Source organism: Nitratireductor sp. ZSWI3, assembly GCF_024655565.1.
GTDB lineage: Bacteria > Pseudomonadota > Alphaproteobacteria > Rhizobiales > Rhizobiaceae > Nitratireductor.
Window position 1 is genome coordinate 1 of record NZ_JANKOF010000029.1, and the last position, 47,598, is coordinate 47,598.

The window sequence follows — 47,598 nt, forward strand, 5'->3', positions numbered from 1 at the left end:
AAGATAAAGGTACCGCCTCCGGGAGGTGGCCAGGTCCTTGTCTGCACATCGGTTTTCCAGGAGGCTCCTCCCAGCGCCCGGAGGGTTGGGCGTGCAAGTCACTGATTTTTCTGGAACGGCCCGGAGGTCGGCATGAAGGATGACGAGTTCAGGCCGGAACTCGGCCGAATACGGTCGCGTGGTTCGAAAGCAGGCAAGCGCTATGCCGGTCAGGTCCGCGCTGCGATTAACCGGGCCGGCGGCAGGCCCGCGCGTGGCGCGCGTTTTATGGGCAGCCGGACGGGACGCGGCGGGGCGGCTGCAGCACTGCTCAGATCGCGTGATCGCCATGCCGCCTTTCGCCAGCGCCGGGTCATCGTCAAGGCACGCATTGTCAGGCTGGCCGGCAAGGGCCTGGACGGCGCCCGCGCGCACCTGCGCTACATCCAGCGCGACGGCGTCACCCGGGAAGGCGAGCCGGGCAAACTCTACGGCGCCGAGCAGGATCGTATGGACGGCAGGGAGTTCCTGGATCGTGCGGACGGCGACCGGCATCAGTTCCGGTTCATCGTCGCGCCCGAGGACGGCATCCAGTATGACGACCTCAGGCCGCTCACGCGCCGCCTGATGGCGCAGATGGAAGAGGACCTGGGAACGAAACTCGACTGGGTTGCCGTCGATCATTTCAACACCGGTCATCCCCACACCCACATCATCGTCCGCGGCAAGAACGACCGGAGCGAAAATCTCGTCATCGCGCGGGAGTATGTTTCGAGCGGCATTCGGGAGCGAGCGGCCGAACTGGTAAGCCTCGATCTCGGTCCCCGAACCGACCGCGAGATCGAGCAGCATCTACGCCAGGAAATGGAGCAGGAACGCTTCACCAGCATCGACCGCCAGCTGCTACGCACGCGCGACGACGATGGCGTCGTCTCGCCGTCCGGCCGCGACACATTCCGTCAAACGCTTCATCAAGGTCGCCTGCGCAAGCTGGAACGCATGGGTCTGGCCGAGGAGACCGGGTCGGGTCGCTGGCGTCTGAACGATGATCTGGAAATCACCCTGCGCCGCATGGGGGAGCGCGGGGACATCATCAAGACCATGCACCGCGAGCTGACCGGAAAGGGACTCACCCGCAGCGCCGCCGACTGTGTGATCCACGATCGATCCAGCGAGCCAGCCCAGTCCGTCGTCGGCCGCGTTGTCGCGCGAGGACTCGCGAACGAACTTGATGACCGGCATTACCTCATCGTCGATGGCGTGGACGGCAGGAGCCACTACATCGACATCGGCAACGGCGATGCGACGGAACCGACACCTGACGGCTGCATCGTGCGCGTTACGCCGAGGAGCACCGAGCCCCGGCACGTTGATCGCATCGTCGCCGAAATCGCCGGTACCAATGACGGGCGCTACAGCATCGATATTCATCTGAAGCACGATCCGTCCGCCACCGAACGCTTCGCCGAAACACACGTGCGCCGGCTGGAGGCGATCCGGCGCGCGACCACTGGCGTGGAGCGCGAGCCCGACGGCACGTGGATAATCGCACCGGATCATCTCGAGCGCGTCGCGGATTACGAGCGCCAGCGGACCAGGGTCGAGCCTGTCACCGTCGACAGGCTCTCCTCATTGCCACTGGAGCAGCAGGTGGATTTCGACGGCGCCACCTGGATCGACCGTGAGCTGGCTTCCGGTAGCCCCGAACCCTTGCGTGATGCCGGGTTCGGGCGCGAGGTACGCCAGGCCCAGGGCCGTCGGCAGCAGTGGCTCGTCGCTCAGGGATTTGCCCGGAGGGAGCAGGACCGTCTTGTCTATCGCAACGACATGCTGCGCGCGCTGCACTGGCGCGAGCTGAATCGCGTCGCCAGCCAGCTCTCGAAAGAGCTCGGTCTTGCCTATGCCGAGCCGCGCCCCGGCGAGATTGTCGAGGGAACTCTCCGCCGCTCGGTCGAACTGGCCAGCGGCAAACACGCCATAATCGAGAAGTCTCGCGAGTTCACGCTGGTGCCGTGGCGATCGGTTCTAGATCGTCACATCGGCAAGGAGGTCTCCGGCGTGGTGCGGCGGGAGGGCATCTCCTGGACGATCGGACGGCAGAGGAGCGGGCCCAGCGTTTCGTGAATGTCAGACTGGTGATTTGCCTGTAACCAAAGGCGAATTCGCCAGCCCAGCTTCGGATATCCGCTACACGCCCTCAAATCGATCGCAGCTATCCCACAAACCGTTCCCGAAACCCGGCCTCAGAACAGAGTAGCGGCGACTGGCATATCGGAGGACCTCCAACGGTCGGGATTGGGACGTTGGTACTATCCCGCTGAGCGCAGTTAACGGCAGCTTGTAACATCCATGGCCGCTGGGGCGACATTCCCGTCAAGCCGAGTGAACCGCCTTCCTGGCTCCGTTCGGCCTTCCTGAACGCGGAGAATGCGGCAGCTAGGTAAACTAACTAGAGAAGCTCTCCTGAGATAATGGTACGTGCATATTGATCGAGTTCCTCGGTGGAGGCGAACGGCACCTGCGCGACGAAATATTCTTCGCCGGAGGGTTTGTCAGTCAGCCTGGCCGCAATGTGCCCCTTGCCAAGAAGGCGTTCGGCACCGCGCATACCGAGCGCAAGGTTCGAGCCGGCTTCGCTTGCCACCTTGAGTATCAAGCGATTGCCCAAATTGTCGCGAATGCCCGGTGGAATAGCATCCTGGGCGGCGCGCTGGGTGATCATTATGACGTGAATTCCACAGGCGCGCGCCTTCGATGCCAGACGGGTCATCGTACTCTGGATGACCTTGCGGTATTCGTCCGACCCAGCCATCCAGTCGGCCATCTCGTCATGAATGACGAACAGGTAGGGAAGGCGATCCTCCGGCTCAACGAGCGCGTTATACTCGGCGATCTTAGGTACGCGCTTGGTCTTGATCAGTTCGTATCGCCGGTCCATCTCGTAAACGATCGTCTCGAGGACCTTCTTGGATTCTTCCTGGTCGGTGATGATGTCTTGCGCCATATGCGGCGCCTCACTGATCCAGGGGAAGTCAACACCCATCTTGGGATCGATCAGGTAAAGCTTTAGCTTGTCCGGCGTATTAAGCGCGATCATTTGCAGGAGGAGATTCTGGGTCAGAACGCCCTTTCCGCTGCCGGTCTCGCCGGCAATCAACGTGTGCGGGGAGTGTTCGTCATTGCCACCGTAAGCCCCGCGCAGGTTGAGCCAGAGCGGATCGCCGGTGTCTTCACGTAGGCCTATGAGAAAGTTCGAGATCTCCTCGGGCGCCGAGCTGGGCCATTTGGCTTCGAGCCAGACCCGCGCCAGATCCACGACCCGTCGCCTTTGCGCAGCGACAAAAAGTGAAATGCGCCCGAGCCCGGTCCGAATATCGGTCACGTCGAGCCCGTGCGTTGTCTTGAGCTCGAGTAGTTTGGGCGTGAGCTTGCCCACCGTCAGCGTATTGTGGCCAGCAAAATTGACGAGCACGCCGTTAGGCGTCGAAATCGTCCGCGGCTCGGCAAAACGGGCCGTCATACCGAAGTCGGTCAGTGCCGCCTGCAGATTGACCGCGGTCACATCGGCAAAGGCGGCTTCGGCCTCTTTCTGATCATCGTAGCCCTTGCGCGTCGCAACCTCCCTTAGGACGTCCTCAAGAGTGGGCGGCAATCCCGGATTGGGTTCGATCACCGGTTCCGGTGCAGCATCTTCTTCGACATGAGGATCTACGACGACGTCCTCATCAACATCGAGGCCTTTGCCGACCGAGGCGTGGAGTTGGTCATCGATCGACGCTGCCTCCTGATTTGTCGGCGCCGTCTCGTCCTGCCTGACGTTCGGTGGTTCCTCAAAGCGCCTTTCGGGCAATACCGAGGTCCGTCCGCCATCTACTGCCGGGATGGTGGGGGCGGCAACGGAAGGATCCCTCAGGTGCTGCATGAGATGGGAGAAACTGCGCTGCTTGATCGTGTGCTGGAACACCGCGTCGTTCTTTTCCGATACCTTAACTCCGATCGTATCGGGTAGGGCGACGTCGTCGTGGACGACAACGACTGAGCGGCCGTCGACACGATACTCGATATCGCCGCCCGCGATGGCCTGCCGGAAGGCTTCGAGCTCGTCGTTGCTCGCGAAAAAATGGATATAGTCGGGACGCAGGGACATCAAAAACAGAAGCTGCCGGCCCCAGGCCCGTTTGGCCATTACGTCCTTTTGGATGACGAAATTCGCCTCAATTGTTGCCAGCGTCGAGACGACTTGATCGGTGCTTGACTTGGCTTCCATCGCCTGGGCGTTCTGCCCAACGCATTTGGCCTCGACGACGGTCATGTCGACTACGAACCGGCCATCTTGATTGTTGATCGTCAGAGCGAGGGTATCTGCCATTCTGCCCTTGAGACCAAAGAACGCCTGGTTGTCGTCGAGTGAGAACCAGGCGGGCTTGTGTCCGTTCTTGGTTTTTTCAGCGTTGACGAGCGCGGTGGCTGCGGCGAGTCCCATGATTTCTCGCGCAGTCGTCCGCGACTTTGCCGAGGAGAGGATCTTCTGGCCACAAACCTCGACAACAGTGTTGATGACCGTTTGCGAGAGCGCCTCGGCGTTCTGGCTCAGAAACGTGTCTGCCATGCTCTCGAAATCGAGGCGCAGGTGGCGCAAGAGGTTCTGGCTCGGCTCGCGCGATGACACAAGGACGCGCATTTCGACATCGGGGAGCTGGACGTCCCTGATGACCTTGATGCCGTTGGCCGAGAGCATCTGCCGGCTCGACATTGTATCGACGCTGATCACCCATTCCCCGAGCTCATGGGCCCGGCGAATGGTCCGGCTGATGTCCTGGTTGTCCCAATCGACCTTCTGGATGGGAACGATCCGCTTGTCGGCGGGGATAACGAGGGCGTTTTTTTCATCGGCCACATAGCAAAGGTCGGTGAACTGCGCCGCGGCTCGCGGTGGCCGCGAGGCGGTCATGAAGACTTCGATGGACTGCGTCGCGATATTGCCCATGGTATCGGAGTCAGTGCGCCGGCGGGGGAGGGCCGCATTCCTAAAATCGATATCCTCGGCCAATGTCTCAGCGGCGCCATCGACCAGCTCCCAGGTCATCGTCGCGTGTTTGAAAAAGGCGTTGTGCAAATAGACAACGTCGATATTGCTGCGTCTTCCATCGACCGGCGTCTCGCCCTTGCCAACCCCGACGCGCAGTCGCGAGAGGAATCCCTCTGTGACGTCATCGAGATTGCTGCCGCTCAGGCGTGTATTTTGCTTGGCATAGACCTCGCGGAGTCTCTCGGGGCTGTCATGGGTAATGAGTAGGCTCGCCCGCAGATGACTTTTTTGGGTCATGCGCTTTTCGAGGTCCTTTGCAACCAGGCCCGCCAAGCTTACGGCGTCCGCGTTATAAAGTGCCGTCGAGAAGTTGCCCTCTTCGTGCGGATTGAGTTCGATAAAGCGGTCGGACGCCTGCATGAACTGCTTGCAGGCGATCTCGGCCGTGGTTTCGAGCATCTGCTCGTTGGATTCGGGGGAGTCGACAGGCACCGCAAGGCTGTATCCGCCACAATCCTCCACCGTTACGAAGGGCGTGAGGTCGAGCGAAATCACCTTAGGGAAGAACCATTGCCCAAAGATTCCCTGCTGCTCGTCGGTCGCACGCTCGAGACCATCGACCGAGGCGTGTTCGTTGTGAATGGCGTCCTCGACGAACCGCGCGAGATCCCTTGACTTGGCCTTGCGCTCAAGAAGGCGCAACGGATGCCAGGCGGGGATAATCGCCGCGAGCCGGTTTGTCGCTGAAACGATCGCAAATTCGACGATCGGCCGCAGCAGCCGCTCGCGCATGGCGTTGGTATGCGACAGGTGCGTACGCGCAACCTGGCACAGCGTGCCAAAGGTCCGCGCCTGGTCCTCAATGAGGTCGGATGCGTAAAGCGTTTCGGGATGGTCGTAGAGATGTAGAAGGGCCTTGGAAAAGGCTGACCGAAACGCCGTCAAGGCTTGTGCAACCGCATCGCGCGCGTTCGCATCGATGGTCCGCGCAACGACGGCCTGGTCGAGCTGCTCAAAAAGGATCGTGAATTGATCGCTTTCCTTCGGATGATCGGCCGGGTTGGCCATCAAACCACGCTCACCGCCGGACACATCGATAAAGCTCGAGGTGTCAGAAAGAGACGCCGGCATGCCGCCCACAGCGCCACTCTGTTTGAGGGAGAACGGCTTTGTCACGTACCGAATGACACCGTCGGCAGCGTCCTTCTTGAATTCCTCGATGTCTTCAGGCCAACTCAGCGCCATGCTCTGGAAGCCCGGTTGCCAGAACGCGCGCACCTGAGTCGAACTGATGCCCTCGTCCGTTTGAAGCCGCAACTCAAATTCGATCTGGTTCGCTGGCGCGCCTCTACCGGTGTTTTCCCCCTTGGCCTCGAGCCATTTCCCGAAGTCGAGTTTCACGGTATCGCCCACGACACCCTGGAGAAGACGTCCCTCGAGCCGCAGCAAATTGACAAGGCGAGGATTGAGCCCGGTCCAAGCCGACGTCTTTTCCCCGTTCTTGATCTTAATCAGGATGACCGCGTTCGAAGCGATCGCTCCATCCTCGGACGCATTCTTGATCAGGAGCGAGCGGATGCCCTTGACGAGGGTCGAAAGAAGATCGGCTTCCTTGACCTCCTCGGTAAACAGGTGCCGTCGCCAGTGTTCATAGAGCTTCTTGTCGGTGTGGGTGCGGATGGCGTCCTGCCACTGGGCAAAGAACTCTTGGTCCTGTTCGGGCGTAGTGGACCCCGCCTCGAGCTCTGTGAGGTAGGTTTCGCACTCTTTCTCGCAGTCAGGATACTCTTCGCGAATAAAATCGCGCGTGCGCAGACTGAGCGGCTGCGCTTTCTTTCGCGCCTTGATGGCAAAGACCGACTTGCCGAAGTCATTCCATTCGACGTCCTCGCAAAAGCGCTCCTGGCTCTTGCGCCAGTCGCCATGCCTTAGGTACTGGCGATCTTCGATGAGCTTTTCAATGGCATCGGCCCCAGTACTCTCATCGGACTTATACTCGGCGCGGCTGGCGGCGATATGATTGAGGATCGGCTCGATCTCGAGCCGCACTTCCTTGCTGTCGAGGAGGTAAGGGATCCCCGAAAGATCCCGGTCGGCCGTCCGGAACAGGCCCCGAAAATCGGCAACCAGCCGGCCTTGGTCGCCGCCAAGCTGCGGAATGGTGCCAAAGCAGGATTTGGGCAGTCGCAGGGCCGGCGCTGAGAGGCGCAGCCTGTTGGCCAAGGTATGCTCTGAGAACGAGGCAAAACGCCGGACGAACTCAGCGTACTGGTCGAGCTCCTTTGTGATGCCGGACTGGTCGAGACCCCTGAGCATCGAGCGGATCCAGGTTCGCTGCTCTTCGCCCTTGAGCGCCTCGCCCATTCGTTCGAGGATCACCTCGAGCCAGAGCTCGTGCTTGTCTTGGATCGCGTTGCGATCGAGCCGGGTCACCTGCCCAAGACTAGTACCAACCGTGTCGCGCTGATCGTCGGTTACCGCGAAGACGATGACATCGGCATTGTCGAGATGCCGAAAATGGACGGCGGGCTTTTCGGACACGAACCGGGGATCGAGCACGTTGCAGAGCGTCTCGTCGATATCGGACGCGATCGCGAGCGTGACCTTCTTGCCTTCGATCTCGGCATAGTTGTTGGCGACGGCCAGAAGATGCTCGGGGTGCATACCGACAAGCTGCAGGAGAACGCGGGCGTCCTTGCGCTCGGCTTCCTCGCGAACCATACCCCAGACGACCCGTCCAACAAGATCGGCGCGTTCTTTCTGGTGTTCCCGAGCGGCTTGTGTCGTTGTGATCGCGTTCATGGAAAGAACCTACTCGGAACCGAGGTAAACATTGGAAACAAAGGCGCAGTCGTCCGAGAGGCGTTTTACGTATCCGAGCCCCGTCAGCCGCCTTTCGAATGCTCTGACGTTCTCTTCGAAAGAGGAAATGTCGCACGGCGGCACGGCAAAAGCCTCCCGTGACTGAACCGGGCCAATGACGAACCCGTAGCGCTCGTAGAGTTCCTCGAGGAAAGCCCCGATCGTTTTTGGTTCCTTGACCACGGCGAGGACGAGCGCCTCAAGGAAATCGTCCGACGATGCAAACCAAGTCCCCGCGCTCCGGCGCGCAACGACGAAGCCCGAATTGGTCCCAAGCGGGCTCACCATCGTCGAGATATTGTTTCGGCTGCGCCGCTTGGCGTCATGAATAAAGGCGTTCAACCAGTCCTCGGGCTTGCGCTGGGCCTCGGACTTTGCGCCCCACTTGCCGGCGCTGAAGGCGCGCTGAACAACTTCGAGTGCCTGGGCCGATCGCATGGCGGGATCGGGTTGGCGCAATGCGGCTTGCCAGGCCGGCGCAGAAGCGATCTTTTCGCGGATGAAGGCTTCGACGGCATCCTCGATCACCTGGCGGTGCCGGCGGAGATAGGACTTTGAAACGTCCCTGAGGTTCGCATCGCGCCCCCCGAGCATATCGAGCGGGATGGGATCGACCTTTTCATTGCCGGCAACGACCTGGGCCCGCTCGGCAAAGTACCGCATCAGATTGAGCGCGGTGATGCGAAAGAGAGGCTCGAACTTTTGTGGCGTGGGGAGCCGGTCGAGCTCGAGGATCGAGAGCCAGTCCTCGCCCATCCGGTCATAGGCGGGATGGTGCCGCTTGGGCAGATACCCGATCTGGCCGCCCGTCGTGCGATCGGACCCGTCGGGGATGAACTTGGCCGCAATCTTGTTGACTGGGTCCTTGTTGACGAGGAAATGGTTCTTGATCGCCAGCGCGAGCTTATCGGCTTTGGACGAGCGGTTCAGCATCAAATAGACCATTTCGCCGCCGCGCCCAAAGAACATGCGATCGGCGACGAATTTGGGATCAACGTCATTGAGAATGAGATTGGCCCCGCGGGGAACCAGAAACCGCGACGTGTACCGCCGATTGTTGAGCACGTCGATCTCGAGGCCCTGCAGGATCCTTACGGCCTGGCGGGCATCTTCGAACCTGTCGCCAAAGCTTTTGCGCAAGAATTCGAAATTGATCGGCGCACTCGCCCTTACTTCGTTCCGGAACCCGCTGTTGAGCTCGGCAATCCACTGCGACATGCGCTCATTGGGCGACAGGGTCGGGTCCTTGGCAACGCGCTCGAGCGAGCGGTCCTTGAAAAGAACGTAGCGCAACGCGGCCGATTTGGTGACCGGCACGATGAAGTTCTCGTGTTCGTCGGCGGCCGAGACATTGTGATTGAAGATGCGCATCGATTCATAGGGGCGGCCGTCGTCTCCAAGCTGGAGGGCGCTGCAGATCGCGAGCACTTCAAGGACCAGGATGTAGGGAAGCTGCTCTTCAACGAACCGGTGACCAAAGATGGCTTCCTGGACCCACATCAGGGTGTCGGCGCCCTTGCCGTCTTCGCCCATATTGAGCTTGAGCGAGGGGGTGTCCTTCGTGAGCGTATCGAGCATCAGAGTTGCCCCTCCAGCGAGCCAATGACCCGCTCGCGCAGGGTTTCTTCACTCGTATCCACGGCCTTGAGATCGGGCATTTCGTCGCCCTCGCTGTTTTGGATCGCACCGACCGACCGGATCTGGAAGCTGCGCACGTCCTGGAAGCACTGATTGGAAAAGCTCATAGGCAGCGCACCGTCATGGACCCGCATCAGATACTCGAAGAGCGTCGGCGTCAGGGGAAGCGATGCAAGCGTGTGCTTTTGGGGATAGGCGGCGTCGAGCTCAAGCCGCGGTGGGCGCCCCGGGTAGGACGGCGCGGCAAGCGCGAGCGAATAGGGCCGGCTGCGCCATGTGATCGGATTGGTCACAAGGATCGGAATGTCGGCGCCCTTATAGACCCCAGAGGGTTGGGTCAGCCACAAGCTGTCGGCCGTTTCGGTCAGCGATCCAGTGAGCGCCCGGTTGAGACCCTTGACGATCCTGGGGCGCGTCCAGAGAAACAGCTCCTGGTCCCGTTCGTCTTCGGCACGCAGAAGGTTGATGTAGAGGTCCCCGTAGCTGTGGACAGTCAGCTGCCAGGGGCTGGTTTCGCGCTTGTCGAGCGGGGCGTCAGGCCATTCGAAAAAGAGCCGGCGCCGCTGGGCCGTCAGCGCTTCGCGCAGTTCACTGATCCGCTCGCTGGGATTTTCCTTGTAGTTCTCGCGCAGCTGGGCATAGCTTGCCGAGCCATATTGGGGATGGTCGACCGGGTCCGGCCGGTGATCGACATCGAGAAGCAAATCGTCAAAGAAGTTGTTAGTTTCGAACCCGATACCGAACTCATCGAGCGCGGCAAAGCCGGCATGCTGCATCCGGCGCGCGGCGGGATGGTTTTCGCCAAAGACGTTGTTGTAGGGGTTTGTGCGATCATATTGCCCGGAAGCCGCCCTTTGAGCAGCCCGCGACGCGTTCATCAAGGGCGTCTGGTAGGGGGACGTCGTGTCACCCAAGAGCGCATTGACCACGAGTATGATGATCTGCCGGATCGAGAGATGCCTGTCGTCGGCAGCAGCGATTTCAACAAGCGCGCGAAGCCGGCTGCGCAGGGACGCCGGCTCGTTTTTGAGTAGAATCTCACGATTGATGAGGATCGGGCAGGCCTGCGGATCGGCAACGCACTGGCGGTAGTCCTGCCACCCAGGGTGCTTGCAGATCTGATCGATAATGGCGTCTATCGTTTCCGCGTGTGACCGGCGCGACATGTTGATGAGGCGGAAATGCCAATGCTCGGGCGTATCCTTGTCGTCACGCAACAGCTCGCGAAGTGCGGTCAGGATGGCCGGCCCGTCCGGTCCCGCGCCCATATGCGTCTCCCAAGTGCGCAGCAGATGGCCGTCATTGACGCAAAGAACAAAGATTTCGGGAGAGGCGAGGTTCGAAAAGGCCGCGATCAGCTTGGGAATGAGCGCGGCCTTGTCCGCCGTTTCGATCTCGCTCAGATCCTTGACGAACACGATCGAGCGGCCGGTCTCAGGATCGGGCCAGGTGACGGTATCTTCCGTATTGCCCCAGACCCTTGACGACCCGGAGAGTTTTTCAAGGACCTTGCGCGCCGTATAGGTCTTGCCGTCGCCTGCGGTCCCCGTGAGGATCACCGAGCGCGGAGTAGGCCCTCGAAGCGTCTCGACGATATCATCGGAATGCATTTCAGGAATGGCGAGCGGCTCCACGCCCGCCTTTTCGGCGGCAGCGACGACGAACTCGTCGTACATGTTGTTGCCGTCAGATGTCGGCCCGTACGCGGCCAGAAACTCGATGAGACCCGACTGTGCCACTGCCCCTCCATGGCACTGACGATGACATGGATCGTCAGTAAATTGATTATGTTCTACCGTAATACGCCTTTATTACTTGTGGCAAGATAGGCACATCTTGGCCTGTCCGTAGAGATCGTCGATATCGATCGGCTCGCCGTCCGGGCGAAGCGGATTGGGTTGCATTTTTGCCCGCGCCCGCTCGAGCCGCGCCTCGTGATCGCGCCGGACCTGTGCGACGCGCTCGGGCTGCTCGAGGTCCTCAAGCGACTCCCCATGGCTCCAGGTGAACGGCGAGCCATGCTCGAGCGCGTTCTTTTCGTACGCCTTGGCCTCCTCATAGGCCTCGGGATGACGTTCGCGCAGGCGGATCCATTCGATCTTTTGCTGGAAAAAGCAGAAAGTGCAGCCACTGCGTGAGCGCCATTCATAATAGGCCGGCAGTCCAAGCCCCGACGCTTCGAGCAGCTCAATGACCCCAGCCTTGTCGACCCCTGCCTCCCGAAAGGGCAGGCTAACCGTGAGGTTGTCCTTGGAGGAACTGTACCCTTCGCGATACGGTTCATCGGACCGTATCGCGACATAGGAAACCACCTCGTCACCCGCATCGAGCATTGGGCGCACCCAGTTTTCGAACGGGCGCAGCTTGAGCATGCGGGTGCACCAACGTGATTGCGCCGAGGGTAGATAGGAATTGTACTGCTTGTGCCAGAAGTCGAAGTCGCGATCGGGATTGAGCCTCAGGATCGGCTTTCCTAAGACACCCTCGAGACGCCCTAGATAGTCATAGACCTCAGGCAGCTCCTTACCCGTATCAGTGAAAAAATACTCGATATCGAGATCTGGATGAGTATGCCGCATGTGTACGGCAAGAGCGGCGCTGTCGCGGCCGCCCGATAGGCCGAGTACGTGTCGCTGTGCCATCAGGCGCTGACCTCCCTGCGCGTTTCGATGGTCCGCTCGCCATCCTGATCATTGATCAGTTGCGAGCTCAGCCGGGCCAGAGCAGCGAGAACAAGCTTGTTGTCCGCCCCGTCCAGGCTCGATTGCAGCCGTGCGACGATCGCATCGACTTCTTGATTTTCTGTGTCGTTGATGTCAAACGCGCCGTAGACCGGCATCGAGCTCCCCGCCACTCGAACCACCACGGCCATCGCTTCGCGCTTATCCGTGCGGCCCTTGACGTGGGCGAAGGCCTCAGCGCGGTTGAACGCCTGGCAGAGCTCTGCAAGCGCGAACGCGGCGCGATCGACATCCGCATCGGACCAGACACGTGGCGGTCGGCCAACGGCAAGCGAAGCCAGCCCTTCCATATCTTGATCGGTCGCGTGGAAATTGGCGATGCGCCCGACAAACGCCTCGAGCTTGAAGTCGCCCGCGAGATCCCGAATGTTTTCGGCGCGCGAGCGAAGATCCTCGATCGCTTTGGGGGATGGGTTCGGAACCTGCAATTCGTTGAGAACGTTCGCGCGCATTCTATGCAGGAGCTCAGGATAGGCGCTCACAAGCTCTTCGAGCCCTTCGCGAACGTTGGCGATTACCTCGGTTGTGTCGGCATTCCCGGTCTCGCCGACAAAAAGGCTCGGCAGGTCGTTAAAGATCAGCCTGTTGGGGTCATTGGCCTTCTTGAAGATGTTGCGCACCGCCGACGCATTACGCGAGAGTCGCATCGTCCTCTTGGTCCACGGAGAGACCCGGTCAAAGACCGCCACGAGACCACGCCCGACATCAATCGGCTCGAGATTGGTCAGCGCGTTGGTTCTGTCGAGGTCACGCACAAGGTCTGCCAGTCCTGAAAGCAGGGACCGTGCGTTCTCGTTGAGGTCCATCCAGCGCAGGGCGATCAGTGCAGGGTCCTTGACGAGGTAGTCAATGTCGAGGTCGTTGAATGCCGGCTGGAATATGGTCTCGCGATAGAGTGCCACGGACGCCGACATCGAGAGCATGAAGGCAACGCCCAGGATCGGCATGACGCCGCGCTTGAGCCCGAACGGCGCCGCGCCCCAAAGGTCGTAGAGTTCCGAAAGCGGAACCGCGCGATCAGCATTGGACTTGAGATAGTCCTCAGCGGCTGTCCACAACGGCGCTAGCCCGGCCGGGTCGTTTTCCACCTTGCGCGGATCGGCAAAGGCGTATCCCTCGCCGTCTCGTGCATGAAGGCCGGTCGTCTCAAGCATTGAGAGATAAAGTCCGCCCTCGGCCGGATACCCCTCGATACCGAGCCGCGGTTCGCGCGCCCGGGTGACCATGAGCTTGAGGAGGGCGTTCTGAGCGGCAACGGCGTTCGAAGAGGGCTTGATCCGGTTGATGAGCTCGTTGGGCAGGTGCGGTGTTTCGGGGTACCGGGCGTCCGCAAGGTCAGACGCCATTTCGCTAATCTGCCGTGACGCCAGGGTCCGCGGCTTATCTTCAGCGTGGAACCACTCGGCAACGCTCATGGCACGTTGGACCTCGCCCTCGAACTGGCCTTGGGTCGACGAAAGGCGCGCGTTGACTTCGCGACGCGCGACAGCGTCCCCCTGAAGGTCGGGCAACATGCGAACCTTTTCGAGTGCCTGGACCTCGAGGGCGAGCTTGACCACGAAATCGGCGTGTTGGGACACCCCGAGAACGATGTCCCACGCGAGGGCCTTGCGCGCAAGTTTGCGCATGTCCTTGGAGAGCCGCTCATAACTTTCGCCCCCGTCGGGAACCACAAGGACGAATGCGCCAATCGTTCCGTCGGCCGGCGAGAATGCATCGAGGTAGCCCTCGACTTTGCTCGACTTGACGAGCTCGACGTCGAACCAGCGCAATGCGCCGGTGGCGTGGTAGTGCCGCTTGCACAGGACTGGCTGCAGACCCGAAAGCGAGCGGACAAGTCCCATGTCCACTTCTGGATGATCGGCAGTCTTGTCTTCAATCGCCGCTTCGATGTCGAAATCGCTGCCGGCATAAACGCCAAAGGCGTTGGTGAATTTTCGGAAGACGATCAGCGACCATTTGGTAAGCTGGGTCAGGGCGGCCTTTACGTCGCGCGAGCGGGCGCCAAGCACGCTCACTTCGAGCGCACGCCGGTCTGGAACTAGGCCGGATTGATCCTTAAAGAGATCGATGATTGAGATGGTCTTGAGAAGGGCGATGTGCAGTTCATCACCTCCAAGCGCCGCGCACCGGTCGATGGCCTCAACCGCCATCGCCCAGCGGTGACCATCGGGCGAGGAGAGAATAGCAGGCTCGAGGTTGACGCGAAGATAGTCCCAGAGCCGGGCAGGCTCATAGAGATCGCCATCTTCCCCGCTACCGAGGAATTCGCGGAAACCAAACGGCTCGGCCGAATTGAGGAAACCGAAGACGCTGCGCTGGTTCTGCCCAAACCGCCGCCGAGAGATTGGACCGAGAAGGGCGGCCGTCACTGGATGCAGCGGCCAGCAGGACCTCAGGAGATCAACAATCGCCTCGGACGCTCCAGCACGATTGGCAACGATGACCTCACCAACCGCACGGGCGGCCGGAAGGTGTTCCGCCGATGGCGGCGTTCCTGAAATGGCCCGCGACAGGATCGATATTTGCTCCTCACCGCCGACATTGACCGGCAGGTCGACGAAGCGGCCATGGATCTTGGTCCAGTCATCGCGCAGGTCGCGAGAGAGCCGGGTGGCATATTCGTCAAAACCCTGGTGCAGGATACCGATGAAGACCAGCCGGCCATTGCTGCGTGACGCGAGTTCGGCAATCTGCTGCAGAATATGGACGTCGCCGACACCGCGTGCCGCGGCCTCCAAGAGCTTGCCCATCTCGTCGATGAAAAGAATGAGCCCTCCGTGGCTTGCAGGCTTTTCCTGAGCCAATGCCGAGAGTGTTTTGAGAACGCGGGCTTCATCCCATTCGCACGGCTCGGCATATTCCGAGCGCTCGATCGCTTCACCGATGATGCGGACAGGGTCATCCTTGCGCCCAACCGCACCGAGAATCCGCCATCCCTTCTTTCTGGGCGGCAGCTTTTCCCACAGAACCTCGGCAACGTCCCGCCCGACAATCTCCGCGGCCTCTTCGCGCAGGTCCTTCTTGCCGTTCATGAGCGCGCTTAGTGCGATCACAAGGCTTGACTTGCCGCTGCCATAGGGACCCGTCCACGTGAAGGCGGCTTGGCCTGTGTCAGAGACGTGGTGCGCAAGCCTCTTGAGGATCTCGACCGACGAAGGCGGGCACACAAAGCCGCGCAGGGCATCCGTATCGCCAAGATCTGTATCGATCCGCACGGCCCGTTGGAAACGCGGCTCGATCGAAACGTGGTCAATGAGGCTCATCAGGCGACCCTCCGCACGATATCGGTATCGTAGTCATGCCCGAGGATAGTGAGCGCCTCGACCTGATCGATCGCACGTCGCCGAATTACCTGCTTAAGGCCGGCCGTCTCCGACCATTGGAGCGCGCCATTGGTTGCGTCTTCAAGTTCGGACAGCCGATCGACGAGGTCGGATTCTTCGAGCAGGAATACCCGTCCGGGCGAACCCGGCTCATGCGCAATGGCCTCGAATGAAAGTGTGTTGCGCAGGGCAGCACCGCCGGCATACCGATCCCAGAAATCGATCAGCGCAAATACGAACGCCCCCGCGCCGAGGGTTGGCTTGGCCCCGCGAACCATGCGAAAGCCATCCTTCTTGCCCGTGGGCCGAATGAGACCAAGCTCGACAAGCGGAGACTCGAGGTCGTCCTCGTGGGAAGATTTGCTCGATTTGTACTTTGGGCAATAGCTGCGCACTAAGCAGTCGACGTCGCGCTTGACTGTGGGTTCGGAGATCCTCATCCAACCGGGCGCCTCCTTGGCGGCGGCGAGTACGGATCTCAAGAGCAGATCGCGGTCGAAATTGACGAAGGGCAGGTGCCCAAACGCCCAATACCACGTCGTGCGCATTGGCCGTCCGGCAAGATTCCAGTGCGCAATCCATGCGGTGGTAGGCGATTCCATGAACGGATCCCAACCGCCGTTCCCAAAAAGCGCGTTCCCCAAGGGCGTGACGCTGATGTGACCATCGGCGTCGGCTGACGAAATCATATCGGCCGCCTCGGCCCAAAACCGGATGGAAGTGACCATGTTTTTACCAACGCCGAACTTTCCGATCGCGTCGTCACCAAGGAATATGGTCCGGTTGTTGGAGATCGATTCGTTCTCGAGAACCGCGTCCACGGCCTTTTTGAGCCAACCGTATTTGAGCGGAAAGGTCTCGTGACCGGAAAACTGCGGCCGGTAATCCGGCGCGAATAGAGGCCCCCGCGACATGAATCACTCCTGGATGGATCATCCAGGGTGACACTAGAGGGGCCTCGACATATGGTCAATGAACTGGATGGTGCATCCAGATCGGGCATGGAGGGGTTAATGAACCGAATCTATCTCGACAATCACGCCTCGACGGAGGTCGACCCGCGCGTGGCACAGGCAATGGCCGAGGCCGGCTTTGGCAATCCTCATTCCGATCACGCTGTGGGATGGGAAGCCGCCGCCAAGATCGACGAAGCCCGCGCCGGCATCGCAATGCTGATCGGTGCAAATCACGAAGAGATCATTTTCACCTCGGGCGCCACCGAAGCCAACAATCTCGCGATCCTCGGCATGCGCAGAAAGGCCGCCGAGGGGCGCAACAAGATCATTCGCAGTGCCATTGAGCACAAGAGTGTCATTGCGGCCTGTGATCACCTGCGCGCCGAATGGGGCTTTGAAATCACGGTCCTGCCGGTTTCAAGCGAGGGGATGGTTGATCTCGACGCGCTCGAGGCAGCCTTGGATGAGCGGACCGCTCTTTGCACGGTCGGGTTCGTCAACAATGAAATCGGCACCATTCAGGATGTTCGATCGATTGGCCGCCTTTGTCGCGATGCTAGCGTGCCGCTCCACACCGACGCCGTTCAGGCCCCGCTTGCAGCTGACATCTCAGATCTTGCGCGGTGGTGTGATCTCATCAGCCTGTCCTCGCACAAGATGCATGGTCCCATGGGAGTTGGTGCCCTTTTTATTGCCGGCGATATTCAGCACGCGATTGCGCCCATTATGTTCGGAGGTGGTCAGCAGAGCAGCTTGCGTCCGGGGACGCTGCCCCTGCAGCTCTGCGTTGGTATGGGGACCGCAGCGCAGCTCTGCCTGAAAAATGAGGTCTGGCGCAACAACATCACGCAAACCCGCGACGCATTCCTTGATGAACTACGGGCCCTCGGCATGCAGTTCCATCTCAATGGCCCGGAGCCCGGCCCATTTCGCCACCCTGGAAATGCCAATATCAGCTTTCCCGGCATCGAAGCAGATGAGCTCATCGGCCTCCTGCAACCCCAATTGGCCGCATCGTCGGGTTCGGCCTGCACTGCGGGGACGATCGAGCCGTCGTACGTCCTTACAGCGCTCGGGCTTCCAACTGATCAGGTCAGGTCCGCGGTTCGCTTTGGATTTGCCATGAAAATGGATCCCGCAAAAGCCCGAGAAGCTGCACTCTTGGTCAGCGATGCCGCTGAACGATGCACCTAATGGGTAGGGGCCCCATCTGCGGTTGAATACCACCACTCAGGGATTCTCGATCGGCAGTGTCTGTAATGGTAGCCTGAAGCGAAGCCCGTTTGCGCCCAATACTTCTTCGCGGGTGGCCGTCTCCATGTGGGATAAGATCATCGGGACGCTTCAGGAAAGCACAGGCGAACCGCCAATCTACTTAAATACCGCCTCCGTCTTCGACTGAACCGCTCCGGACAGCTTCTTAATCGTCACGATTACATGTCGAAAGTACGCGCGATCGATGACAAGCTCCTCGCCAGCTTCGCCGCGCCTTCGATCTCCAGCCTTCTCGACATAGAGCTTGTTAATCTGCCCATTGTTGTGAATGATGATGTCGCGGGAAGCTTTAATCTCGATGAAATCCTTGACCGTCTCCGGGTCAAGTTCGATCGAGAGTACCTTCGCCACCCTATCAAGGTACTCAGATGGCTTCCCAAACATCAGTCCTTCGCATTTCAGGGCGACAAATCGCCGGATCACATCCTCACGTCGCTCGCTCTCTAAGAACAGTTCGAGGGGAATTCCTGCCCTATCAGAAAGTAACCCGAGCTTCTGCGGATAAGCGCAGGCGACAATGGATATTGCGTCCTGCAGGAATGCCTCTGCACGTGATACCATCGAGACAATGTTGGTCTCAAATATGCCCCGCTGATGTTGTACGGAGAAGACCAGTCCGATGTCTTCATCCCGGCGCTTGCTTACTGCGGTCGAATTACCTTTCGGAACTCGATAAGGCTTCTTCGCCCTACTTCTAGAAGCGCGAAGCGAATTTGCCCGCTTCTCGAGCTCGGGACGGAGTAGTTCGGTCAAAATCCAAGTGTCGTTCAGGTATCGAAAAAGCCTCAGGTGCTTTCGGTAGATTGCAACCGATACTTGGCTTTCCCTGGCCACCACGTTTCCCCCTCGTAGTGATATTGTTCAGACCGCCCTTATTGCTGCCGCGAGGGGCATCACGCAAGCGTGCGATTCCACTGCGAGCAGTCCAAAGCCGCTATGCGGTTTACTGCCCGACCACGCCGACAGTTGGGCGCGCTAGGAATGACGGCTTTCGGCCCCATTCGGGAACATGCCTTCGATTGGCCGCATTGGCGTAACCAGGCAATCAAAGCCGGAAAATATCCGCTTGATCGCACCTGATCGTACATAGGGGCACTTCGATTTCCTGACATTCGGCATCATTCTTGTTCGGTCTGCCAAAACACCGGAGCCGCGCTGATGACACCGACGAAGCTCCTTATCGGCCAAATCGCTGTCGTGTTCGCCATCGTCATCCTTGGCGTATGGGCCGCCACGCAGTGGTGCGCCGATATGCTGGGCTATCAGGAGCAACTCGGCTCGCCATGGTTTGTGGCGGCCGGCTGGCCGATCTACAAGCCGTGGAAACTGTTCGTTTGGTGGTTCCAGTTCGAGGCCTATGCGCCGGAGGTCTTCAACAAAGCCGGCATGCTGGCCGGCGCCAGCGGCTTTATGGGCTGCGCCGCCGCGATCGCCGGCTCGCTTTGGCGTGCCCGGCAGCGCGGGCTGGTCACGACCTATGGCTCCTCACGATGGGCTGTGAAGCGTGAAATCGAGAAGGCTGGACTGTTTCGGCCGGCCGGCGTGTTTCTCGGCAAGCTGCAAGACCGCTATCTGCGCCATGACGGGCCGGAGCATGTCATGGCCTTCGCGCCGACGCGCTCGGGCAAGGGTGTGGGTCTGGTCGTGCCGACGCTTCTTTCCTGGACAGGCTCGGCGGTGATCCACGACATCAAGGGCGAGAATTGGCAGCTGACTTCCGGCTGGCGCTCGAAGTTTTCGCACTGCCTCCTGTTCAATCCGACCGATTCACGATCGGCCCGCTACAATCCGCTCCTGGAAGTGCGCAAGGGTCCGCACGAGGTTCGCGACGTCCAGAACATCGCCGATATCCTGGTCGATCCGGAAGGCGCGCTGGAACGGCGGAACCATTGGGAAAAGACCAGCCACGCCCTTCTGGTCGGCGCCATCCTGCACGTGCTCTATGCCGAAGAGGAGAAGACGCTCGCCCGTGTCGCCACCTTTCTGTCGGACCCGCAGCGCTCGTTTGCCGCGACGCTCAGGCGGATGATGACCACCAATCATCTCGGCACCACGGAAAAGCCTCAGGTCCATCCGGTTGTCGCCTCGGCTGCGCGCGAGGTGCTGAACAAATCGGAGAACGAGCGCTCTGGCGTCCTGTCCACAGCGATGAGCTTCCTCGGGCTTTATCGCGATCCGACCGTGGCGACGACGACATCCGCCTGCGACTGGCGCATTGCCGACCTCATGGATGCAGACCGACCGGTCTCTCTCTATCTCGTCGTGCCGCCTTCGGATATTTCGCGCACCAAGCCGCTGGTGCGGCTGGTGCTCAATCAGATCGGCAGGCGGCTAACGGAGCGACTGGAGGGTGATCCGAGGAAGACTCGCAAACACCAGCTTCTCATGATGCTGGACGAGTTCCCGGCGCTGGGAAGGCTCGATTTCTTCGAAACCGCACTTGCCTTCATGGCCGGCTATGGCATCCGCGCCTATCTGATCGCGCAGTCACTCAACCAGATCTCCAAGGCCTATGGCGAGAACAACGCCATTCTCGACAACTGCCATGTGCGGATCGCCTTTTCCTCGAACGACGAGCGCACGGCCAAGCGCATCTCGGACGCGCTCGGCATGGCGACGGAACTGAGGGCCATGCGCAACTATGCCGGCCATCGACTGGCGCCCTGGCTTTCCCACGTGATGGTGAGCCGTCAGGAGACGGCCCGGCCGCTGTTGACACCGGGCGAGGTGATGCAGTTGCCGCCCACCGACGAATTGGTGTTGGTCTCCGGCCTGCCGCCGATCCGCGCGAAGAAGCTGCGATATTACCAAGACAGAAACTTCACCGAGCGCGTGCTCCTTTCGCCGGTTCTGGGCGGCGGCCCCTATATTGATTGTCCCGCGCGGCGACCCGACGATTGGCGCGGTCAGGTGCGCGGCGTGGACCGCCGTCTTGCCGCCGACGACGAGAGCGCCGACGCCGCGTCCGACAACGAAGGCGGCGTCCAACAGCAGCGTCATCCGGGCCTGCCCGGAGAAAACGAAAGGAAAGCCGAACAGCCTGATCAGGGCGACCTGTTCAAGCCCGCCGACGATGGCGGCGAGACGGTCGCCGACAGGCAAGTCATGGACCGGATTTCCAATGCCGCCCGCGCCTACGGCATCAACGAGGGCATGGGTGACGACAAGGACGTCCTGCCCGGTTTCTGAATTTCCATTGTCGGGCGCATCTCGGCGTAGATAAGGGCCATAAGCGAATCCAGGCATCTGAACGATGCTCGTTCCGCATCCGGCGCATGGGCGCCGGCAACCGGAACGAGCCGCATGAAGCCCGAACGCATCCGTCATCAGTTTCTCCTTGATTCCGAGCTGAGCGCGAAGCTCGATCGGCTCAGCCGCAATCCCTCGACCACCAAGTCGGAGATTGTGGCAAAGGCGGTCGAGGCCTTCCTCGAGCAGCGCGGCGAGAACGAGCTCGATCGGCGCTACGGCCAGAGGCTCGACCGTCTTTCGCGCGACCTCGACCATGTCCGCCGCGATGCCGAGATGATCCTAGAAAGCCTGGCGCTCTTCATCCGCTTTTCCATCACGCTTCACGCCCACACGCCGGTTCCGGACAAGGCGACACAGGCGATCGCGCAGGAGCGCTTCCAAAAATTCGTCGAGCAGGTCGGCCGCCAGATCGCCTCCGGAAAGCGTTCGCTTCATGAAGGCGATGGCGGGGGAGAAGAAGGATGACCACGCATCCCGAGGCCGATCACCGCCGCCGCACCATGCTGCGCACCGCCATGGGTCAGGCGATCGCCGATGCGCTGGCCGATCCCTCCGTCATCGAGGTGATGGTGAACCCCGACGGCGCGCTGCGGCTCGACAGGCTGGGCAAGGGCCGAGTCGACACCGGTGTGCGCATGCATCCGACCGAAGCGGAACGGATCATCCGCCTGGTCGCCTCCCACGTGCGCGCCGAAGCCCATGCCGACAACCCGATCGTCAGCGCCGAACTGCCGTCAGGCGAACGCTTCGAGGGACTGCTGCCTCCCGTGGTCTTGGCGCCAAGCTTCGCGATCCGCAAGCCGGCCGCCAAACTCTATACGCTCGTCGATTACGTCGCCGAACGTATCATGATGCCGGTCCAGGCCGAGGCGCTGAGGAAGGCCGTCCGCGATCGCAGCAATATCCTGGTCGCCGGCGGCACGTCGTCGGGCAAGACGACACTTGCCAATGCACTGCTCGCCGAAGTGGCCGAATGCGCCGAGCGCGTGATCCTGATCGAGGACACACGCGAACTGCAATGCGCGGCGAAGGATTGCGTTGCGCTCAGAACACGGCGTGGCTCGGTCACCCTTGCCGATCTTGTTCGCTCGACACTGCGGCTCAGACCCGATCGCATCATCGTCGGCGAGGTCAGGGGTGCGGAAGCCCTCGACATGCTGAAGGCCTGGAACACCGGTCATCCGGGCGGCATCGCTACTGTTCATGCCAATTCGGCGCGCTCCGCCCTCTACCGTATCGAGCAGCTCGCTCAGGAAGCCGTCGTCACCGTTCCCCGTCGTCTCATCGCCGAAGCCATCGATCTGATCGTCTTCATCGCCGGGCGTGGCTCATCGCGCCGCATCGACGCGATCGCCGAGGTCACCGGTCTCGACGGAAATGGCGACTACGCCGTCACGCAACTCACGCTCCCGCAACTCCAGCAGTTTTGAAAGGCAACTTCATGCGTAAGAAGCTTCGCTTTCTATCGTCGACCGCCATCGCGTTTCTTGTCACGGTTCCGGCCCATGCGGCCGGTTCCGGCATGCCGTGGGAGGAACCGCTGCAGCAGATCCTGGAATCGGTGCAGGGGCCGGTCGCCAAGGTCATCGCGGTGATCATCATTATCATCACCGGCCTGACGCTCGCCTTCGGCGACACGGCGGGCGGCTTCCGCCGGCTGATCCAGATCGTCTTCGGCCTGTCGATCGCCTTTGCCGCTTCGAGCTTCTTCCTCTCCTTCTTCTCCTTCGGCGGCGGGGCGCTCGTCTGATGGCGCCCGGCGAACAGCACATCGAGGGCTTCGAGATTCCCGTTCACCGGGCATTGACCGAGCCGATCCTGCTTGGCGGCGTGCCGCGTGCTGTGGCGATCCTCAACGGCACGGTAGCCGCGGCGATCGGGCTCGGGATGCAGCAATGGATCGCCGGCTTGTTGCTCTGGATCGCCGGCCACACGCTCGCCGTCTTTGCCGCCCGCCGCGACCCGGACTTCGCCAGCGTGCTCATCCGTCACCTCCGCCAGAAGGGTTGGCTCTCATGCTGAATCTTGCCGAATACCGCAACCGGGCCGACCGGCTTGCCGACCATCTGCCCTGGGCGGCCCTGGTCGCGCCTGGCATCGTTCTCAACAAGGACGGCAGCTTTCAGCGGACGTTCCGGTTCCGTGGGCCCGATCTCGAAAGCGCGACGGAAGCCGAGCTCGTCGGCATCTGCGCGCGGGCGAACAATGCGCTGAGACGGCTCGGCACCGGCTGGGCCCTGTTCTTCGAAGCCGAGCGCATCGAGGCGCTGGATTATCCGAACGCGCAGTTCCCCGACGCCGCCTCGTGGCTGGTCGACGAGGAGCACCGCGCGGCGTTCGAGGACAAGGTCGCGCATTTCGAGAGCCGCTATCACCTGACCTTGCTGTTCATGCCGCCACCGGATGGCCAGGCACGCGCCGAAAGCGCACTGGTCGAGTCCGATCATTCTGAAGGGATACGGAACTGGCGCCAGGAGTTGACGCGATTCCGGGACGAGACCGACCGGGTCCTGGACCTCCTATCGGGCTTAATGCCCGAGATGCGCGCGCTCGACGACGCCGAGACGCTGACATTCCTGCACGGCACGATTTCGACCAGGCGTCATCCGGTCGCTGTGCCGGAGACGCCGATCTATCTCGATGGCGCGCTGGTCGATACGCCACTGACCGGCGGGCTGGAGCCGATGCTGGGTGATGAGCAGCTTCGCACGCTCACCATTCTCGGTTTCCCGAATACCACGCGGCCCGGAATCCTCGACGCGCTCAATCATCAGGATTTTGCTTATCGCTGGGTGACCCGTTTCATTCCCCTCGACAAGACGGAAGCCACGAAGACGCTGACCAGGCTGCGCCGGCAGTGGTTTGCCAAACGCAAATCGATCGCGGCCATCCTGCGCGAGGTGGTGACCAACGAGCCGGTGCCGTTGGTCGACAGCGATGCCGACAACAAGGCGCTTGATGCCGATGCGGCACTCCAGGCCCTGGGCGGCGATCATGTCGGCTTCGGTTACCTCACCACCACGGTGACGGTCAGGGACGAGGACCGCCAGGCCGCCGAGGAGAAGCTGCGCGCGGTCGAGCGCATGGTCAACGGGCTCGGCTTCACCACCATCCGCGAGAGCGTCAACGCGGTCGAAGCCTGGCTCGGCTCGCTGCCCGGTCACGTCTATGCCAATGTGCGCCAGCCGCTCGTCCACACGCTGAACCTCGCCCATCTGATGCCGCTGTCGTCAGTATGGGCCGGCCCGTCGCGCAACGAGCATCTGGGCAAGGTAACCGCGACGGAAGCTCCGCCGCTGCTCTTCGCCGAGACCAGCGGCTCGACACCGTTCCGGCTGTCCACTCACGTCGGCGATGTCGGCCATATGCTGATCGTCGGGCCGACCGGCGCCGGCAAGTCGGTGCTGCTTTCGTTGATCGCCCTGCAGTTCCGCCGCTATGCCGGCGCGCAGGTCTATCTCTTCGACAAGGGCAATTCCGCGCGCGCGGCCACGCTCGCGATGGGCGGAGAACATCATGCACTGGGCGCCGACGGCTCATTCGCGTTCCAGCCGCTGCGCAACATCGACGACCAGACCGTCCGCAGCTGGGCCGCCGAATGGGTTGCCGGTCTGCTGGCGCATGAGAACGTCACCGTCACACCGGAGGTGAAGGAAGCCGTCTGGTCGGCGCTCACCAGCCTGGCCACCGCTCCGGCGGAAGAACGCACGCTCACCGGCCTGTCGGTGCTCCTTCAGGTGAATGCGCTGAAGGCGGCACTCATGCCCTATACGCTGGACGGCCCCTTCGGCCGGCTGCTTGATGCCGATGACGACCGGCTGGCGCTGTCGGACGTGCAGTGCTTCGAGACCGAGGAGCTGATGCATGAGGCCGGCGTTGTCCTGCCGGTGCTCACCTATCTGTTCCACCGGCTCGAGGCGCGGTTCGACGGGCGGCCGACATTGCTCATCCTCGACGAGGCCTGGGTCTATCTCGATAATCCGCTCTTTGCCGCCCGCATCCGCGAATGGCTGAAGGTGCTGCGCAAGAAGAACGTTTCGGTGATCTTCGCCACGCAGTCGCTTGCCGACATCGCCGATTCTTCCATTGCGCCGGCGATCATCGAGAGCTGCCCGCAGCGTATCTTCCTGCCAAACGATCGCGCCGTGGAACCGCAGGCACGGGCGGCCTATGAGCGCTTCGGTCTGAACGAGCGGCAGATCGAGCTGATCGCCCGCGCCACGCCCAAGCGCCACTACTATCTGCAATCGCGCCGCGGCAATCGGCAGTTTGAGCTGGGTTTGGGTCCCGTGGCACTGGCGCTCTGCGGCGCCTCCGATCCGGCCGCGCAGACCCTCATCGACACCATTCTTTCCGAGCACGGGCGGGACGGCTTCGCCTCCCGGTTTCTCGGTGCGCGCGGCCTCGGCTGGGCCGCCGAGCTTCTCGAGCAATTCCCTCAACCAGACAAGGAGCAATCGTCATGATGCGGCGCCATCTTCTCACGGGTTTGATCACCCTCTCCCTGGTCACCAGGCCGATTGCCGGCTTCATCCAGCCGGCCCTCGCCATCACCGTGTTCGACCCGTCGAATTATGCCCAGAACGTGCTGACGGCGGCACGCTCGCTGGAGCAGATCAACAACCAGATCCAGTCGCTGCAGAATCAGGCGACCATGTTGCAGAACATGGCGCGCAACCTGCAGCGACTGGATTTTTCCTCGCTCGGCCAGCTCACTGGCGCGCTCAACCGCATCGACGGATTGATGATCCAGGCGGACGGTCTGAGTTTCGACCTCGACCGGCTGGAGGATGAGTGGCTAGAAAAGTATCCGGAAAGCTACGACGCAACGATCAAGGTCAACGATCTGGCGGCGGCCGCACGCGAGCGCTGGCAAAGCGCCATGAAAGCCTTCCGCCAGACCATGCGCGTCCAGTCGCAGATCGTCGAGAACGTCCAGGCCGACGGCGATCTCCTTGCCGATCTCGTCAATCGCAGCCAGGGCGCCGTCGGCGCCCTCCAGGTGAGCCAAGCCACCAACCAGCTGATCGCGCTCTCGGCCAAGCAGCAGATGCAGATCCAGACGCTGCTCGCCACGCAGTACCGGGCGCAGGCCGAGGATGCGGCCCGCAAGGCGCAGTCGGAGGAGGCAGCGCGCGAGACGACGCGGCGCTTCCTCGGCTCCGGCACGGCCTATTCCGGCAACTGATCGAAGCCTGACAGGCAAGAGGAAGGCGGCAACGTGAACGACCTCGGCGTCATCGATCGCTTCATGGAGACCTTCATCCGCTATATCGACAGCGGGTTCGGTCTGCTTTCGGGCGATGTCGCCTTCCTCACCACAATCCTGATCGGGATCGACATCACGCTGGCCGGCCTGTTCTGGTCGCTCGGCGACGAGCCCAACATTCTCGGCCGCCTTGTCCGCAAGGTGCTCTATGTCGGTGTCTTCGCTTTCATCCTGAACAGTTTTTCGAATCTTGCGGATATCATCTACCGGTCCTTTGCCGGGCTCGGGATCAACGCGTCGGCCGGCAGCCTGTCCCCCGACGATCTCCTGCAGCCCGGCCGCATCGCCGCAACCGGTTTCGAGGGTGCCTGGCCGCTGCTCGAGCAGGCAAGCCAGCTTCTGGGCTTCCCCGAGTTCTTCGGCAATGCGCTGACCATCTTCGTGCTGCTTCTGGCCTGGTTCCTGGTCATCATCGCCTTCTTCATTCTGTCCATCCAGCTCTTCATCACCATTCTGGAGTTCAAGCTCACCACGCTCGCCGGCTTCGTGCTCGTGCCCTTCGCACTCTGGAACCGCTCGGCATTTCTGGCCGAACGCGTGCTCGGCAATGTGATCTCCTCCGGTATCAAGGTGATGGTGCTCGCCGTCATCGTCGGCATCGGCTCGACGCTCTTCGGCGAGTTCGCTTCCGCCCTGCAGGGCCAGGAACCGGACCTCGCCGCTGCCATGTCGCAGGTGCTGGGTGCGTTGGCGCTGCTTGGTTTGGGCATCTTCGGGCCGGGGATCGCCTCCGGTCTCGTCTCAGGCGCGCCGCAGCTCGGTGCGGGTGCGGCCTTGGGCACGACGGCAGCGGCGGCCGGTGCGACGCTCGTTGCCGGCGGGGCAGCCTACGCCGGGGCTCGCCTGGCCACCGGCGGCAGTCTGTCTGCGGTCCGGGCCGGCACTGCTATGGGGTCGGCGACAACGGCGGCCTATCGCTTCGGACGGGATACGTCGGGCGAAGTCGGTGTGGCAGGCGTTGCGGCCGGAATGGGCGGTGTTGCGCGGGCTGCCGGTGGCGCCGTCATGCAAAGCGCGCGATCCGCAGCTGCACCGTTCAGGCAGAGTGCCGATGCCGGGCGCGATGCCGCTTGGACCGCGACGGGCGGTGCGCCGACCAGCCGCGAACCTTCGGCCGGCACAACGGCCGATAGCGCCCCAGCCTGGGCAAGGCGGCTGCGCTCCGAACAGACCGCCCGTGCCCATCGCCACACTGCGATGCAGGCCGTCCGCGACGGCGATCGCCCAGGAAGCGGCGCCAATCCCTCCCTCACAGACAAGGACGACTAGATGCTCTTCAAGAGACCTGTTCAGCGTTACGGGAAGACACCCGAACCCGTCACGCCCTACCAGAAGGCCGCTCAAGTCTGGGACGAGCGCATCGGCTCGGCCCGCGTTCAGGCCAGGAACTGGCGCCTCTTGGCCTTTGGCTGCCTGGCGCTGGCCACGGGCCTTGCCGGCGGGCTTCTGTGGCAGTCGTTGCAAAGCCGCGTCGTGCCTTACGTCGTCGAGGTCGACCGTTTCGGAGAGGCGCGTGCCATCGCCCCGGCGATCCAGGACTACGAGCCGTCCGATGCGCAGATTGCCTGGCATCTCGGTCGCTTCATTTCGAATGTCCGCTCCGTTTCCACCGATCCGGTGCTGGTGCGGCAGAACTGGCTGGCAGCCTACGATTTTGCCACCGACCGCGCAGCACTCTTCCTCAACGAGTACGCCAAGGCCAACGACCCGTTCGGCCGGATCGGCACCCGCAGCGTCTCGGTGCAGGTGACCAGCGTAGTCAGGGCCTCCGACAGCTCGTTCCAGGTCAAGTGGACCGAGCAGGTCTACGAGCGCGGCAGTCTCGCCAGCACGACACACTGGACCGCGATCCTCACCGTCGTGATCCGCCCGCCGAGCAACGCCGATCAGCTGCGCAGGAACCCGCTCGGCGTCTTCGTCAACGCCATTGACTGGTCGCGCGAGCTCGACAGCGTCGCACCCACTTCTCCGTCCCCGAAGGAGCCCGCCCATGAACAGTAGAACTCCATCGCTCCGCGTCGTGTTGATCCTATCCGCGTCGGCTTTTGCCCTGTCCGCCTGTGCGTCGAAGAAGGTACCGCCGCCGGAGATTTCCTATGACGCTGCTGATTTCAAATCGGCGGCAATCGAGAAGGTGCCTGAGAAATCGGTGAAGATCGTCGAAGTTCCGAAACCTCTGCCGCTGCCCGGCCAGTTGCAGCCCGAACCGAGCAAGGTCGTCGAGGACAAGCGCTTGCCCGAGGAGCGCGTCGCCGATGCCAACAAGGCCGCCACCCAGGAACCCACGAAGCATGGCTATGTCAACGCAGTGCAGGTCTATCCTTATGCCGAAGGCGCTCTCTACCAGCTTTATGCGGCACCCGAGCGCGTCACCGATATCGCCCTGCAGCCGGGGGAGACGCTCACATCCGTTTCTGCCGGCGACACCGTGCGTTGGGTGATCGGCGATACGGTCAGCGGCACGGGTGAGAACCAGCGCACCCACGTGCTGGTCAAACCCTTCGCGCCGAGGCTCAAGACCAACCTCGTCATCACGACCGACCGACGATCCTATCACCTGCAATTGCAAAGCACGGTGAAGACCGCCATGGCCGCGATATCCTGGACCTACAGCGAGGACCAGATCATCGCGCTACGCCGGCGAAATGCCCGCGCCGAGGCTGCTGCGCCGGTGGCGTCCAACGTGGCGCTCGCCGATATCCGCTTCCGCTATTCGATTGCCGGAGACACGCCTCCCTGGCGCCCCGTGCGTGCGTTCGACGACGGTCACAAGGTCTATATCGAATTCCCGCGCCGCATCGATCAGGGCGAGGCGCCGCCGCTCTTCGTGGTTGGCGCCAAAGGCGACAACCAACTCGTCAACTACCGCATGCGTGGCAACTATTACATCGTCGACCGCCTGTTCGCCGCGGCCGAATTGCGTCTCGGCACCAGGCCGCAACAGGTCGTGCGCATCACAAGGACGGACGGCATGCCGCGGCGCCGTACCTCACTCTTCGGGCGCTGGAGCAGGTGAGGAGGCAGTCATGACCGATACATCCGCTTCCCACGCTCCTCCCAAAGTCGATCCCGAGAGCCTGCAGCTGCGGGTTTCACCGCGCCGCACCGTGCGCTTCAAACGCGGTGTGATCATCGCCATCGCTGCTCTTGGTTCAGGGACCATCCTCGGCGTCACCATGATGGCGCTGCAGGGACCGGCATTGCGCATCAAGGAGCAGGCCGAAGAACTCTACAACACCGAGCGCAAGCCGACGCCCGAAGGGCTTGAAACGCTTCCGGGAGACTATTCGCAGATGAAGCGGGAGACGCCGGTGCTGGGGCCGCCGCTGCCCGGCGATCTCGGCGGCCCCATTCTCGAACGTCAGCGCCAACTCGGCATCGCACCCGGGCAGGAGGTTTCCGACGAGGAGCAGCGCCTCGCCCAGCAGGCGATCCAGGCCCGCGAGTCGGAGGTATTCTTCCGGATCGAGAACAGGACCAGGATGACCGATGCTGTCGGAACGGAAATAGGCGCCCGCGCGCAATCGGAAACGGTATTGCCACAATCAGAGGTCGGGCAAGCGCCGGCCTCCGTGGCACCAGCCGAAGGCGACCAGAACAACCAGCAGCGCAAGCTGGACTTTGTCAGCCAGCGTGACGCAAACGGGATCTACAATCCGCACTCCCTGCAGACGCCGGCCTCACCCCATCAGCTGATGGCCGGCAGCGTGATTGCGGCGAGCCTGATCACCGGCATCAATTCCGACCTGCCGGGCCTTGTCGTCGCCCAGGTCACCGAAAACGTCTACGACACGGTGACAGGCAGCATCTTGCTGATCCCGCAAGGCTCCCGCCTCATCGGCACCTATGACAGCGTCGTCGCCTTCGGCCAGAGGCGTGCACTCCTCGTCTGGCAGCGCATCCTGCTGCCCGACGGCTCGTCCATCGAGATCGAGAGTCTGCCCGCCACCGACACGGCCGGTTATGCCGGGCTCGAGGACGAGGTGGATTTCCATACATGGCGGCTGATCAAGGGCGTCGCGCTCGCCACGTTGCTCGGCGTCAGCACGGAACTGAGCCTCGGCCAGGATGAAAGCGACCTGGTTCGCGCCATCCGCGAGTCCACCCAACAGAATGTCAACCGCGCCGGCCAGCGCATCACCGAGAAGAATCTCAACATCCAGCCGACCATCACCGTCCGCCCCGGATGGCCGCTGCGCGTCGTCGTCCACAAGGACCTCAGGTTGCGGCCTTACAGGGGTTGAAGAGGAACGACCATGGCTAATCTGAAACTCGGAAAGCTTCCCGACCGTGCACCCTCAAAGATCACCCTCACGGTCAGTGCTAAACTGAATCAGGCGCTCCGCGATTACGCTGCACTCTATCGTCAGACCTACGGCGAATCCGAATCTGTCGCCGAACTCATCCCCTTCATGCTTGAAGTATTCCTTGAAAGCGATCGAGGGTTTATTAAGGCCAGAAGAGAGGGTTTACTGACCGCCGACGTGTCAGAGACATCGCGACGAAAGTCAGTTTATGGTTCTGAATGACGAGACGGAGTTATGGTTGAGGGGCATCAATAAGCCGTCCTCGCAAAGTCGATCAGTAGATGTCGTGTTTGGGGCCGGTAGCAGACTGGCCGCCTTTGAGCTGACAGGCTGGATAGCGGACATTCGCTCAGCATCTCTGGGGAGACACCCTTCCAGCTGACGGTCAACAAAGTCGAGCAGAATGGAACGGAATTCAGTTGGTTGCGACCGCAGCAGATACTGACATCTATTAACGATGTGTCTCGAGAGGAGCCGGGTTTGGTGGACCCCATTTATACCAATTTCATCCTGACGAACGCGCTCAAGGCCATCGACGGCGATGAGGAGGCACAGCGGTGGTTCGGGCAGAAGGAATTCAGGCTGGGTATTAGCGCCTACCAACAAGAACTTGAAAGGGAGATCGCGGGGCTAAAGCGCGAAGAACGAAACCCTAGACATCTCATACACCTCATCGTTAGAGAAACGTCTGAGGCAAGACGGGATGCAATGAAGACCTTACGCCAGTGGCTGCGTGATGCGACTCAGATCGACCTCGTGGACCCGTACCTCCTCACAAAGATCCCTCGCTGGGGTGCCACGGAGATAGCGACCTTCGCCAGTGATTTAGCTTCTATCCTGCCGAGAGGCGCCACTGTGAACATTTTCATCAACGGTTACAGCAATGACGTGCGCACAACTGTCTGGAAGAAGATCAAAGAGGGACGTACCGCGCGGCTGATCCAGACAGAACGATACCATGACAGATTCATTGTCACAGACGCCGGTGTGAAGCTCATGGGAGCATCATTCAACGGCTTGGGTAGAAAGATCTCGGCACTAGTCGATCTCGACGATGAAGATGCGGCAGAAATCAGAGGAGGCGTCCAACGAGAGAGGTTAGTGGGAAAAAGACTCGCTGGTCCTCCATTCTAGGCGAGAACAGACGTTTCTGCGACCGACAGGCCAGGTGAGTAGTCCTGGCAACCGACCGCTTGGTTTAGTGAGAGTTCAGGTCTCGCATGGATCGGGAGCCAGCGACCCCGCGTTCCGCACACCGGACACGCGCATCAACGACCTCTACAATCAGCTCGCCAAGTGAATCGCAACGCATAGGCGCGACCGCGCGCTTGGGCGATTCAGCTGCGATCTCTTCCAGGTTCCAGACGATGTCCGGGCAAGCAAAATCATTTGTCGGCGCCGGTCTCGTACCTAGAGGAAGGTATCCCTCAAAGAGAGGCGGCTAATTGCGAGATACGAAGCCGACCTCCTGTTACGCGGCGGGCACGATATCCCGAAACCGAATAGTTGCGCTTCTCGGTTTCAGCTGTTCCTCCAGCGGACGTATAGCGAGCTTGAGCGGCATTTGCCCGGCGATTCCACTGAAAATGCACGTGCCGGTCGGCAACGTCGGAATGGATTCTTCGGTGAGCTTGTCGATGTAGGAAACCGCACTGGCGATTGATTGAAGGTCCTTCTGATTGATCAGCCGGTGAATGAAGTAATTGTGCGCCTGCGACGTGATCGTCGGCGATATATCGTTCGGGCGCTGGCTTGAGATGGTTACAAAGACCCCAAACTTGCGACCTTCCTTGATGATCTCCTCAAACGTTTCCAAGCGATAGTCCTTCCAACTCTCCGCCTCACGGAAAGACTCGCGCGATAGGATGTTGTGGGCTTCATCGATCACCATGTTGAGCGTGTGGTTTGGCCCTAGCCTTTTGTGATCCTCATAAACCTTCTTGGCGACGAGAAGGGGGATCGTCTTCTTCATCTCCAAGTTCACACCGCCAAGCGCGATCACCACAACGTTCGACTCGAATAGGTTTCCTGCTGGGTCGTTGCTGAATACCTTGCGAATATCGGCTTGCTTGCTCTTCAGCTTGTTGATGGCAGGCGCGATGTGTTCGTTCTGCGCTCGGTTTGAAAGCACATCCCAGATGAGCTGCACATAGGCGAACGTGATCAGGTCGCTTACGGCGTCGTTGGCGAACTCGAAGCTGGCGACGTGACCATAGACAAAGGTTTCAGGGATCTGAGCCGGGGTAGATTTCAGGAACGTGTTCGTTCCCCTAATCTTGTACTCGCTCTGAACGTTGTGCCATTCGAGATCAGCGGCGAGCTCAATGCGTTCGCCATCAGCGTCATGTTCCGGCAATATCTGACGCAGGTAGTCCATGAGCAGGTCTACACGTATTTTATCGGACATCTGGAGAATCTGTGTGACCTGCAAACGCAGAGTATTGCGCATGTAGCCGATAGAGTCGGGGTTACCGAGTATCTTTTTCTGCAGATCAAGCGTGCGTTTCAGAAAGGGTTTTTGCGTTTTCTCAGTCGCGTCGGCGAGAATGCTGACGATTTCAATGTCGGCAAATCCGGCACCACCGAGTGGAATCTTGCCTCCGTTGTCGTTACGGGTGGACAACTCCAGAACCGCCTTGTGCTGCGTGAGGCAAGCGTCGCCAACATATTCGTTGTTGAAGTCGAACAGGATGATCCGGCAATTGGATTCGAACGCAGCTGTATTGCGCGCGCGCATCCTGGCGACGAATTCCTGATAGAGCATCGCCAGCGTGTTGGATTTGCCACTGCCTGTATTGCCGAAGATGGCGATGTGGCTGTTCATCAGCCCGTCGACAGGCAGTGCGATGTCATACCCTTCGTATTCGGATTGCGCGACGTCGAGTGCAACACCGTCTTGCGCAATCAGGTTGTGAACCTGATGCACCTTTTCCTTAGTGAGAAGGAACGCCTCGTTCCCAACAAGCGGTAGTTCCTTGGTTCCGCCGAAGAAGTGTCCCTTGTGATCGAGGAAACCAACCAGTGAGACTGTCAGGATACGCTTACCATTTAAGTAGGCGAGCGTGCTCGACTTGCGATCTTCGGCCTGCGCGTTCTCGCCTTCAACCTTGCCGATGAGACTCAGAAAGCCTTTGCGAATATCGACATAGCTTCCAACCGCAATATTCCGCAGCACATCCCCGTCGAAGAACAACTCGGAGAGGTTCTTGTCGGTATCCACCGAAATGAAAACTTTTCGGCCTGTGACCGCCGAGACTTCGCCGACCCTTAGAGCAGCTTCTCGTGCGAGACGATCGGGTTCAAAAAGCATGGCCCTGCCCCGGCAAAATCGACGCCAAGAAGTTGTTAAAGCGATTGAAGTCGATGCTTTCTCCAGCGGCGGGCGCCACCACCGCCACGTTCCGTTGCTTGGAGAACTTAGCCTGGTAGCCTGCCGCTGATTCATGGTTGAAGGAGAAGACGATCAGCTGCGTTGTTGGGTTACGCAGCGCGCGCCGCGTTAAATCTAATAGGTGCTCATCTGCAAAGGAAAAGCCAAAGGCGATGAGCACCGTGTTCTCTTGATCCATCGCTTTCGAGAACAATCGGAGCAAGTCGTAGTAGACTCGCTCCATCAGGGTCGTATGGTGCTTTCGCAGATTGGGTAGGATCAAAAAGTGCTTTGACAGGTACCCATTCACCTCGTTGATGTCCCCCTTTTGCTCGTCAGAGAGTTTCAGCACGGCGGTGGGATCGAAGACGATTGAGTCCGTCTTCCGCCGCCAAGACAACGACCCGTGGAGCTTTACTAGATTGATCGTCGGTATCTCAATCTGTTGGCCGTACACCGGACCCGATCGGTAGGTGCGGTCAAAATAGCGCTCGGGCGTGAACATGAATTCGGGATTGAGGCTCGACGAGCGCTCGAATCCGTCGTTCAGGATCACCGACGGAACGAGACTCGACGCGTGCTCCAAGAACATGTCGTAGTTTGTGGTGAAGACGGTCGCTTGGCGGGGTAGGAGGATATTCTTTCGCGCAAACAATATGCGATCGATCGTTGTCAAAAATGCCTTGTAGCTCGCCACCACACCGTGAACCGGGTCTTGCTCTGGCGCGACCGCCATCTTGGAATGAACAGCGTCGATCTGTTCGACAAAAGTCAGACATCTGCAGCTCGCAGCCTCTTCGTCGCCGTTAGCCAAGAGCGTGTCAATTTCGGTTTCGATGTTTCCTGCAACCGGGATGGCTGGGAAGGATGCTCCGGAGCCAATCAGGAAATTGATGTTCCCCGATTGGATGTAAGACTCCAGATACTTCGACGTGCTTTCTCCGTCCGCCGTTGTATGTAAAACATCGGCCATCCTATCCCCCGCCCCTACTTGAGCATTTTCGCGAGGAAGGCAGTTTAACCGAATTAGCGGCGGCGTCGAAGCCGCGTTTTTACCTAGTCCTTTTGGTCCCGGCCTTGAGCATCTCCGCCAAATGCTCGGATGTCCGCATCTGTTCGGCGGCCATAATGGGTTATGACCGACATTGGGGCGCTGAGCCGCCGCGCGCTGCCCAGGGCAGGCATTGATCTGGCCCGGTCAGCATGTTCATCGGAACCTCTATTCGGCGCCAATAACTCGACCTTGCATCTCGCTGCGTTCACGCATTGTGCACTCTTCAACCGGTACCCTGCGAAATTCGCAGAAAGTCTATAACTCCCTTGCAGCGGCGAACGAAGGTGGGCTCTCGAAAAGTCGCACAAGGCACTCGCCTATCCAATTTGCGTGTCTGCGCAGCCGTTCTGAAGTTTGCCCACGTAATCTGCCCACCATTGCATCATCCTGACCCGCTCTTCCCAGTGCTCCGCGCGGGCATAGGCGCGCCGGACGTCGTTGTTTTCGATATGGGCCAACTGTCGCTCAATCGCGTCTGGATGCCACTTGCCGCATTCGTTCAGCAAAGTTGACGCAGTTGCCCGGAAGCCGTGCGCCGTTGCCTCCTCCTTGCTATAGCCCATGCGACGCAGGGCAGCGTTGAGCGTATTGTCGGAAATTGGCCGGGAAGCCGATCGCACGCTTGGGAACAGCAGCGTTCCGGCACCGGAGATTTCTCTGAGCTCCTCCAGGACAGTGACAGCCTGCCTCGACAGGGGAACACGATGCGGTCGCCGCATTTTCGTTCGTGCTCCCGGGATAATCCACATCGCCTTCTTGAGGTCGAACTCCTCCCACGCGGCGGCGCGCAACTCTCCCGGACGGGGAAACAGGAGGGCCATCAGCTTCAGGGCCGCACGCGTTACAAGCTGTCCGTCGAACGTGTCGATCGCCCGCAGCAAGGCGCCCAAGGCCTTCGGATCGGTGATCGCGGCACGCGGCGTGACCGTCGGTCTGATGAGTGCATCCCTCAGTGCGGATGTCGGGTCCATGTCGGCACGCGCGGTCGCGATCGCGTACCGAAAGACGCTGCCGATCGTCGACCGCAGTCGCCTCGCCGATTCGTACCGACCGCGTACCTCCACGCCCCGAAGGGCGGTAAGGATTGTCGCCGCATCGATCTCCCGTATGCACTTGTCGCCGATCGTCGGATAGGCGAAGTCGAGCAGCCACTTGACTTTGCTGATTGTTGCGTCGGCACGCCCCTCCTTCTTCAGTTTGTCGATATACTCCAGCGCGATCGAGCGAAAGGTGTCCTTTGCCGCGCCGACCTTGCGGGATTTGCGTTCCTGCGCGGGGTCGATGCCGGCCAGGAGCAGGCGCTTGGCGTCATCACGCGCCTGACGAGCCTCGGCGAGGGAAATGAGAGGATAGCTGCCCAGCGCCAATAGCTTCTGCTTGCCGTCGAACCGGTATGCGAGGCGCCATAGCCGTGACCCGGTGGGCTGCACCCATAGCTGGAGTCCCCCGCCATCGGACAGCTTCCGGAGCTTGGAAGCGGGTCGGGCGTTTCGGCATTTCATGTCGGAGAGGGCCATTTTCGGAACCTCCTGTTGGCTGGCCTCGATACCATCAGGATGCCAACTACCAACGGAAATACCACCCCTCCGCCTCGTTGGATCAAATCTGACCAAGCCTGCCGAAACACGCCTAAGCGCGCCGAATGCGCTAGAAAAGAAAGAAAATTCAGATACTTGTTGAGATTTCTGCTTAGAAGCTTCGGCGAAAGGGAATGTCGGGAGAAGAGGGGATGGTGCCCAGGGGCGGAATCGAACCACCGACACGCGGATTTTCAATCCGCTGCTCTACCAACTGAGCTACCTGGGCTTGCCATGGCCGCCGGCCGGATCGACCTGACCGGAGCAGCGCCGACGGGGTTGGTGCGCCGCCGGAAGCGCGTGGTTTATAGCACGAGATTTCCGGCTGGCAAGCGCCGCCCGGCGTTTTGTCGCGAGTTTTTTCACGCCCGGGAAAACGCCTCACATGCGCCAGGAAAGAAGGCGCTTTTCGAGCTTGCCGATGAGCCAGGCGATGACGAGGCCGAGCACCGACAGCAGCGCCACGCCGGCGATCAGCTGGTCGAGCGCGAAGAGCGCGCCGGCCATCAGGATATAGGCGCCGATGCCGAACTCGGCGCCGATCATCTCGGCCGCCACGAGCAGCACGATGGCGATCGAGGCGGAGATGCGGAAGCCCGACAAGATCGCCGGCATGGCGCCTGGCACGATGATCTTACGCACGATCGACAGCCAGCCGAGGCCGAAGGATTGCCCCATGCGGATGAGCCCGCGATCGACATTGTCGACCCCGGCATAGGTGGCGATCACCGTCGGAAAGAAGGTGCCGAAGAGGATCGTCGCCACCTTGGAGCCTTCGCCGATGCCGAACCAGATGATGAAGAGCGGCAGAAGCGCGATCTTCGGCACCGGGAAGAGCGCCGAGACGAGCGGCAGGAGGCCGGCGCGGGCCAGCGAGAACAGGCCGACGGCAAGGCCGACCGCAATGCCGAGAAGGCTGCCGAGCGTCCAGCCGAGGGCGAGGCGGTAGAGGCTCGCGCCGAGATGCTTCCACAACATGCCGGTCTTGAAGAGATCGGCAAGGGCGGCAAAGGCGGCGGACGGGGCGGGCAGGGCGATCGGGCTGATGAAGCCGGAGCGCGAGCCGAGCTCCCAAAGGGCGAGGATGGCCAGGAAGACGACCGGCGCCACCGGGCCGAGCGGCCGGTGGACGAAGCCTCCGCCGCGGAACGGCACCGGCCGCTGCCCGGCATCGTCGGGCGTGTTTGCCGTATCGCGCGCCGCCGCCTCATGCGACATCGGAGATCTCCCGATCGGCTTCGCGCGCTTCCTCGCGCATGATGTCCCAGACCCGCCTTTGCAGAAGCTCCAGCTCCGCCAGCCGGTCGACCCGCTCGGCAAGCGGCATATCGATCTCGACCACGTCGCGGATGCGGCCCGGCCGGCGCGACAGGACGATGATGCGGCGGCCGAGCCGGACCGCCTCGTTGAGATTGTGCGTCACATAGCAGGCGGAAAAGCGCTCACGGCTCCACAGCGCCACCAGATCGTCCATCAGCAGTTCGCGCGTCTGGCTGTCGAGTGCCGACAGCGGCTCGTCCATCAGGAGGATGGCCGGCTTGACGGCCAGCGCCCTGGCGATCGCCACGCGCTGCTTCATGCCGCCCGAGAGCTGGCGCGGCAGCGCCCTGGCGAAATCGGACAGATTGGTACGGGAAAGCACGTCGGCGATGATCGCCGCACGCTCGGATGCGGCGATGCCGTGGTCTTCCAGAACGAGGCTCACATTGCCCTCCACCGTGCGCCAGGGCAGCAGCGCGAAATCCTGGAAGATGTAGGTGAGAGGGTTGAGCGACCCTTCGGGCGCGGCGCCCGAGAGCAGGGCCGCCCCGCCGTCGGGCTTCTCCAGCCCGCCGGCGATGCGCAGCAGGGTGGACTTGCCGCACCCGGAAGGGCCGACGATGCAGACGATTTCGCCGTCGTCCACCGTCAGCGAAACCCCGTCGAGGACGGTGGTGCCGCCGTAGCGGTGGCTGATGTCGTGGAGCGTGAGCTGCATCGATCGGCAATCCGCCGCGCCTGCGCCGGCGCGGCCCGTCTTGTTCGGTCAGCGCGTCTCGACGAAGCTGGCGTCGACCAGCTTGTCCATCGTCGCGGTCGCCGGCGCCAGGCTCTCCGACTTGAACCATTCGAGCTGATCCTCGACGCTGGCGAGGCTGAGCGCGGCGTTCTCGTTGATGCGCATGGCGCCCGCCCGGATGCGCGGGTCGGCCTTCTCGAGCGGCTGATCGGAATAGACGTATTTGTGGATCATCGCCACGATGGCGGCCGTCTCTTCCTCGCTCATCGTCTTGTCGACCAGCGCCGCGTTGTAATCGGCGATGCCCTTCGACAGGCCCGCCAGGAAGCGCTTGACGAGCTGCGGCTTTTCCTCCGTGTTCTTCGTCGAGGTGAAGACGGTGGTGACCTGGTAATTGTCGATATAGTCGGAGATCTTGCCGATCTCGATCACCTCGGGGCCCTTGGTCAGGCCATCGGCGATGTTCGGCACGATCGACCAGGCGTCGATCTGCCCGCTCTTCAGCGAAGCGATCACGGCCGGCACCTTCTGCAACGGCTTCACATGGATCTCGGACCGGGCAAAGCCTTCCTTGTCGGCGATCTTGTGGGCCATGTAGTGGAAGGAGGAGCCGGTGGTGGTGATGCCGAAGCTGCGGCCCTTCAGGGCGGCCGGCGCGGTGACGCCGTCATCGTGGGCGGCCTTGGAAACCAGGATCTTCTGGCCCTCGATCTCCGGCGTCTCCTGCAGCGCGCCGCCGATCACCTTCACCACGCCCTTGTCGGCCAGGCTGATCAGGCCGCCGGAGATCGCGGTCATGCCGAAATCCACGTCGCCCGAGGCGATCGCCACGGCCATGGGCTGCGCCGCCTGGAAGGAAACGAACTCGACCTCCAGATCCTGCTCGGAGAAATAGCCTTTCGCCTCGGCGATGATGCTCGGCGAATGCGAGGCGAGGGACAGAATGCCGACATGGATCTTGTCGGCCGCGTAAGCGTTGGCTGCAATTGCCGTCGCGCCGGCAAACACCAGCGCGCCAAAGGTCCTGCGTGAAAAGGTATGCATTTAATACTCCTTGTAATCTCCTACCCGGGAGGCTCTTCGCACAGAGGCGGGGCCGGGAGCAAGCGAAACCGGGCGCCGGCCGTCAGCGGAGCTGAGCGTCCATCGCCGTCCGGACGCGCCTTGCGGCCTCCTCCTTGACGGGGCCGTAGCCGCGGATCTGCATCGGCAGCGCCAGCGTCTCGGCGAGCGCTGCCGCATTATCGGCGCCGAGCTTCTCAAGGGCCGTGTCCACGCAGGCTTCGTACCAGCCGATCAGCTCACGCTCCATGCGCCGCTCGGCCGTGCGACCGAACGGGTCGAAGGGCGTTCCGCGCAGGCGCTTCAGGCGCGCGAGCAGGCGCATGGGCAGCCGCACCCAGGGCCCGAAGGCGCGCTTCAGGGGGCGGCCGCGCGCATCCGTGCCGGCGGCGAGGAAGGGCGGGGCGAGATGATGGACGATGCGGTAATCGCCCTCGAAGTCGCGCGCCAGGCGCTCGGCGAAGCCCGTCTCCATGTGCAGCCGCGCCACCTCGTATTCGTCCTTGTAGGCCATGAGCTTGAAAAGCGAGCGGGCGACCGCCTCGGTCACCGCCGTCCCGCCCAGCGGCTGTTCGGCGGCGCGCACGCGCTCGACCAGCCGGCGGTAACGGGCGGCATAGGCGGCGTCCTGGTAGTCGACGAGGAAGGCCTCGCGGCGGCTGACGATCTCGTCGAGCGTCCTGCCGGTCTGCGGCTTCTCGCCGGTGAACGCGTCGAGCGCTTCGGGCCTGGCGGCGGCGAGGCGGCCGATCAGCAGGGCACGGTGGTTCCGCTCCACCGCCACGCCGTTCAGCACGATCGCCTGGCTGAGCGCGTTGAGCGAGACCGGCACCAGCCCTTTCTGGAAGGCGAAGCCGAGCATCATGACATTGGCGAAGACCGTGTCGCCCATCAGCTTCTCCGAAAGCCGGTTGGCGTCGACGGCGGCGAGGCTGTCGGCGCCCGTGACGTCCTCGAGCCTCGCCAGCCGCTCGGCCACCCTAAGGCTCGCATCGCGCTTGCGGACGATGTCGCCGGTCGGCATCTCGGCGAGGTTGACGGCGGCGCGCATGCCGGGCCGGTAGCTTGACGATGCCTTCGGCGAGGAGGAGACGACGATGTCGCAACCGATCAGCGCGTCGGCCGCCGTCCGGTCGATGCGCACCTGGTGGATGGCCGAGGGCTTCGCGGCGAGGCGGACATAGGATAGAACGGGGCCGAATTTCTGCGCGAAGCCCGTGAAGTCGAGCACGCTGGCGCCCTTGCCCTCCAGATGCGCGGCCATGGTGACGAGCGCGCCGACGGTGACGACACCGGTGCCGCCGACGCCGGTGATCAGAAGGTCATAGGGCGTATCGAGCGCCGGCAAGGCGGGCTCGGGCAGGCCGGCGGCGAGCCGCGTCAGGTCGATCTCCGTGCCGGTGCGCTTCTTCCGCGCCGCACCCTCGACGGTGACGAAGCTCGGGCAGAAGCCGTTGAGGCAGGAGAAATCCTTGTTGCAGGAGGACTGGTTGATCTTTCGCTTGGTGCCGAACTCGGTCTCCAGCGGTTCGACCGACAGGCAGTTCGATTCCACCGAGCAGTCGCCGCAGCCCTCGCAGACCAGTTCGTTGACGACGACGAAGCGCTGCGGATCCTCCATTTGGCCGCGTTTGCGCCGGCGGCGCTTTTCGGTGGCGCAGGTCTGCTCGTAGATGAGAACGGAGACGCCCTTGACCTGGCGCAGCTCGCGCTGCACGGCATCGAGCGCGCGCCGGTGGTGGATGGTGGTGCCGGCGGGAAAATCGCCGGCGTCGAATTTTTCCGGATGGTCGGAGACCAGCGCGATGCGCTCGACGCCCTCGGCGCGCGAGGTCTGCGCGATGCCTTGCACGCTCACCGGTCCGTCGACGGGCTGGCCGCCCGTCATGGCGACGGCGTCGTTGTAGAGGATCTTGAAGGTCATGTTGGCCTTGGCGGCGATCGCCTGGCGAACGGCCATCGAACCCGAATGGTACCAGGTGCCCTCGCCGAGATTCTGGAACACGTGGTTCCTGCCGGTGAACAGCGAGGAGGCCGCCCAGTTGACCCCTTCGCCGCCCATCTGGATGAGCGACGTCGTCTCGCGGTCCATCCATGTCGCCATGAAATGGCAGCCGATGCCCGCCAGCGCCTGCGACCCCTCGGGCACCCTGGTTGAGGTGTTGTGCGGGCAGCCGGAGCAGAAATAGGGGGTGCGGGTGGCGCCTTCGACCTGCAGCGTGATCGAAGGCTGCGCCAGGATCCTTTCCGCCCTGGCCACGAGGCCGAGGCCGGGGAAGATGCCCTCCAGCCGCCGCGCGACGATGGGCACGAGCAGGCGCGGCGACAGTTCCCCGGTCCACGGGACCAGGCGCTCGCCGGTTTCGTCGCGCTTGCCCACCATGGCGTGCGGCTTGTGGCCCGGCCAGTCGTAGAAATATTCCTTGAACTGGCTTTCGATGATGCCGCGCTTCTCCTCGACCACGAGGACCTCTTCCTTATCCTTCACGAAGTCGAGCGCCGAGCGGCGGGCGAGCGGCCAGACCATGCCGATCTTGTAGATGTCGATGCCGAGCTTGCGGCACTCGGCTTCACCGATACCCAGAAGCCGCAGCGCTTCCATCAGGTCGAGATGCGCCTTGCCGGTGGTGACGATGCCGAAGCGCGCGTGGCGGACATCGTAGATATGGCGGTCGATCGGATTGGCCTCGGCGAAGGCGAAGACGGCATGCTTCTTCGCCTCCATGCGCTCCTCGATCTGCGGGCCGGGCAGGTCCGGCCAGCGGTAGTGCAGTCCGCCGGGTGGCGGTGTGAAATCCGGCGTCTTGAAGAGGCGGGGGGCGGGCAGGTCGAAGGAGGCGGCGGATTCGACGGTCTCCGAGATCGCCTTGAAGCCGACCCACATGCCGGAAAAGCGCGACAGGGCGTATCCGTATTCTGCGAATTCGAGATACTCGCCGACGCAGGCCGGGTTCAGCGTCGGCATGAACCACGCCATGAAGGCGACGTCGGATTGATGCGGCATCGAGGAGGAGACGCAGCCATGGTCGTCGCCGGCCACCACCAGCACGCCGCCATGCGGCGAGGAGCCATAGGCGTTGCCGTGCTTCAGTGCGTCGCCGGAACGATCGACGCCGGGGCCCTTGCCGTACCACAGGCCGAACACGCCCTCGACCTCGCGCTTCGGATTGGTCTCCACCTGCTGGCTGCCGAGCACGGCGGTGGCGGCGAGGTCCTCGTTGACGGCGGGCAGGAACTCGATGCGCTTCTCTGCAAGATGCTTCTCGGCCTTCCACAGCTCGAGATCGAGGCTGCCGAGCGGCGAGCCGCGATAGCCGGAGATGAAGCCGGCCGTGTTCAAGCCGGCCGCACGGTCGCGGCGCGCTTGGTCGAGCACGGCGCGCACCAGCGCCTGCGTGCCGGTCATGAAAACCCGGCCCTTTTCCTGGGTATAGCGATCCTCGAGCCGGTATTGCGCGAGATCACCAGCCTTGTGATGCACGGTCATGCGGCTCCTCCACATCCGGTTTGGAACAATTCTAAACCGGAATGGATGGAATTTTGTGCCGTACTTGGCGATATAATATGGAATTCTGGTAGAACTTACCAATATGATGGGCAATTATGAAAAACTTCGAGGAATTAAGAATATGTCCGACAGGCTGAGCGACCAGGACCGTCGTCTGCTAGACGCGCTGCAGGAGAACGGCCGGCTGTCGAACCAGGAACTGGCCGAGCGTGCCGGCATGTCCACCTCCGCCTGCTGGCGGCGTGTGAAGGCGCTGGAGGAAAGCGGGCTGATCGCCCAATACGCGGCGCTCATCGACGTGGAGAAGGCGGGGCTCGGCTTCCAGGCCATCGTGCATGTGACGCTGACTCGCCACGATCACCGGCATGTCGACACGTTCATTGCCGAGATCAGGCGGCGGCGCGAGGTGCTCGACTGCTATTCGACGACGGGCGAGGCGGACTATCACCTGCGCGTCGTGTGCCGGGACCTGGCCGCCTACAACCGGTTCCTGGAAGGGTTCCTGTTCCGTTTGCCGGGCATCGCCAATGTGCGCACCAATCTGGTGCTGAAGGACATCAAGAAGCACAGCCCGGTGCCGGTCGAGGCGGCGCCCGGTTGACCGGCGGTCAGGCGGCGGCGCCTATTTCCCCAGTTCGATCGAGCGCTTCTTCGCCGCCGCGACGGCGTCCGTGACGAGGTCGAGCAGGCGGTTGCCGCCCATCAGCACGGACAGCGCGGCGGCGGTGGTGCCGTTGGGGCTCGTCACCTGCTCGCGCAGCCGCCCTGGCTCCTCGCTGCTCTCCTTGGCCAGGCTCGCCGCGCCGTAGACGGTCTGCATGGCGAGCAGCTTTGCCGTGTCGCGGGGCAGCCCGGCCTTCTCGCCGGCCGCCGTGAGACATTCGATGAAGTGGAACACATAGGCGGGACCGGAACCGGAGACGGCAGTCACCGCGTCCATCAGTTCCTCGTTGTCGATGCTCGTCACCGCGCCGCTCGCCGCCAGAAGGTCGGCGGAGAACCGCTGCGCCTCCTCGGTGACGTTGCGGTTGCAGAACAGCACCATCATGCCTTTGCCGATGGCGGCCGGCGTGTTGGGCATGCAGCGCATGACGGCGGCATGGCGGCCGAGGATCTCCTCGTAGGTGGCGGTTCCCGTGCCGGCAAGCACGCTGACGAAGGTCGCCTTGCCGGTGAAGCGGGCATAGGCTGGAGCGACGTCGCGGATGGCCTGCGGTTTGACGGCGAAGACGATGAAATCCGCCCCGTCGGCAAGTTCGTCGGCGCTTTGCGCGACGGTGACGCCGAGCTTGGCGGCGCGCTCGCGCAGATCGGCATTCGGCTCGACCACGGTGGCGTCGGAGGAGGCGAGCTTGCCGGCCGCCATCCAACCCTTGAGCATGGCATAGCCCATATTGCCGCAACCGACGAGAATGACCGACTTGCCCATGATGTTCCTCTTCGATGCACAGATTCAAGGACTTGCAGCGCCACGTGTCCAACTGGACGCACGCGCTGTAGAGGAATGCCGTGCCGCGGCGCCGAATGCAACAGGCACGCCGAAATCGCGCTACCGTTGGGTGCGGCCCGACACGCGGAAGCGGGCGGTGAGCCTCAATCCCAGCACCGCCATGACGAACAACATCCAGACCGGGTCGGCGCGGCGGAAGAAGAAGCTTTCCAGGAAGGCGTTGAGCAGGGTGAAGGCGACGATCATCATGAAGAGATCGGCGAGAAAGACATTCTCGCGGAAGAGCGGCACGCGCAGATAGTCGCGCAGCGGCACGATGACGAAGGTGACGATGGCGACGGCGAGCGCCGGCAGGCCCATGGCGATGGCAAGGTCGAGATAGGAGTTGTGGCCGTGCACGATGCCGCGGATGTCCCAGGCCCGGTCGAAGGGCTGGTCGGAGGTGAGCACCAGCTCGGTCAGCCAGAAACTTTCGAAACCGTAGCCGCGCCAGGGGTGCCTGGCGATCATCTCGCCCATGAACTCCCACAGCGCGGTGCGGCCCGTATAGGTGAGGTCGGGCAAGGCGTGGTTGGCGAGTTCCTTGACCGGCTCGATGAAGACGATGCCGAGCGTCGCCACCGCCGTGCCGGCAAGTGCGGTCGCGACGAGGAGCGGCACCAGGAAACGGAGGCCGAACAATCCCGGCAGGATGACGAGCAGGCCGGCGAGCGGCACGGTCCCGGCCGTCGTCTTGGAGCCCGTATGGACCACGAAGACCATCGCCAGGAGGAACATCAGTGCGCCCGCGCCGTGCCAGCCGCGCCGCCACAGATAGATGCCGACGAAGGAGAGCGAGGCCATCACCGGCCCGGCGATGTTCTTGTGCGTGAAGACGCCGCGCCACAGGCCGGCATGCTGCGCCTCCACCTCGCCGGCCTGGTGGATCGCCGCCTCGGGCACCAGCACCAGCCCGAGATAGGACAGGCCGAGGATCGAGAAGCCGGCGAACGCCAGGACGCGCGAGAAGGCATCGGCATCGCGCGGCAGGGTGAGCACGGCGGCCACGGAGAGGATGCCGATGAGCGAGAAAGCGGCGCTGCGCATCGTCACCGAGGGGGCAGGCGTGTTGAGGATGGACAGGAACAGGAAGCCGAGCAGCAGCAGCCACCACGGGCTGATGAGGGCGAGCAGGACGCGCCGGTCGGTGAGCGTCAGGAGAGCGACCAGCGAAAGGGCGCCGAGGCCGCCGAAGCCGAGCTGGTTGACGATGTCGCCGCCGCTGCCTGTGAGCTCTGCGCCGGCCGGCTGGAACGGGCGGAACGAGATGATGAGCACGCCGAGGATCACGGCGGCGATAACCGTCGCCGGCTGTCCGGTGGCAACGAGGCGCGTCGTGAACGGCGCCTCAATTCTTCTCGGGTTCGCGATACTGCTCATTGGCATAGCCGAATTCGGCCAGCACCCGGCCGAGGCCGACATAGACCGGGTACATGGCCGTTGACACGGAGCCGGTGGACGCCAGCCGCCCGAGGCCGCGCAGCGGCGACAGGCCGAGCAGCGCCAGGCTCTTGGTGAAGACCTTCAGCCTGCCGAAACCCTCGCCGGCACGCTTGCGCTGTTCCACGAGCGTCGAGATGACGCCATTGCGCAGGGCACGGGCGCGGATCCAGTCTGCTTCGAGGCGCCGGGCCGGCACGCTCTCATGGATGACCGCCTCCGCGCACCAGGCAAGGCGGAAGCCTTTCTGCGCGGCGCGGCTCAGGAAATCGGAATCGCCGCCGCCCATGAAATTGAAGCGGAGGTCGAGGAACGGGCGCGGCATCGCCTCGAGAACGGGGCGGGCAATCAAAAGATTGCCGGAGGAATAGAGCGCCGGCACGCGCCCGGTCGTCCCGTAGGGTGGCGCGAAGACCGGATGACGGGCCCACTTCTCGCGCCCTGGCGCGGAAAACACCGGCACCTGCGGGCCGCCGACGATGTCGGTGCCAAGGGTTTCGGCGGTGCTGCACAGGGCTTCCAGCCAGCCCGGCGTGGCGATCTCGTCGTCGTCGATCACGGCCAGATGCCGAAACCGTGGGAAGGCCTCGAGCGCTGTCTCCCAGCCGGCATTGTAGGCGCAGCAATTGCCGCGCCGATGCGCGATGATGACGAGGCCGCGGAAGGTGCCGTCGGAGAAAAGCGGGCTGGCGGCGGCAGCGCCCGCACGCTGCTGCGCCTCGTTTTCCATGACGATCACCGCAAAGGGACGCTGCGTCTCCTGCATCGCCAGCGAGCGCAACGTCTCGAGAAGCTGCTCCGGACGCTTGAACGTCGGCACCGTGATGACGCACTCGATCTCGTCGGCCGCCAGATCAGGCGTGCGCGCGACGAGCGAAACGGACGGTTGTGCGCTGCTTTCGGTCAAGGCATCGCCATGGCAAGAGTTGCGATGGCACCATAAGGCGTCGTGGCGATTAAGGGCACGTTAAACGCGCCGCTTCGGAGCCTTGTTTTCTGCCGGAACCCGGCTTCGCCGCCGCTCTCGATGCCCGGTCACCTCACGATCCGTCCCAATCGCTTGAGATGTCGGTATGGATCGGATCGCTGCCGATTGATTTCCAAGTGAATGGGCCAGTTGCGACCATGAGCCATCGATACGGCGAAGCCTCCCCCGATCGTATCGAAAACCTCTCATGATCGGAGATTGTCATGAAAACGCTTTTTGCAACTCTCATAGCCTCCTCGATGCTGGTCTTTCCGTCGATGGCCATCGAACCGGTGCCCGGCAGCATCACGGCCCGCGGATCCACTGCCTCCGCCTTGCAGAAGACGCCCATCGGCTCCGTGACTTTTCATGAGCTCTATGACAGCGGCAACACCTTCGTTGAAGTCTATGTCGTCGGCCCCGACCGGCGTCTTCAGCTGGTGAGCCGCACCCTGAAGAACAGCGGCTGACGTCCGCTCCTCCCGAGCGCCCGCCGCC

At 62.1% G+C, this 47,598-nt stretch carries 34 protein-coding genes and 1 tRNA gene; 17 read left to right on the plus strand and 18 right to left on the minus strand.

Going from position 1 to position 47,598, the window contains the following annotated elements; all coding sequences use genetic code 11:
- The first annotated feature begins 132 nt into the window (after positions 1-132).
- Positions 133-2,103 (plus strand): relaxase/mobilization nuclease RlxS, encoded by a 1,971-nt coding sequence (gene rlxS, locus NUU27_RS11300; RefSeq protein WP_257762205.1) that lies wholly within the window; start codon positions 133-135, stop codon positions 2,101-2,103.
- Positions 2,104-2,428: 325 nt separating this feature from the next.
- Here the strand turns inward: rlxS and NUU27_RS11305 are convergent, their stop codons facing one another.
- From NUU27_RS11305 to NUU27_RS11330, 6 genes are all read right to left on the minus strand, one after another.
- The gene (locus NUU27_RS11305) at positions 2,429-7,810 is read right to left on the minus strand and encodes an FtsK/SpoIIIE domain-containing protein (RefSeq protein ID WP_257762206.1); all 5,382 of its coding nucleotides are present in this window, start codon (positions 7,808-7,810) and stop codon (positions 2,429-2,431) included.
- A gap of 9 nt (positions 7,811-7,819) precedes the next feature.
- Positions 7,820-9,448, minus strand: a complete 1,629-nt coding sequence (locus tag NUU27_RS11310; RefSeq protein WP_257762207.1) for a hypothetical protein — start codon at positions 9,446-9,448, stop codon at positions 7,820-7,822.
- Positions 9,448-11,247 carry a hypothetical protein gene (locus tag NUU27_RS11315; protein ID WP_257762208.1) on the minus strand — a complete coding sequence of 600 codons (1,800 nt, stop codon included), beginning with the start codon at positions 11,245-11,247 and terminating at the stop codon, positions 9,448-9,450. The genes NUU27_RS11310 and NUU27_RS11315 overlap by 1 nt, the downstream gene beginning before the upstream one ends.
- 72 nt (positions 11,248-11,319) lie before the next feature.
- On the minus strand, positions 11,320-12,150 hold the full coding sequence (locus NUU27_RS11320) for a phosphoadenosine phosphosulfate reductase family protein (RefSeq protein WP_257762209.1): 831 nt from the start codon (positions 12,148-12,150) through the stop codon (positions 11,320-11,322).
- Complete coding sequence (locus NUU27_RS11325; protein WP_257762210.1) at positions 12,150-15,515, minus strand: ATP-binding protein; 3,366 nt, start codon at positions 15,513-15,515, stop codon at positions 12,150-12,152. Before NUU27_RS11325 ends, NUU27_RS11320 begins: the two co-directional genes overlap by 1 nt.
- Positions 15,515-16,489: a DUF4007 family protein gene (locus NUU27_RS11330; protein WP_257762211.1), complete on the minus strand. Its 975-nt coding sequence runs from the start codon at positions 16,487-16,489 to the stop codon at positions 15,515-15,517. Before NUU27_RS11330 ends, NUU27_RS11325 begins: the two co-directional genes overlap by 1 nt.
- A gap of 51 nt (positions 16,490-16,540) precedes the next feature.
- Here NUU27_RS11330 and NUU27_RS11335 point away from each other — a divergent pair, with 51 nt between their 5' ends.
- On the plus strand, positions 16,541-17,725 hold the full coding sequence (locus NUU27_RS11335) for a cysteine desulfurase family protein (RefSeq protein ID WP_257762212.1): 1,185 nt from the start codon (positions 16,541-16,543) through the stop codon (positions 17,723-17,725).
- A gap of 177 nt (positions 17,726-17,902) precedes the next feature.
- Here NUU27_RS11335 and NUU27_RS11340 read toward each other — a convergent pair whose 3' ends face one another.
- On the minus strand, positions 17,903-18,640 hold the full coding sequence (locus NUU27_RS11340) for a hypothetical protein (RefSeq protein WP_257762213.1): 738 nt from the start codon (positions 18,638-18,640) through the stop codon (positions 17,903-17,905).
- A 324-nt stretch (positions 18,641-18,964) separates the two neighbouring features.
- Here NUU27_RS11340 and NUU27_RS11345 point away from each other — a divergent pair, with 324 nt between their 5' ends.
- The 13 genes from NUU27_RS11345 to NUU27_RS11405 all read left to right on the plus strand — a co-directional run bounded on the left by NUU27_RS11345 (position 18,965) and on the right by NUU27_RS11405 (position 31,768).
- Positions 18,965-20,995 carry a conjugal transfer protein TraG gene (locus NUU27_RS11345; RefSeq protein WP_257762214.1) on the plus strand — a complete coding sequence of 677 codons (2,031 nt, stop codon included), beginning with the start codon at positions 18,965-18,967 and terminating at the stop codon, positions 20,993-20,995.
- Positions 20,996-21,109: 114 nt separating this feature from the next.
- Positions 21,110-21,523, plus strand: coding sequence for a ribbon-helix-helix domain-containing protein (locus NUU27_RS11350; RefSeq protein WP_257762215.1), 414 nt, complete (start codon positions 21,110-21,112; stop codon positions 21,521-21,523).
- Positions 21,520-22,488 (plus strand): P-type conjugative transfer ATPase TrbB, encoded by a 969-nt coding sequence (gene trbB, locus NUU27_RS11355; RefSeq protein WP_257762216.1) that lies wholly within the window; start codon positions 21,520-21,522, stop codon positions 22,486-22,488. The genes NUU27_RS11350 and trbB overlap by 4 nt, the downstream gene beginning before the upstream one ends.
- Positions 22,489-22,499: 11 nt before the next feature.
- Positions 22,500-22,808: a TrbC/VirB2 family protein gene (locus NUU27_RS11360; protein WP_257762217.1), complete on the plus strand. Its 309-nt coding sequence runs from the start codon at positions 22,500-22,502 to the stop codon at positions 22,806-22,808.
- Positions 22,808-23,080 (plus strand): VirB3 family type IV secretion system protein, encoded by a 273-nt coding sequence (locus NUU27_RS11365; protein ID WP_257762218.1) that lies wholly within the window; start codon positions 22,808-22,810, stop codon positions 23,078-23,080. Before NUU27_RS11360 ends, NUU27_RS11365 begins: the two co-directional genes overlap by 1 nt.
- Positions 23,074-25,524 carry a conjugal transfer protein TrbE gene (gene trbE, locus NUU27_RS11370; protein WP_257762219.1) on the plus strand — a complete coding sequence of 817 codons (2,451 nt, stop codon included), beginning with the start codon at positions 23,074-23,076 and terminating at the stop codon, positions 25,522-25,524. Before NUU27_RS11365 ends, trbE begins: the two co-directional genes overlap by 7 nt.
- A complete protein-coding gene (trbJ, locus tag NUU27_RS11375; protein ID WP_257762220.1) occupies positions 25,521-26,246 on the plus strand; it encodes a P-type conjugative transfer protein TrbJ in 726 nt (241 codons plus the stop codon). Before trbE ends, trbJ begins: the two co-directional genes overlap by 4 nt.
- Before the next feature lie 33 nt (positions 26,247-26,279).
- A complete protein-coding gene (gene trbL / locus NUU27_RS11380; protein ID WP_257762221.1) occupies positions 26,280-27,596 on the plus strand; it encodes a P-type conjugative transfer protein TrbL in 1,317 nt (438 codons plus the stop codon).
- Positions 27,597-28,328: a conjugal transfer protein TrbF gene (gene trbF / locus NUU27_RS11385; protein ID WP_257762222.1), complete on the plus strand. Its 732-nt coding sequence runs from the start codon at positions 27,597-27,599 to the stop codon at positions 28,326-28,328.
- On the plus strand, positions 28,318-29,343 hold the full coding sequence (trbG, locus tag NUU27_RS11390; protein ID WP_257762223.1) for a P-type conjugative transfer protein TrbG: 1,026 nt from the start codon (positions 28,318-28,320) through the stop codon (positions 29,341-29,343). The genes trbF and trbG overlap by 11 nt, the downstream gene beginning before the upstream one ends.
- Before the next feature lie 10 nt (positions 29,344-29,353).
- Positions 29,354-30,571, plus strand: a complete 1,218-nt coding sequence (locus tag NUU27_RS11395) for a TrbI/VirB10 family protein (protein ID WP_257762224.1) — start codon at positions 29,354-29,356, stop codon at positions 30,569-30,571.
- 12 nt (positions 30,572-30,583) lie between these two features.
- Positions 30,584-30,856: a DUF2274 domain-containing protein gene (locus NUU27_RS11400; RefSeq protein WP_257762225.1), complete on the plus strand. Its 273-nt coding sequence runs from the start codon at positions 30,584-30,586 to the stop codon at positions 30,854-30,856.
- Between the two features lie 261 nt (positions 30,857-31,117).
- Positions 31,118-31,768, plus strand: coding sequence for a hypothetical protein (locus NUU27_RS11405; RefSeq protein WP_257762226.1), 651 nt, complete (start codon positions 31,118-31,120; stop codon positions 31,766-31,768).
- A gap of 337 nt (positions 31,769-32,105) precedes the next feature.
- On the opposite strand, the gene NUU27_RS11410 is transcribed toward NUU27_RS11405, so the two are convergent.
- From NUU27_RS11410 to NUU27_RS11445, 8 genes are all read right to left on the minus strand, one after another.
- Positions 32,106-33,944, minus strand: a complete 1,839-nt coding sequence (locus tag NUU27_RS11410) for an ATP-binding protein (RefSeq protein ID WP_257762227.1) — start codon at positions 33,942-33,944, stop codon at positions 32,106-32,108.
- Positions 33,934-34,977, minus strand: coding sequence for an SIR2 family protein (locus tag NUU27_RS11415; RefSeq protein ID WP_257762228.1), 1,044 nt, complete (start codon positions 34,975-34,977; stop codon positions 33,934-33,936). The genes NUU27_RS11410 and NUU27_RS11415 overlap by 11 nt, the downstream gene beginning before the upstream one ends.
- Positions 34,978-35,375: 398 nt before the next feature.
- A complete protein-coding gene (locus tag NUU27_RS11420) occupies positions 35,376-36,575 on the minus strand; it encodes an integrase arm-type DNA-binding domain-containing protein (RefSeq protein WP_257762229.1) in 1,200 nt (399 codons plus the stop codon).
- Between the two features lie 213 nt (positions 36,576-36,788).
- Positions 36,789-36,864: transfer RNA gene (locus tag NUU27_RS11425), tRNA-Phe, on the minus strand.
- A gap of 152 nt (positions 36,865-37,016) precedes the next feature.
- Positions 37,017-37,853, minus strand: a complete 837-nt coding sequence (locus NUU27_RS11430) for an ABC transporter permease (protein WP_257762230.1) — start codon at positions 37,851-37,853, stop codon at positions 37,017-37,019.
- On the minus strand, positions 37,843-38,613 hold the full coding sequence (locus tag NUU27_RS11435) for an ABC transporter ATP-binding protein (RefSeq protein ID WP_257762231.1): 771 nt from the start codon (positions 38,611-38,613) through the stop codon (positions 37,843-37,845). The genes NUU27_RS11430 and NUU27_RS11435 overlap by 11 nt, the downstream gene beginning before the upstream one ends.
- Before the next feature lie 48 nt (positions 38,614-38,661).
- A complete protein-coding gene (locus NUU27_RS11440; protein ID WP_257762232.1) occupies positions 38,662-39,678 on the minus strand; it encodes an ABC transporter substrate-binding protein in 1,017 nt (338 codons plus the stop codon).
- Between the two features lie 82 nt (positions 39,679-39,760).
- Positions 39,761-43,183 (minus strand): indolepyruvate ferredoxin oxidoreductase family protein, encoded by a 3,423-nt coding sequence (locus NUU27_RS11445; RefSeq protein WP_257762233.1) that lies wholly within the window; start codon positions 43,181-43,183, stop codon positions 39,761-39,763.
- Between the two features lie 142 nt (positions 43,184-43,325).
- On the opposite strand from NUU27_RS11445, the gene NUU27_RS11450 reads away from it, so the two are divergent.
- Complete coding sequence (locus NUU27_RS11450; protein ID WP_257762234.1) at positions 43,326-43,805, plus strand: Lrp/AsnC family transcriptional regulator; 480 nt, start codon at positions 43,326-43,328, stop codon at positions 43,803-43,805.
- Between the two features lie 21 nt (positions 43,806-43,826).
- Here the strand turns inward: NUU27_RS11450 and proC are convergent, their stop codons facing one another.
- The 3 genes from proC to NUU27_RS11465 form a co-directional block, all read right to left on the minus strand.
- Entirely contained in the window at positions 43,827-44,633 is an 807-nt protein-coding gene (proC, locus tag NUU27_RS11455) for a pyrroline-5-carboxylate reductase (protein ID WP_257762235.1), read from the minus strand.
- A 120-nt stretch (positions 44,634-44,753) separates the two neighbouring features.
- Positions 44,754-46,073: an O-antigen ligase gene (locus NUU27_RS11460; RefSeq protein ID WP_257762236.1), complete on the minus strand. Its 1,320-nt coding sequence runs from the start codon at positions 46,071-46,073 to the stop codon at positions 44,754-44,756.
- The gene (locus NUU27_RS11465; RefSeq protein ID WP_257762237.1) at positions 46,042-47,040 is read right to left on the minus strand and encodes a glycosyltransferase family 2 protein; all 999 of its coding nucleotides are present in this window, start codon (positions 47,038-47,040) and stop codon (positions 46,042-46,044) included. Before NUU27_RS11465 ends, NUU27_RS11460 begins: the two co-directional genes overlap by 32 nt.
- A gap of 284 nt (positions 47,041-47,324) precedes the next feature.
- Between NUU27_RS11465 and NUU27_RS11470 the strand changes: the two genes are divergently transcribed.
- Positions 47,325-47,570 (plus strand): hypothetical protein, encoded by a 246-nt coding sequence (locus NUU27_RS11470; RefSeq protein ID WP_257762238.1) that lies wholly within the window; start codon positions 47,325-47,327, stop codon positions 47,568-47,570.
- The last annotated feature ends 28 nt before the right edge of the window (positions 47,571-47,598 follow it).

Coding starts and splice junctions, on each gene's coding strand:
- NUU27_RS11435 (WP_257762231.1), bottom strand. CDS start 38,613: ATGCAGCTCACGCTCCACGACATCAGCCACCGCTACGGCGGCACCACC.
- trbB (WP_257762216.1), top strand. CDS start 21,520: ATGACCACGCATCCCGAGGCCGATCACCGCCGCCGCACCATGCTGCGC.
- rlxS (WP_257762205.1), top strand. CDS start 133: ATGAAGGATGACGAGTTCAGGCCGGAACTCGGCCGAATACGGTCGCGT.
- NUU27_RS11320 (WP_257762209.1), bottom strand. CDS start 12,150: ATGGCACAGCGACACGTACTCGGCCTATCGGGCGGCCGCGACAGCGCC.
- NUU27_RS11420 (WP_257762229.1), bottom strand. CDS start 36,575: ATGGCCCTCTCCGACATGAAATGCCGAAACGCCCGACCCGCTTCCAAG.
- NUU27_RS11395 (WP_257762224.1), top strand. CDS start 29,354: ATGACCGATACATCCGCTTCCCACGCTCCTCCCAAAGTCGATCCCGAG.
- proC (WP_257762235.1), bottom strand. CDS start 44,633: ATGGGCAAGTCGGTCATTCTCGTCGGTTGCGGCAATATGGGCTATGCC.
- NUU27_RS11470 (WP_257762238.1), top strand. CDS start 47,325: ATGAAAACGCTTTTTGCAACTCTCATAGCCTCCTCGATGCTGGTCTTT.
- NUU27_RS11350 (WP_257762215.1), top strand. CDS start 21,110: ATGAAGCCCGAACGCATCCGTCATCAGTTTCTCCTTGATTCCGAGCTG.
- trbG (WP_257762223.1), top strand. CDS start 28,318: ATGAACAGTAGAACTCCATCGCTCCGCGTCGTGTTGATCCTATCCGCG.
- trbJ (WP_257762220.1), top strand. CDS start 25,521: ATGATGCGGCGCCATCTTCTCACGGGTTTGATCACCCTCTCCCTGGTC.
- NUU27_RS11415 (WP_257762228.1), bottom strand. CDS start 34,977: ATGGCCGATGTTTTACATACAACGGCGGACGGAGAAAGCACGTCGAAG.
- NUU27_RS11445 (WP_257762233.1), bottom strand. CDS start 43,183: ATGACCGTGCATCACAAGGCTGGTGATCTCGCGCAATACCGGCTCGAG.
- trbE (WP_257762219.1), top strand. CDS start 23,074: ATGCTGAATCTTGCCGAATACCGCAACCGGGCCGACCGGCTTGCCGAC.
- NUU27_RS11310 (WP_257762207.1), bottom strand. CDS start 9,448: ATGCTCGATACGCTCACGAAGGACACCCCCTCGCTCAAGCTCAATATG.
- NUU27_RS11325 (WP_257762210.1), bottom strand. CDS start 15,515: ATGAGCCTCATTGACCACGTTTCGATCGAGCCGCGTTTCCAACGGGCC.
- trbF (WP_257762222.1), top strand. CDS start 27,597: ATGCTCTTCAAGAGACCTGTTCAGCGTTACGGGAAGACACCCGAACCC.
- NUU27_RS11440 (WP_257762232.1), bottom strand. CDS start 39,678: ATGCATACCTTTTCACGCAGGACCTTTGGCGCGCTGGTGTTTGCCGGC.
- NUU27_RS11365 (WP_257762218.1), top strand. CDS start 22,808: ATGGCGCCCGGCGAACAGCACATCGAGGGCTTCGAGATTCCCGTTCAC.
- NUU27_RS11400 (WP_257762225.1), top strand. CDS start 30,584: ATGGCTAATCTGAAACTCGGAAAGCTTCCCGACCGTGCACCCTCAAAG.
- NUU27_RS11460 (WP_257762236.1), bottom strand. CDS start 46,073: ATGAGCAGTATCGCGAACCCGAGAAGAATTGAGGCGCCGTTCACGACG.
- NUU27_RS11345 (WP_257762214.1), top strand. CDS start 18,965: ATGACACCGACGAAGCTCCTTATCGGCCAAATCGCTGTCGTGTTCGCC.
- NUU27_RS11430 (WP_257762230.1), bottom strand. CDS start 37,853: ATGTCGCATGAGGCGGCGGCGCGCGATACGGCAAACACGCCCGACGAT.
- NUU27_RS11450 (WP_257762234.1), top strand. CDS start 43,326: ATGTCCGACAGGCTGAGCGACCAGGACCGTCGTCTGCTAGACGCGCTG.
- NUU27_RS11305 (WP_257762206.1), bottom strand. CDS start 7,810: ATGAACGCGATCACAACGACACAAGCCGCTCGGGAACACCAGAAAGAA.
- NUU27_RS11360 (WP_257762217.1), top strand. CDS start 22,500: ATGCGTAAGAAGCTTCGCTTTCTATCGTCGACCGCCATCGCGTTTCTT.
- NUU27_RS11410 (WP_257762227.1), bottom strand. CDS start 33,944: ATGCTTTTTGAACCCGATCGTCTCGCACGAGAAGCTGCTCTAAGGGTC.
- NUU27_RS11330 (WP_257762211.1), bottom strand. CDS start 16,489: ATGTCGCGGGGGCCTCTATTCGCGCCGGATTACCGGCCGCAGTTTTCC.
- NUU27_RS11335 (WP_257762212.1), top strand. CDS start 16,541: ATGGTCAATGAACTGGATGGTGCATCCAGATCGGGCATGGAGGGGTTA.